The following is a 56,087-nucleotide window of genomic DNA, read 5'->3' as shown; positions in this document are numbered from 1 at the left end:
TGAGCCGCGCCATCAATTCCGAGCAGGTAAAGCGCGAGGTGTGGGCCTGGATCGCTTCGTCGAGCGCGGCCCGATTGCGGGCACGCGAACGCGCGTCGCGATAGTCGGCGTGGTCGACCAGATCGTGCGCCTCCAGCGCCTGGCAGAAGTTGGCCCACATCCGTTGCGTGCTGGCCGCGATATTGACCAGGCCATCGCTGGCGCGATAGGTGCCCATCGGCACCAGCGTCGGATGGGCGTTGCCTTGCTGCGTCGGCACTTCGCCGTCGACCGTGTAGCGCGCCGCCTGGAAATCGAGCTTGTTGAGCATCGACTCGATCAGCGAGGTATGGACCCATTGGCCGCGACCGGTCCGTTCGCGGTGGAACAGCGCCAGCAGAATCCCCTGGCCCAGGAACATGCCCGCCGTGGTGTCCGAGATCGCGATGCCGACGCGGACCGGGCCGCGCCCCGGCTCGCCGGTGACCGAGCTCAGCCCGCACATCCCCTGCACGATCTGGTCGACGCCGGGCCGTTCGCTGTAGGGGCCATCCTGCCCGAAGCCCGAGATGCTGGCGAGGATCACGCGCGGATTGCGGGCGCTCAGCGCCTCGTATGTCAGCCCGAGCCTGGCCTTGACCACCGAGCGGAAGTTCTCGACCACCACGTCGGTGTTCTCCAGCAGCCGCGCCAGGATCTGCGCGCCCTCCGGCGTCTTCAGGTCCACGCACATGCTGCGCTTGTTGCGGTGCAGGTTCTGCTCATCCGAGCCGCGGCGTTGGCCCGTCACTGAGCCGTGGTCCTTTGGCGGCGGCGGCTCGAGCCGGATGACATTGGCGCCCCAGTCGGAGAGCAGCCGTACCGCGGCCGGGCCGGCGCGGGCGACGGTCAGGTCGAGGACGTTGATGCCGTGCAATGGAAGTTGGGATTCGGATTGGGCCATGGCAGGGGAAGGATGATTGGGTCCGGCGAGTATACGCACAACAATCGTATGTATACGAATAGGGGGTTGTATGGATGCGGAGCGTCGCTCGGTGTCCTAGACTTTCCGCTGTGCGGTTCCCCACGGCCGCCTCTGATCGCTCGCACGCCAAGGTGCGGCACCAATAAGTGACTTCGGGGCGACCAGCGTGCGTCCCTCTTCGAGGAATCGTATGCAATCGGCGGCAATACAAATACAGAAAAACGGCGGGCCGGACGAACTGGAGTTCATCGAAGTCGCCGTGCCGCCGCCGGGCGAAGGCGAAGTCCAGATCCGGCAGAGCGCGATCGGCGTCAATTTCGCGGACATCTATCAACGGCGCGGCAGCCATGGGCCGCATCAGCCGACCTCGTTCCCGATCGTGCTCGGCTCGCAGGGGGCGGGCCGCATCGAAGCGGTGGGGCCCGGCGTCAGCGGATTGGAGGTCGGGCAATCGGTCGGCTGCTTCCAGCCGGGGGCCTATCAGGTCGTGCGCAACGTCCCCGCGGCACGCGTGGTGCCATTGCCCGCGCAGATCCCCGAAGACGTGGCAGGCGCCACGCTGCTGCGCGGCCTGACCGCGGAATATCTGCTGCGCCGGATTTCCCCGGTCCAACCCGGCGATGCGGTGCTGGTGCATGCGGCGGCCGGCGGCATGGGCGTGATCCTGTGCCAATGGGCGCGTGCCTTGGGCGCGACGGTGATCGGCACGGTCGGCTCGGAGGCCAAGCGAGAGATCGCGCTGGCCCATGGCTGCCATCACGTCATCGACTATCGGCGCGAGGACTTCGTCGCCCGCACGCTTGAACTGACGGACGGCCGCGGTGTCGCGGTGGTCTACGATGCCGTCGGCAAGGATGTGTTCGTGCCGTCGCTGTCGTGCCTGCGTCCGCTGGGCATGGCGATCAACTATGGCACCGCGTCCGGCGACGTCGAGGCGTTCGACCTGCAGCTGCTGCACGCGAAGTCGCTGATGGTCTGCCGTCCCACGCTGCGCACCTTCATTGCCGATGCCGCCTCGCTGCGCCAAGGCATGGCCGCGCTGTCCGAGGCGGTCGGTGCCGGTCATGTGCGGCTCGAAGTCGGCCAGCGCTTTGCCTTTGCCGACGCGCGCGAGGCCCACCGGCAGCTCGAAGCCCGGCAGACCAGCGGCGCCGTGGTGCTGATTCCGTAGTCCCGCCGGCGATGGAAACCGTATCACCAGGAGAAGCGGCATGAAGCTCTATCACAGCTGGCTGTCCAGCGCGTCGCGCCGCGTGCGCCTGTGCCTGGCCGAGAAGGGCATCTGCTATGACAGCGTGCCGGTCGACATGCGCCGGCAGGAGCATCACTCCGCGGCCTATCTGGCCGTCAATCCCAACGGCGTGGTGCCCGGGCTGGTACTGGACGACGGCCGGGCGCTGCATGAAAGCAGCACCATCTGCGAATACCTCGACGACACGCATCCGGAGCCGCCGCTGCGGCCGGCCGATCCCTATCGGCGCGCCGAGATGCGCAATTTCATTCGCTGGACCGACGAGCGCGCGCTGCCGAATCTGCTGATCCTGAACTGGAGCCTGGTATTCCAGGCGCAGGCGTCGCAATGGACCGACGCGGAGCTGGCCGAACGGCTGGCCCGCGTGCCGACCGCGCAGCGGCGCGAGGCGTGGCTGCGCGTCGCGCGACGGCCCTATACCGACGACGAGAAGCGCGCCGCGCTGGACCAGTTGAAGGCCATCGTGCCGAAGATGGAGGCGATGCTGGAGGACGGCCCCTGGCTGTTCGGCGATCGCTACACGCTGGCCGATATCGCCGCCGTGCCGTTCGTGGCCCGTCTTGCCGAACTCGATGCCGACGCACTGTCGCCGGATTCCGCGCACGCCGTGGCCGACTGGTGGCGGCGGGTGCAGGCACGTCCCGCGTTTGCCGAAGCACGGATCGATCGCTTCGATGCCGCCGTGGCAAGCGCGTAAGCCGCATTGCTTTCCCCTTGATTCGACCACTCCCTCTCATTGCAAGGCCAGCCCATGTCAGACACCGGATCGCTCCCCATTCTGGAAATCGAAGACCGCATCGCCACCATTACGCTGAGCCGGCCGGAGGTCGCCAACCGGCTCGGCCCGGACGACCTGGCCGCGCTGCGCCAGCATGTCGACACGGTCAATGAGGCCGACGTGCTGGTGCTGCGCATCCGCGGCAGCGGCAAGTATTTCTGCAGCGGCTTCGATATCGGCAAGCTGGCCGCGGGTCAGCGCGGCGCCGGGTTCGAGCCGCTGGTCAATGCGCTGGAAGATTGCCGCCCCGTGACGATTGCCGAGATTCACGGCGGGGTCTACGGCGGCGGCACCGATCTCGCGCTGGCATGCGACTTCCGCATCGGGACACTCGCCACCGAGATGTTCATGCCGGCCGCTCGGCTGGGCCTGCATTTCTATCAGCGCGGCATGGAGCGCTATGTCTCGCGGCTGGGTTTGAATGCCGCCAAGCATCTGTTCCTGACGGCCGAGAAGATCGATGCCGAGGCGATGTTCCGTTGTGGCTTCCTGACCGAATTGCTGCCGGCTTCGGCGCTGCGCGAACGCGTCGAGCAACTGTCGTCCACCATCGCGTCGCTGGCGCCGATTTCGGTGTTCGGCATGAAGAAGCATCTGAATGCGATTGCGCGCGGCGTGCTGGACGTCGAAGCATTGGCCGCCGATATGCAGCGCTCGGTGCAATCGGAGGACATCAAGGAGGGGGCCATCGCCTGGAAGGAAAAGCGGGTGCCGAGGTTTGTCGGGCGATAGTACGGTCGGCGGCCAGGCCGGTAGGCCCGTAGGCCGTCAAGTTCGTCGGGGCGCCAGGTCGTCGGATTGTCAGGGCGTTGAACCGGATATCAAGCCGCCAGTTCCTGCTCCAGCGTTTTCGCGTTGAATCCCGTCAGGCAATCGAGATCCAGCGCGCGGATCTGATCGGTCATGAAGTCGATAAAGACGCGAATGCGGGTCGGCAGGTGCTGGCGGCTGAGATAGCAGATAAAGTGGCCGCGATCGTCCGGCGCGTGCCGGGCCAGCGCCACGACAAGTTCACTGGCCGCGATGTGATCGCAGATCTGGTATCCCGCCATTTGCGCGATGCCCCATCCCTGCAGCACCGCTTCGAGCACCAGATCGGCGTCGTTGAAGGTCAGCCGCGCCGTGGGCATGTATTTGCGCACGGCGCCATCGACCTTGAATTCCCATTCGAATATCCGCCCGCTGGCAAAGCGGAAATTGATGCAATCGTGCTCGGCGAGTTGTTCCAGCGTCTGCGGCAATCCGTGCGCGGCCACATAAGCGGGCGAAGCGCACAACGCCATCTGCATCGGAATCAGCCGCTTGGCGATGATGCTCGAATCTTCGATGCGACCGTTGCGGAATGCCACGTCGATTTGCTCGGAGGCGAAGTCGGTGGGCCGATCGTCGAGCAGCAGGTCGATGGCGATATCCGGATAGGCCTTCATGAAGCGTTCCAGCAGCGGCGCGACGATCTTCCTGCCGAAGCCGACCGTCGAGCTGATGCGGATCAGGCCGCGCGGCGGACCTTCCCGGAGCTCCAGCATGTCGTTCATCGCCTCGACGATATGCGTCACGCCCTGGTGGCAGTTTTCGAAGAAGCGCTGACCTTCGCGCGTCAGCTGCGTGGTGCGCGTGGTACGGAGGAACAGCCGCGTACTGAGCTGGGTCTCCAGCTTCTGCACGTTGCGGCTGACCGCGGAGCGGCCGATGCCCAGGCGCTCGCCGGCCTTGGCAAAGCTGCCCTCGCTGGCGACAGCCATGAACGCCATGATGCCGGCATAGCTCGCCGCAAAGCTGGTGGAAAGCGCGTCGGCGCGATTGGGCAGGCTGAGGCGGAAGGCGCGTTCCGCTGTTTCCGGTTCGTTCATTTCAGCACTCCCTGAATGCATCGCCGCAAGAAATGAGGCGTGCCTGGATGCTAATCAGGCGCCGGTGTACGGTAAATGACAGCGTTCCCTGATTTTCTGCCAGGCTGCCATCGGGTTTCCGCGCGCTTTGCCATGTGCGATCGAGATTGGTGCAGAAATGGAAACGGCGTCGCATTGCCGCATTGCCGCATGGGGCGCCGCATGGATACGCTGCTCGCACGCCCTTGCATGTCGTTGCACACGCTTGCGCGCGCTTGCACGCCATCGCCGGCACGACATAACATCCGGTGTCCTCTTCTCGGCTGCCATGGAATTGAATCCCTCGCCCTCCGCCTCCGCGCCCATTGAACCCATGCCGCGCAATGTCGTGTTTGTGCTGTATCCCGAGGTCAGCCTGCTCGATTTCGCCGGCCCGCAGACCGTGTTCTGGGCCGCATCCCATTACGCCCACGAGCGCGGCATGCCGGGCTATCGCTGCCATGTCGCCAGCGAGTCCGGCGGGGCGGTCGCGGCGGTGGAGGGCACGGCGATGCAGACCGTGGCGCTCGATACCCTGGACCTGCGCGAGGTCGACACCGTGATCGTGCCGGGCTCGCCGAAGATTCTCCAGGTCGCCATCGACTCCGGATCGCTGATCGAATGGCTGGGCATGGCCTCCGCCAGGGTCCGTCGCACGGCCTCTGTCTGCAGCGGGGCGTTCCTGCTGGCCCACGCCGGGCTGCTCGATGGCAAGCGGGCCACGACGCATTGGGCGATGCTGCAGCGGTTTCACGAGATGTTCCCGACGGTCGACCTGGATGCCGATGCGATCTTCGTGCAGCAGCAGAATCTGTGGACCTCGGCCGGCGTCACCACCGGCATCGATCTGGCGCTCGCCATGGTGGAGGCCGATTGCGGCCACGAGGTCGCGCTCAACGTCGCCAAGGAGCTGGCGGTCTATATGAAGCGCCCCGGGGCACAGCCACAGCTCAGCGAGATCCTGATCACGCAGAGCCGGCAGGTACCGCTGTTCGAGACGCTGCATTTGTGGATCGTCCAGAATCTGTCCCGCGAAGACCTGTCCGTCGAGCAACTGGCCGATCGCGTCGGCATGAGTCCGCGCAACTTCGCGCGGGTCTACAAGGAAAAGACCGGACGCACGCCCGCCAAGGGGGTCGAGCACTTCCGCATGGAAGCAGCGCGCGGCCTGCTGCAGGACATGGACAAGCCGGTCGACCAGATCGCGCGCGAATGCGGCTTTGGCAGCGAGGAGCGCATGCGGGTCGCCTTCCAGAGGCACTTCGGGCTCTCGCCCAGCGAATACCGGCTGCGGGTCAATCGCTGATCCGCGCATCGCCTTCGAGCCATCCTGCGATTTCCGTCCCGCGTCCCGCCGCCGCGACAAGCAGTGCGGCCGGGATGCCTGCTGCCCGCGCGATTGGTGCCAAACGGGAAACACCGTGGTCCGCGCTTCGGTCTGGTGCCCAACTCCCGCGACCCCTAGCATGAGGTGGAGCTGTTCCATTTCCACTCACTCCACACACAGCAGGGAGACGCATCATGAAGATCGTTGTCATTGGCGGGACCGGCCTGATCGGCAAGAAGGTCGTGGCGAGACTGTCGGCGCAGGGCCATGACGTGATTGCCGCCGCGCCGCAGACCGGCGTCAACGCGCTGACCGGCGAAGGCCTGGCGGAGGCCCTGGCGGGCGCGAAGGAGGTAGTCGATCTCGCCAATTCGCCGTCGTTCGAGGACGCGGCGGTCCTGCATTTCTTCGAGACCTCGGGGCGTAATCTCGCCGTTGCCGAGAAGGAAGCGGGCGTGGCGCACCACGTCGCGCTGTCGGTGGTGGGCACCGACAAGCTGCAGCAGAGCGGCTACTTCCGCGCCAAGATCGCGCAGGAGGCGCTGATCCGCCAGTCCGGCGTGCCTTACACGATCGTCCGCTCGACCCAGTTCATGGAGTTTCTCGGCGGCATCGTGCAATCCGCGGCGCAGGGCGACGCGATCCGGCTGTCGTCGGCGCTGATCCAGCCGATTTCGTCGGACGACGTCGCGCAGGCCGTGGCCGAGCGCGCGCTGGCCGCGCCGGCGAACGGCATCGTCGAGATTGCCGGTCCCGAGCAGTTCAAGATGAGCGACCTCGTGCAGCGCTATCTGAAGGCGATCGGCGATGCACGGACCGTGCAGGTCGATCCCGCCGCGCGCTACTTCGGCGCCGAGCTGCAGACGGGCACGCTGGTGCCGGAGGGCCAGGCGCATCTCGGGCGCGTCCGCTTCGAAGACTGGATGCGCAAGTCGCAAGCCCACTAGGCGCGGCGTGCCGATGGAAAACAAGGGGCTCAAACCGCCACCGCTGACGCTGCTCGACCGCTATCGCGGACGCGACTTTGCCACGCTGTACACGACCACCGTGACGGTATCGGGAGGCGAGTCCGGGCACGGCCGAGCCTCCGGTATCGCGCGGTCCGATGACGGCAACCTGCAACTCGAACTGAGGTTGCCGGCGGCGCTCGGCGGCCCGGGCGGCGGCACCAATCCCGAGCAACTCTTTGCCGCTGGCTTCGCGGCGTGCTTCCACGGGGCCTTGAGCCTGCTGGCGCAGCGCGAGCAGATCGATGTCACCGCGATGACCGTCGCGGCGAAGGTCTCATTCGGCCGCGATCCCAGCGACGGCGGCTACGCCTTGATTGCCGAGATCCATATCCGCATGCCGGGGGTCGACAAGCCGGTCGCCGAAGAACTCGTTCGCCATACCGAGCGCTTCTGTCCCTACGCCAAGATGGCGCGCGAAGGCATTCGCACCGTCATCACCGTGTCGGTTTGAGGACGGGAATCCGTGATTGGTGCCAAAGCGGCAACAGCGTGCGCACCTTGGCGGTACTACCGGGGAAACGGCCCCAACCCTACGATGCCATCCAAGCCGAGCCGCATCGATTCGCGATGCGGCCTCGGTGAAGACAACACTGATTTCCGCTCACCAGGAGCCACCATGACCCAACGCCTCAACTATTTCCAGCAATCGCCGGAACTGTCCAGGAAGCTGATCGAACTCGGCACGATGTTCCAGAAGACGACGATCGAGCCCCATATCCGCGAACTCGTCGAGATCCGCACGTCGCAGCTCAACGGCTGCGGCTTCTGCGTCGACATGCACATCAAGATGGCGAAGATCCACGGCGAGCGCGAACTGCGCCTGCATCATCTGGCCGTCTGGCGCGAATCGACGCTGTTCTCGCCGCGCGAGCGCGCCGCGCTGGCGTGGGCCGAGGTGCTGACCCATATCCCGGCCCACGGCGTGCCCGACGACATCTACGAACGCGTGCGGACCCAGTACAGCGAGAAGGAGCTGTCGGACCTGACCTTCCTGGTCGGCGCGATCAATTCCTGGAACCGCCTGAACGTCGCGTTCCGCACCGTGCCGGGCTCGTCCGACAAGGCGTTCGGCCTCGACAAGGCCAACCTGGAGTAATGCGATGAAGCCAGTCACTGCATTTGCCGCAACGCTGCTGCTGTCCTCCGTGATGATGGGGCAGCCCGCCATCGCGGCCGGAGAAGGCGTCTCGGTCAAGCCGCTGCTGACGCAGCCGTTGCCCGAGTACCCCGGCAAGGAAGTCGAGATGATCGTCGTCGACTACGCGCCGGGCGGCGCCGACCCCGTGCATCGCCATGACGCACACGGCTTCGTCTATGTGCTGGAGGGCAGCATCGTGATGGGCGTCAAGGGCGGCAAGGAGGTCACGCTCAAGGCCGGCGACACCTTCCACGAGGGCCCGAACGACATCCACACCGTCGGGCGCAACGCCAGCAAGACGCAGCCGGCCAAGTTCGTGGTGTTCCTGATCAAGAAGCAGGGCGCGCCGATTCTGACGCCGGTGAAGTAGTCCACGCGCATATCGACATACGTTTTGCTTCGTTCTCCTGGCGGAATGGGACCCATACCATTGTCTGGTCCCATTCATGCCACGGAGAAGCGATGAGCGCCGTCATCCAGGATCGTCCTGCCATCACGTCCAGCGAGCTGGACATCGTTCCGGTTTCGCCCCGCATCGGGGCCGAAGTGCGCGGATTGCGCCTGTCCGGCTCGCTCGACCCCAGCACGCTGGAGGCGCTGAAGGCCGCCTTGCTGCGACATCGCGTGCTGTTCCTGCGCGGGCAGCAGCATCTGGACGACGCCACGCACCAGGCGTTCGGCCGGCTGTGGGGCGAGATCGAATCGCACCCCACCGTGCCCGCGCCCGACGGCACCACCTTCCTCGAACTCGACTCGCGCCATGGCGGCCGCGCCGATTCCTGGCATACCGACGTGACCTTCAAGGTCGCGCCGCCCAAGGTCTGCATCCTGCGGGCCGTGGTTTTGCCGCCGGTAGGCGGCGATACCGTGTGGGCCAACACGGTGGCCGCCTATGACGCGCTGCCGGAAGAACTGAAGGCGATCGCCGATCGTCTGTGGGCCGTCCACGGCAACGACTTCGACTACGCCGAGACCCGCGTCGACGACGGCGCGAGCGAGCAGGAGGCGGAGGGGCGCAAGAAGTATCGTGCCGTCTTCACGCGCACGGTCATCGAGGCCGAGCATCCCGTCGTGCGGGTCCATCCGGAAACCGGCGAGCGCGCGTTGCTGCTCGGCCATTTCATCAAGCGGCTGTCGCGGCTTTCCACTAGCGAATCCCGCCATCTGCTCGAGGTCCTGCAAAACCGCGTGGTACGGCTCGAGAACACCGTGCGCTGGCGCTGGTCGCCCGGCGACGTGGCGATCTGGGACAACCGCGCCACGCAACACTATGCGCTCAACGATTACGGCGACCAGCACCGCGTGGTGCGGCGCGTGACCGTCAGCGGCGACGTGCCGGTCGGGGTCGACGGCCGCCGCAGTGTCGACCTGACTGCCGCCGCGCAGCAGTGATTCATGCCAATGCATCAGGACATGACATGACCACTGCCATCGAGTCTGACGATTCCGCCACTGCGCCTGTCTTGAGCACCGACCACCGGCCGTCGACGGCGCCTGACATCGGCCGCCGCCGCGTGCTGCGCGCCGGCGCGGCACTGGGTGCCGGTGCCGTGCTCGGCGCGCCGGCATTCGCGCAAGGCGCGAAGAAGTACGCCGGCGTCGTGCTCAACGTTTCCGCATTCAGCGCGCCTTACCAGAAGCTGCTGCGGCAATGGCTGCCCGAGTTCGAGGCGCAGACCGGCATCAAGGTCAACTTCGACACGCCGTCCTTTCCGGTCTACAACCAGCGCGTCGATCTGGAACTGTCGACCAAGGGCTCGGGCTTCGACGTGGTGAACGTGACGTTCATCTATTCGAGCCGCTGGATTCAATCCGGTTGGCTGACGCCGCTCGACGATTTCATCAAGGATCCCGGCCGCACGCCAGCCGACTTCGATATCAACGATTTCCTGCCCGGCGCCCGCGCGCCGGAGACGGGCCGCGATGGCAAGCTCTACGGCGTGCCGTGGACCGCCGAGGTGACCATCAGCGCCTCGTCGCGCTTCGATCTGGTGAAGGCGGCGGGACTCGCCTATCCGGATACCACCGACGATCTCGTCAAGACGCTGAAGGCTGTCAATCGCAAGGAGCGCGTGGCCGGCTTCGTCACCGACAACCACTACGGCTGGACCTTTCCGCCGTATCTGCATGCCTTTGGCGGCGACGTCTTCCGCAAGGCGCCGGACGACCTGTATCCCACGCTCGATACACCGGAAGCAATTGCCGCGGCCGATTATTTCGCGCGCTTGCTGCGCGAGTTCGGCCCAGACGGGGCCGTCTCGTATACGCCGGACCAGGCGGTGCAGGCGCTCAAGGCCGGCCGCAGCAATTTCAGCACGCTAGGCCAGATCTATCTGTCGCAGGTCGGCGACCCTGCTTCGAGCAAGGCCGCGCAAACCGCCGCGTGGGGCCTGGTGCCGAAGGGGCAGGCGGGCCGTTTCCCGGGGACGGCGGTGCACGGCTATGGCATACCGGTCGGCAGCAAGAACAAGGATGCGGCCTGGCAGTTCATCGTCTGGGCCACCTCGAAGACGATCACGCGGCGGGCGGTTGCCGCCGGCTATGGCTCGCCGTCGCGCCGCTCGGACATCGACGCCGACGTGTTCCGCAAGCGGCAGGTCGTCAACGGCTATGACATCGCGAAGCTGTGCACCGATTCCATCGAGCTGTCCGGCAAGCAGGGGCATATGAAATACCGCACCGTCTCGGTCTATCCGCAGGTCGATCAGCAGCTGAACAAGGCGATCGAGCTGATCGTTTCCGGTCAGCAGAGTGCGGCCGGCGCGATGAAGCAGGCGCAGGCAGCGGCGCTCGCGGAATTGAAACGGGCCGGCGTGGCAGTCTGATGGCGGCCTACGTTCCCATCCGGCACGCCGCGCCGCCGCGCGGCTGGGAAGCCGAACGGCGGCGCGCCTTCCTGTTTGGCCTGGCGCCATCGCTGCTGATACTGGGCGCCATCACGCTCGTGCCCGCCGCGGCATTGTTGCTGATCAGCCTGACGCCGCTGAACCTGCTGGACCCGGCAGGGACGTTCCGCTTCGACGATCCCCTCGTCAACTACAGGCAACTGCTGGACGATCCACGCTTTATCGGCTCGTTGTGGGTGCAGGTGCGGCTGTCGCTGTCCAGCGTGACGTTGCAGCTCGCCCTGGGCCTGGCCATCGCGCTGCTGCTGAACGCGAACTCCCGCGTGCTGGCGGCGATTCGCTCGGTCTTCCTGATCCCCATGGTGCTGCCGCCGATCGTTGTCGCGCTGATCTGGAAGATCCTGTACACGCCCGACGTCAGCCCGCTGCATCGGGCACTGGAGCAGATCGGCCTGCCGCTGCGATCGCTGATCGCCAATCCGGATACCGCGCTGTGGGCCATCACCATTGCCGAGACCTGGCAGTGGTTTCCGTTCACGATGCTGATGGTGCTGGCGGCATTGCAGATGATCCCCGACGAGCCGCTGGAAGCGGCGCGCATCGATGGCGCGAACCGCTGGCAGTTGTTCCGCTACATCGTGCTGCCGTATATCCGGCCGGTGCTGGTGGTGTGCGCGCTGTTCCGGTTGATCGACAGCTTCAAGGCGTTTCCGCTGATCTATGTGCTGACCAATGGCGGACCGGGCACGGTGACGGAGGTCACCAACTTCTACGGCTTTATCCAGGCGTTCAATTTCTCGTATTGGGGTTATGCGAGCGCGATTGCCGTGGTGATGCTGGTGGCGGTGTTTGCCATCAGCTGGTCGATCAGCCGGTTTCAGGGGAGCGATGGGAATGAACGCCACGACTGACACGCTGCGATTGCCACCCCGCGACAGCGCCGCCGAGCACGATGTGCCGGCGTTGCGGCGACCGGGGGCAAGGCCGCTGGCCTGGCTGCGTCGCCACGGCCGCGCGGCGCTGGCAGTCGTGTTGCTGCTGGTGCTGATGTTCCCGTTCCTGTGGCTGGTGCAGATCGCCTTCAGGCCGGCCGAAGGCGCGTTCGACGACAGCCTGCTGTTTACGCCCACGCTCGAGGCATTCCGCGCGCTGCTGGAAGGCAACTTCGCCCGTTCGTTCGCCAACAGCCTGCTGGTCAGCTCGCTGTCCACGGTGCTGTCGCTGGCGATCGGCGTGCCGGCCGCCTACGCGCTGACGCGGTGGCGTTTCCGCGCGCGCGGCCGGGTGGCGCTGTGGATCCTGATCACGCGGATGGCGCCGCCGATCGCCTTCACGATCCCGTTCTTTCTTGCCTACCGCTGGATCGGCTTGCTCGATACCGTCTGGGGACTGGCCCTGGTCTATCTGACCTTCAACCTGGCCGTGGTGATCTGGCTGATGCAGGGGTTCTTCGAGGCGGTACCGGCCGCACTGGAAGAGGCCGCGTGGATCGATGGCTGCGGTGTCTGGAGTGCGTTCTGGCGCGTTACGCTGCCGCTCGCGGCGCCGGGCGTGGCCGCCACCGCCGTGCTGTGCTTCATCTTCTCGTGGAACGACTTCTTCTATGCGCTGATCCTGACCCGCACCCATGCCGTCACCGCGCCGGTCGCGATCGTCAATTTCCTGCAATACGAAGGATGGGAATGGACCAAGATCGCGGCGGGCGGCACGCTGGTGATGCTGCCGGTGGTGGCATTCACGCTGCTGGTGCGCAAGTACCTGGTGCGGGGGCTGACCGCCGGCGGCGTCAAGGACTGACGGCGGGCCCGCAATTCCCATTCCGAAAGACTCATGGCTTCCATCTCTCTCCGACATCTGCGCAAGGCGTACGGCAGCACCGAGGTCATCCACGACCTGTCGATCGATATCCGCGACGGCGAGTTCGTCGCGCTGGTTGGCCCGTCGGGCTGCGGCAAATCCACGCTGCTGCGCATGGTGGCAGGCCTCGAGCCGATCACGGCGGGCGAGATCCGGCTGGGCGACCGGCTGATCAACGACGTGGCGCCGCGCGACCGCAATATCGCGATGGTGTTCCAGAATTACGCGCTGTATCCGCATATGACGGTGGCGCAGAACCTGGGCTTTTCGCTGAAGCTGCAGGGTCTTCCCAAGGCGGAGATCGAGCGGCGCGTGCAGGCCGTGGCGGAAACGCTTGGCCTTTCCGCCGTACTCGACCGCACGCCGCGTCGCCTGTCGGGTGGGCAGCGCCAGCGCGTGGCCATGGGTCGTGCGATCGTGCGCCAGCCGGAAGCCTTCCTGTTCGACGAGCCGCTGTCGAACCTCGACGCCAAGCTACGCGTGCAGATGCGCACCGAGATCAAGGCGCTGCACCAGCGGCTGGGGACCACCACGCTGTACGTCACGCACGATCAGGTAGAGGCGATGACGATGGCCGACCGCATCGTCGTGCTGAAGGATGGGGTGGTCGAACAATCCGGCGTGCCGCTGGAGCTCTACGATCGCCCGCGCAACGCCTTTGTCGCTGGCTTCATCGGCTCGCCGGCCATGAACTTCTTCCGCGGGCGTGTGCAACGCCATGGCGCGCCGGCGGTGCTGACGGACGATGGCCTGCGGCTGCCGCTCCATCGTCTCCCCGAGGCAGTGGATGGCCATGAGGTCCTGTATGGCGTGCGGCCCGAGCATTTCGCGTTGCAGGAGGGCGGCACGCTGGAAGCCGGGGTCGTGGTGGTCGAACCGACCGGCGCGGAAACGCTGATCGCGGCCAAGCTCGGACGCCATCAGGTGGTGGCGGCATTCCGGGGGGGCGCGTGGACGCTCGCCCCGGCACCGCGCTGAAGCTGACGCCTCGGGCCGAGCATGTCCACCTGTTCGATGCGGCGTCGGGCCAGCGCCTGAACTGACGGCGGCATCGGAGGCCGCCACGGAGGTTGCGTGCTATCGGCCGTCCGGGTCGGCAATGCGGACCCGGGCCTGGACCAATAGCGTGACGTCCCAGGTTACCGAGCCGCCGCCAATTGCAGCGACGGCGCGCGCGATGCCGACATCGGCGCAGGGCCGGCCTCCAGCCGGAATCGCGCCACCACGCTTTGCAGCTCGCGAGCCTCGTCGGCCAGCGCGTTCGATGCAGCGGCCGCCTGTTCGACCAGCGCGGCATTCTGCTGCGTCACGGTATCCATCTGGGTCACCGCCTCGGCGACCTGTGCAATGCCGCTGCTCTGGTGCTCGGACGCAGTACCGATCTCGCCCAGCAGCGTCGTGACGTGACGGACCGCCCCGACGATTTCCTGCATCGTCTGACCGGCCTTGCCGACCAGCGTCGAACCGCTGCCGACCTGCTGCACGGAATCGTCGATCAGGTCCTTGATCTCGCGGGCCGCCGCGGCGCTGCGCTGGGCCAGCGTGCGCACTTCACCGGCCACCACCGCGAAGCCGCGACCCTGCTCGCCGGCGCGCGCCGCTTCGACCGCGGCATTGAGCGCGAGGATATTGGTCTGGAAGGCGATGCCCTGGATCACGTCGACGATGTCGGCGACCTTTTTCGAGCTGGTATCGATCGCCTGCATCGTGTCGACCACGGCGGTCATCACCTCGCCGCCGCGCTCGGCGATGCCCGACGCCGACTGCGCAAAGCGGTTCGCCTCGCGGGCGCGCTCGGTGTTCTGCTGCACCATCGCGGTCAGCTCGCTCATGCTGGACGCCGTTTCCTGCAGCGTCGCGGCCTGCTGCTCGGTGCGCTGCGACAGGTCGGTGTTGCCGGCCGCGATCCGGTGCGACGCCTCGGTGATCGAGTCGGTGGACGTCTTGATCCGCGTAATCAGGTCGGTCAGCATGTCCTCCATCCGGCCGAGCCCGCCGAGCAGGGCGCCAAAGGGGCCGGTACGCTCGGTCTCGAATTCCTGGCTGAGGTCGCCGGCCGCGACCGTTTCGGCGATCAGTTCGGCTTCGGCCAGCGGCTGCTGGATGCCCTTGGACAGCGCGTGGACGCTTGCCACCGCCAGCAGCAGGGCGGCGATGCCCAGGCCGGCCATCCATTCGGTGGTAGTGGTGATTTGTTGATCCAGCTGGGACAGGGAGGCCGCGCCCTTGGCCGCGGTGTCGGCCGCGGTATCGGCCGCATGGGCCGCCTCGCCGATGGCGCGCAGCTGCGTGACGCCCATTCCCAGCGCGATCGCCAATACCAGCAGCACCGCGCCAAAACATGCCCCGAGCCGCGCTCGGATGGTCCAGTTTCCGATATGCATTTCTGCCTCCGCTCCCCTTTGGTGTGGGTTGGCGCCCAAAGGCGGACGCCTTCGCCGGGCCGGACTGCGTGGTCCGGTTTTTTGTGCTCAACGCGGATTGACGGCAGAGGGGTGGAAAACTTTAGGGCCGGTGGGCAAAGAATTGACCAATTTTTTAATGGCCGCTATTCCTGCTGGATGCCGGCCTCCTTGACCACCTTCCCCCATTTCGCCAAGTCGGACTTGATCAGCGCGGCGTAATCCTGCGGCGTGCCGCCCTGGACCTCGATCCCGGCCGCCTCGAGCTTGGCGCGGACCTCCGGCAGCTTCAATGCCGCATTGATCTCGGTATTGAGCCTGGCAACGATTTCTTTTGGCGTGCCGGCGGGCGCCAGGAAGCCGCCATTGGTGTTGGCGTCGTAGCCCTTCAGTCCTTGCTCTTCCGCGGTCGGGACATTGGGCAGGGCCTTGGAACGGTTCCGCGTCGAAACGGCGAGGGCGCGGACGTTACCGGCCTTGACCTGCTCCTGGATCGCGCTGATCGTGTCGATGAAGAGTACGGTGCGCCCGGCCACCAGGTCGGGGTGCGCGGCGGACGAGCCCTTGTACGGAATCAGCAGCATGTTGGCCCCGCTGACCATGCGGAACATTTCCGCGGCCATCTCCTGGGCGCTGCCACGTCCTGAAGTCGCGACCTTGGCCTCGCCCGGATTGGCCTTCATCCAATTGACCAGTTCGGGCACCGATTTGGCGGGGATTTTCGGATTGACCGCGAACACCAGCGGAATCACGTGGGTATAGACGATCGGCTCGAAACTCTTTTCCGGATCCCAGCCGAGATTCTTGAAGAGGTATTTATTGATGTTGTGGCTGCCGCCGACGATGCCGATCGTGTAGCCATCCGGCTTGGCATTGGCCAGTACCGCGGTGCCGAGGTTGTTCGATGCGCCGGGACGGTTCTCGACGATAAAGGGCTGCCCCAGCTTGACCGCCAGCTTTTCTCCGACCACGCGGGCGATCAGATCGATGCCGCCGCCTGCCGGTGCGGGCACGATGATGGTGACGGGGCGGGTCGGGTATTTCGGCGTCTCTGCCGACGACAGGCTGGGGGCCATGATCAGCGCGGCAGGGATCGCTACCGTCGTGATCAGCTTGGTGAAAGGCATGGTTGTCTCCTCTGTTTCTGGTCAACTGTTGTGTCAACTCTGGGGCGGCGTCCGGAATGCCGGTACGCCGGGGGCGCTGTTACGCCGGGGCGCCGTTACGCCGGGGCGCGGGGAAGCCGGGAAGCCGGGAAGCCGGGACGGATTGATCGATATCAGCCGCGCCCGACGAAAGGCATGGCACTGGCCATGACGGTCATGGTCAGCACGTTCGCCTCCAGCGGCAGCGATGCCATATGACGCACGGCATTGGCGACGTGCGTGGCGTCCATCATCGGCTCCGGCGCTGTCGTGCCATTGGCCTGCAGCACGCCGCGCGTCATCCGCTCCGACAGTTCCGTTAGGGCGTTGCCGATGTCGATCTGGCCGGCCACGATGTTGAACGGGCGGCCGTCCAGCGCCAGTGCCTTCGTCAGGCCGGTGACGGCATGCTTGCTGGCGGTGTAGGGGGCCGTGTAGGGGCGCGGTGTGTGCGCCGAGATGGAGCCGTTGTTGATGATGCGTCCGCCCTGCGGCGACTGCCGGCGCATCAAGCCGAAGGCGGCTCGCGCGCAGAGATAGACGCCGGTGACATTGGTGTTGATCACGTTGAACCATGCGTCCACCGGCAGCTCGTCCATCGGCACGGCCGGGGCATTGACGCCGGCGTTGTTGAACAGCAGGTCCAGCCGCCCGAATTCCTGTTCGATGGTATCGAACAGCGCCTGCACGCTGGCGGGGTCGGTGACATCGGCAGGGACGGGCATCGCATGCTGTCCGCGCGCGGAAGCCTCGGCGGCCAGCGCTTGCAGCGGTTCGGCGCGGCGGCCGGCCAGCACCACCGTCCAGCCGTCCTCCAGCAACGCCATCGCGCTGAGGCGGCCAACGCCGCTGCCGGCGCCGGTGACGAGGGCGATTTTTCTTGAGGCGTTCAAGGGCGGGTCTCCTTAATGGGGTGTGAGGCTGGAAGGCTCATGCGTGCTCGTGCGTGCTCGTGCGTTCGTTCGTTCGTGCGCCCATGTGCTCATGCGCCCGTGAGCCCGTGAGCCCGTGAGCCCCTGCGCCCGGGCGGTGGGGCATGGGACCGATTGCCTCGCGCTCAGGTGGTCAGGCTCATCGTCGGCCGGCCGCCGGCCAGCGCTTGCGCCACGCTTTCCAACACCATCTGCGCCATCGCGGTTCGGGTCTCCCAGGTGGCGCTGGCACGATGGGCCTGCAGCGTCGTGCGATCGGATTCCCGCAAGGCCAGCGGTACGCGCGGCTCGTCGACGAACACGTCCAGACCCGCCCCCGCGATGCGGCCGGCCGCCACGGCTTCGGCCAAGTCCGCCTCATTGACCAGCCGACCACGCGCCACGTTGACGAGATACCCGCGCGGCCCCAGCGCGTCGAGCACCGCGGCGTCGACGATCCCCTCCGCCTTGTCGGCCGCTGCGCAAAGCACCAGCGCGTCGCTGCGGCGCGCCAGCTCGCGAAGATCCGCCACGAACTCGTGTGGCACGTCCTCCATGCGGCGCAGGTCGGTGTAGCGGATCGGACAGCCAAAGGCCGCCGCCCGCGTCGCCACCGCCCGGCCGACACGCCCCATGCCGACGATGCCGACATTCATGCCGCTGAAGCGGCGGGCAAGCGGAATCGCGCTGGGCTGCGGATACAGCTCCCACTGGCCATCGCGCACGAAACGGTCCCCCGCGCAGATATTGCGACAGGCCGCGATCAGCAAACCGATCGCGAGATCGGCGACATCCTCGGTCAGCGCACCGAGGGTCGCGGTAACGGGCAGATTGCGGCCACGACAATATTCGAGGTCCACCGCATCGGTGCCCACGCCATTGATGGCCACCACCTTCAGCGCAGGCAACTGCTCCAGCATCGCCCGCGAAATCCCGGTGTGCCCGCCGGTGATGACGGCCTGAATGGAAGGCCCGTACTCCCGCAACCACGCCGCCTGATCGGCGATCTCGAAGTACTTGTGGACGGTGTATAGCGAGGCGAGCTCGTCATTGATCGCGGGGATCAGGATCGGATTCAGTTGCAGGATCTGCGGCTTCATGTGCGTCAGCGTGTTGGTGTTTGAGCGAGGCGTTGAACGTTGACGGCATAGTAGGTAATACTTGATCGTGATGGCAATATTGATCTATAAAATCAACATATAACATTCCCACCACGACCATGAGCTCCTGGATTTCGATGGACGAGGCATGCCGACAGCTCGGCGTGCGACCGCAGACGATCTACGCCTACGTCAGCCGCGGCAAGCTCGAAGTCATGACCGACCCGGCCGACACGCGCCGCAGCCTGTACCGCGCGGAGGACGTCGCCGGGCTTGCCAAACGCAAGCAGGCCGGCCGCAAGCACGAGACCCTCGCAACCAATACGCTGTTCGGCGCGGAACCCAGCATCCCGACCGCGCTTTCCACCTTCGTGCGCGAGCGGCTGTACTACCGAGGGCAGGACGCGGTGACCCTCGCTGGCTCGGCCACGCTTGAGGACGTGGCGCAATTGCTGTGGGACGCGCAGCAGCCGGTGGACTTCTCATGCTCGGCCCGAGTCGCCAATCCCGGACGTGTAGCGGCATTCAAGACCCTCGCCACGCTGGCCGCCACCGGCCACTCCACGCATGGGCGCATGACAAGGGTCCTGCATGTCGAATGCCAAAGCCTGGTCGGCCAACTCGCCAACGCGTTCGGCGCGCAACCGGGGCAGCAACCGTTGCACCTGCGCTTTGCACAAGGGTGGAAACAGCCGGCGCACGTGGCCGAGCTTTTGCGGACGGCCATGGTCCTTCTGATCGACCACGAGCTGACGAGCTCGGCCTTTGCCGCCCGTATCACGGCATCCACCGGCGCATCCCTGCCGGCCTGCCTGCTCGGGGGACTTGCGACGCTCTCCGGCCCCTTGCACGGCGACGCCTCGGGCCGCGTCAAGGCGCTATTCGATGAAGTGGAGCGGCAGGGCGAGGAACAGGTGATTGCACATCATCTGTCTACGGGATTGCCTCTGCCCGGTTTCGGTCATCACTTGTATCCCGATGGCGATCCGCGGGCCGCAGCGTTGTTGGCAATGTTCGAGCCGCCGGAAGCGATAGCGCGCTTTATCGAGAAGGCGACTAGGCTGACGGGGCTGCAGCCCAATATCGACGTCGCGTTGGCGGCGATGGTTATTCATTACGGGTTGCCGGAAGATGCTGCTTTCGCGATGTTTGCTACGGCGCGCAGCATTGGACTGCTGGCGCATAGCCTGGAGCAATTGGGAGTGGGGCAGGTGATACGGCCGCGGGGGCGGTATGTGGGGGTGGTGCCGGGGAGGGTGGGGGAAATATGAGGCATTGCAAGAGGCGAGCATGACCGGCTGCGCGTGTATCAAAAAGGGCAGTCATGCGGCCCATGGAATTCTGCGCAGGCGCATCGCGTCATGGCATCGCTCGCAAACTCCACCACAGCTTCTTAGCGGAGTTGTCGTTACATACATTCGAACTGCGGTGCAAGGCGCAAGGCTAAGGTTTTCGATTGGCGCTGTCATGTTTGCGGGACGGCGAAGTAGCAGATGCGGGGTCCCGCTGTGGTCGGTTCCCGCGAGAAAGGCAGTGAGGCTATTCTCCTACAGAAGTAGGGTACGGCTGCCCATAATTTTATGCGATGCTCGGCATCGCTAATAGTCCATAAAACCTGCGGCGATGTCTGTGCTTGAAGAACGCAATGCAGGAATGAAAACACGCGAATGACGCCAATTTGCTCGGGGAACGGTCAGCTACTGTGCAACCATACGGCCAACAACGTGCCCTATGTCATCCGGACAGGCTTGGATCGCATGCTCACGTTGACGCTGGAAGCGGACTGGTCGGCCGCCAAGGCTGAAGCCTTTAACGTATTGTGTGAGCGCTTTCCGACCGGATTCACCAGTCAAGACGAGTTTGATTCGGCAGTGGCGGAATACAACCTCGTAGACTTGCACTGGAATTGGCTCAACAAGGCCCACCACGCTGCGACGAACGATTACCAGTGGTTCTATCTGATGGCCGAGGACAAGGTCCAAGGTGTCTGCATCATTTTTCACCCGAAGCCTAGTCGCGAAGATGGCGAAAAGATATTCTACATTGACTATATCGCCGCGGCGTACTGGAACCGAAATCGTCCCGGGTACAAACGCCGGTTTTCGAACATCGGCCACATCCTGATCACCTATGCGGTTGACCATGCCGTGCGCGTATTGGGTTACCGCCCCGGTTTTTCGCTGCACGCTCTACCCACCGCCGAGAGTTACTATTCGCGGCTCGGCATGACGCCATACGATTGCGACGCTAATAAGGAGGGACTTCGCTATTTTGAAGCCAGCGAAGTCTGCGCCAGGGCGGTGCTGGAGCGTGCTTATGCTTGACGACGATTTCTCGGTTTACCCGGCAGCCGCATCTTCAACGTATCGAATCTTTGAACTCTACGGTCAACTCAAACGCCATCTCAAGTCGAAGGACATTGCCGCGCGGAAGGGCGCTAGCGAATCGGAGTCGGCCTTTTTGCTAAGAACGGCTATCACGGCGGGCGAAGAAAGCCCCGCGCTGTTTCGCCAGAATCCGCGCGCCAATCCTTTCCTCACTGCCGCCTGGCTGTCTATCGTCAAGAACACGGCCCGCGCGGCGGCGTTGACGCGAACGGTCGAGCCATTTCGTCCACCCAGCGACGACGACTTTCGTCGGCTCGCTACCTATAGCACTGATGTGCGCAATCTGCGCCGCTTGCCTACCATTCTCGCCGAGCAATATGGGGTCATCCTCGTAGTAGAGCGAGCGTTTCCGGCGATGCGTACGGATGGCTGCGTACTGACGCTCAACAGCGGCACTCCCGTGATCGGCCTGAGTCTGCGCTATAACCGCTACGACAACTTTTGGTTCACGTTGATGCATGAGATGGCCCACATCTGCCTGCACTACGATCATCTGTCGACGCCGATCCTGGACGATTTGGAGGAAGAGGATGATGGGGAAGTGGAAGTCGCGGCCAATCGGCTGGCCATGGATACTCTGGTGCCGCGCAACATCTGGCGAAAGATGGTGTTGCAGCGAGATTCGCGTAGCCACTTAGTGGAATACGCAAGGCAAGCCGACGTTCATGTCGCGGTTGCGGCAGGACTACTGCGGTACCGCGAAAAAAATTACACCATGTACAGCGACTTGGTCCAATCGATCGACGTCGCCCATGAACTGGGGCTCCAAGGATGAGTGTCTATTTTCCGTTCCTCAAACTTAAACAGAACGAAATCCTCGGCGTGGGGACGCTCTCTGACGACACGCGAGCGAAGATTTGTCCTTGTTTTGATGTGCCGCGCACTAGCAAGAACCAGAATGCGGACGAGATTCTAGACCGCGTTCGAATTGGGTTGACCAAGATGACGAGTCTATGCGAGCGCATTGGTACATTCCCATTCTACATCGATAATTTTGATCTTGACGATGATCTGGAGTTGGAAGGTACACCGCAGTATCGCTATATCCTCGCGACGTTCAAGCCCTTTCGAGCGATACCAATTATCGCGCTGGATCGCCACGTAGATCATAACCCCGCCGCTTTTGAGTATCTCCTGGAAGTCGGAGGGCCGGTCGGCGTACGCCTCCAACTGGAGGATATCGAAAGCTGGACTCTGCTCAAGCGAAAGCTTGTGGGCTTGTGGGGCGAACTGACGCGCTGTAAAGCACAGCGTATTGACGTTATTGTCGATGCGCGCGTACTGACGGACTATGCAACGGCCGCGACGCGTATAGCAGAGTTCCTCAAGAATTTCCGCGCCGAATTTTACGCGCACACCTTTGTGGTAACAGGCTCTTCAATCCCGTCGAATATTAGTGAGCTAATTGAAACAGGCGGTGCGAAGATGGTTCCTCGGCTTGAATACCATCTGTGGCGCCATCTCGTGGCGGAGGCAGCCATGCATGACGTTCGATTTGGCGACTACGGTGTCGTCAGTCCTGAGTATTCGGACGTCGAACTGCAGCCGGAACTGCTGCGGACTATCTCTACACCTCGCGCCTTCTATCCGCATGGCGACAGTATGCTTGCAGTACGAGGCATCTCATTCAAGGCTCATCCGTTGGGGAATGGACAGTATTTCGAGATCGCCGACCTGATCCAGCGGCAACCCTTCTTTCGGGGTGCGTCTTATTCCTTTGGCGACCAGTACATTTACGATCGAAGCGCCAGCAGTGCGAAGCGACCAGCCAAGGCCGGCAATGCCGGCTCGTGGGTGAAGTCAACGCTCGCCAGTCATATCACCTACCTCGGTGATGTACTCCTCCCCTGAGCGGCTCCGGATCGCGTCTTGGATTGATGCGAGAGTGAGGCGTTTGTCTAGCGCCCGGCTTAAATGGATGGCTAGATCCTCGCGCGTGTAGGCGCGCTTCACCGGGATCTTCGCGGTGTCCGTAGCAATGCTGGTCAATTCTGCCTTCCACAGCATCATCAGCGCCTTCTGCTTCGCGAAACGGGGGCTGCTCAGTGCGGCTCGGACATATCGTAGTGCGATGCCCTGCTGCTTGCGCGTGGCTACCATGATGCCCCAGTAGACCGGCAGGTAACGTAGACACCAAGTCAGGTGGTTCTCAGTCGTGACGAGGGTCACCTTGGGAAAGGTCTGATCGAAATAGCTGGCCTGCCGAATCAGGCGCCGTATGCTGTCGGTCGCACCTTTGATTTCAAAGCAATGCATTTCTCGATAGATGGCCACCAGATCGGCCTTGGCGTTGCCATTATGCACGCCAAGTTCTTCGATCACCCGAGCCGGGGCGGGTATGCGACGCGCCAAGTGCAGACGCAACGCTTCCCGAATCTCGCGGTCGCGAAGCACCAGGGGGGGCGGAGTCACCGATGCTGGCCTCGGCGCAATCAGGGCGGTGGCGCGAACGGTTTCGCGCGGATGCGGCGACACGGAATTGGCAGTCATGGTGATCATTGGGGGGCGGCCATGCGGGGTCAAGCTTCGCGCGGCGGTGATGTTAGCACGTTGGAGCTCCGACTCCTGGGACGAGGGCAGGTTCTTGGGCGGCCTGGAAAAATGCCATCGCACGAGTAGCCCCCCAAGCAATGCCGCGGCCGGCTGTGCGCGGCGGCGGGATTCTCCGATGCGTTGGTGAGTTGCCGAATTTACGGCCGCGAAGTATACGGAGCCCTCAATCGCGCTAAAAAGTCGCAAAACCGTCATGACTTCTAGGTTGGAGGGTCGATGGTTGAATTTCCGCTTCTGGCGTATGCAAACTACTGCTATTGGCCGGCAAACGCCGGGCGAGGCGTTGGTGCTTGTTGGGGAACGCAGAGGTCGATTCAATGGTAATGAGCCCATAGTCGGTCTACCCTCCGGCCGACGTATTTGAGCACATCAGTCTCGTTTGCTAGCCCCGGCCGGCCGCGAACTTTGTGCATCTGCCTGCGCATCTCAAGGCGCACTACTCGATGTGATTACACGCTGCGGATCCTAGTGAATGAACAGATCAATCAATCGCTTTTTCGAAGAGATCGGCATGCCTCTCTACAACGGACGCTGGTCATGGGGCGCTGAAAAGGACCACAAGATCGTCCTTCGAACTTGGGCAGACCAGTGTAACGTTCGTGAGCGGCGCGTCGCCGTGCTCCATCAAAGGACATTAGTGGAGAGCGTATCGGCAGGCCTTGATGAACGCGTACAGCATCTAAAGGCGATATGGCGTGGCGATGTTGCGGCCTACACGGTGATAGCGACAGCCGTTGATCCAAGTTCGCCAGATCGGTCCATCAAGTCGTACAGGGATGCTCTATTTGCCATCGCCTCCCTCGAGGTGGATGACGAGGGTACATTCTATGCCCGCTACTCGAGGGTTCTGGACGCTCGCGATTTCCAGATCGATGCAGCAACCCACCGGACCACTCCGTGCAGCGGCCCGTTCCCCATAGACAAGCAACTGGAGTCGGGGCTGTCATCCGCCACAGTCAGCGAAAAACTTCCGTGCATGAGGGAGTGGCTGATCAACGTTGCCAGGAGTCGCAAGCCGGTGAAATATGCCGAGTTGATGCAGCGATTCGATTTGTGGTACGGAACACTGTTCACGAGCCTGAAGAAGCTCGGTCAAGCGTGCGTTGCCACAAACGAGCCGGTGATCACTGCACTGGTCGTAGACAAGGATACCGGACGATGCTCCAAGGAATTCAAGGAGGTCTTCGGTATCACGGACGATGAGGCCGAGCGCGAGCGCTGCTACGCATACTGGTCGTCCACCGAGCCCAAAGCCGTGCCCGCCGTACCGCAGGGCGAAGCGGACAATGGCATCATGCTGCGAGCTGGTGAAGTCAACGACGATGGGCTTGAAGAAGGTGTCGCTCGGTTCATGAGCGTCGAGGTTCGGCAACAGCAAGCGGCATTCCGGAAGGCGGTATTTTTGGCCTTTCGGGGGCGGTGTGCGGTTTCACGTTGCGACGTTCCCGAGGCCCTTGAAGCTGCCCACCTGGTCGGCCGTGATTGGCGGGCGGGGCATAATAGGGCCGCGGACGGCATCTTGCTTCGACGAGACTTGCACACACTCTATGACCAGGGACTGCTGGACTTATCGGACGGGATTGCCTGTTTCAGCCCACGCGTGTTACACCACTACCAAGATCTTGAGGGCTGCGAGGTCGCTCTCAGACTCTAGGTAATGCAAACGCTGGTGGCGGACCCCAACACTATCCGCTGATCCTACCAGAGTCAGCGGCGACTCCTGACCCGAAGCACTTCCTTCATTTTGTTGCATCGTCTGATGGAGACTTTTCAGTGCGTCCTGCATTATTTGCAGGAATATTTTCCTTTGTTCTTCCCATCCGACTCTACGATAATGAGCGTCACCTGTCTGTCGATCAAAATCGACAGCACATCTTATACTTTGGATCATGGGAAAAACTCGTTGTCTAGTAAATTATTACGCCAATTAGAGCAGGGGAAAGTGCGATCTTTCTGGAAACCCCATCGTACTGAGCGTTTGTGCAATCGACCGTCAATGGCTTTCGCAGCCAAGGGCGGAACTGTATTCGTCCCATCTTTTGCCATGCGCATCCAGAGTTCGACCGAGCCTGCGAGCAACTGGCAGGGCGCTTGATGTTCCAAAAAAGCAAACCGCGTTCAGCAAATATCATAGACGTGCGACGGTACTTCGCCATTTGCGTCTTGATACAAAGGAATGCTTCCGGCACGCCGGCGCGAATTGTGTTTCAAGCTCCGGTGACGTGCATTTGATCTGGTCGTTCAATGCGCTGAAGCCAATCCCTTCCCGCTACTGTTATTCGCGCCGCGGAAGCCTTCGTCGAGCGCTTCCGCAAAGCGTTCATTCCCAACCATACATCGCACGATCGTAGAGACAAGCCAGCTTGCGAAACGCCGTAGAGTAGGCGCCCGTGGCGAATCGGTCCGAATGTTCCGCCAGGAACTTCTGAATTTCCGGATAGTCGTCGCGTGTCCATTGTACGAAAGGCAAATATTGCGCGACGATTTCCGGCGTAAGCCTTCCGATCATCTCGGGAACAGATAGGCCGCGATAGTTCCGGCGAAATCCCTTGCTCAGTGCTTTGGTTTGAAAGTCGATCGGCGACAGGTTGACATACTTGTCGGCATCAAAGCCCGATGCCCGATACTGTTCAGAATTGTTGACGCCGGCTGCTCGCAGTAAGAAGAATATCGGCAGGAATTTTAGGCTTCTGGAAAGTCGCGGCAGTGTTTCGCGCAATACGCGTTCTGCCTCGTACCCCTTATCCCGGTGTATCAAGTCGCTGTAGATGTCGACGGTGGAAATTGCTGTATAACCGACGTCGCCCAGTTGAACACGTTCCTGTTCTTGCCTTTCGGCGGCCACTCCGATGCCGACCACGAATTCGATGTCTTCCTTGCCTTCGACGCTATCCACGTCCACCACGACGAGTTTTCCATGAGGGTCGGTGGTCTTCACCAGTTCGTAGAGCTGCTCCTTGCAATATCTCAGGACGCGCGCCGGGATCTTCCGTTTGGTTGACTCGATTGCTTCGTACACCCCTACGAACGATGTCGCCCGGATCAGCGTGATGGGTATCTGTACCTTGTCCAGGGCGATCATCGTCGGAGACATCGTGTCCTTGCCATCTTTCGAGCGCTGTACGAAGATTAGGTTGTTGTTAAGTTGCTGGAGCTTGTCCTGGCCGATGCAGGCGCAGATCGCGCGAAGCAAAGCGATGATGTTGTCGTCGTTCAGAGAGTAGCCCATGAAGATCACGGGATGCTCGACAAAAATGGTGATCAGTTTCGCCGCGAGATACGCATTTCGCTCGTTGAAATCATGATAGTCGTGCTGCGTGAGAACTAGACTGCGAGGCGTATTGACGCAACCATGAATCTTGTAAATTTCGCCGATCGACTGCGGGTTGGAAAAGAGTAATTCGTCCTGGCCGACATACACCCTATAGTCCGGAAATAGTGACTGCAGAAACGTATCCCAATTCGTGGTGATGATCCCATCTACGTTCAGGCGACTTAGAGCTGCTACTTCATCTCCATACTGACCTTTGGCGTGATCAGCAAGCTTGACGCTCTTTAGATAGTCGCAAATCTCTACGCGTAGCGGTCCAGTACGATCGGCAATTTTAGTTTGGTGCCTTTCCCGGCTCTGTTGATAGTCTGGATGACTCCACCAGACCTCATGGAAGTCGTCGGCCATCAAGCCCGCCACTGTTGCGAGATTGCCGTCGGCGGAAGACAGGTAATACTCGTAGGGTTTGATATGTTGACAGAACCTGCGCAGCAGTCCATCCCAGTCTTCCAAACCAAGATAGCGCCGCGATAGGCCGGAGCCCGCGAAGAGAAAGGGGCCTGAACTGTGTGATTTGAGCAACTGCGAAAGGGAGTCTGCGATCGTCATGGTGCCTTGTAAGTCCGTTACTGCTGGTAGAGGCTTGAATCCGTGCGGTCTGCGCACAACCGCACCTTAGGTGTAGGTGGAACAGATTTGGTGTGCACACCAAATCGGTATCAGAGATGTACCGCGATCGGCACCGCCCCTTGCCGTCGAGCGATCGCACGACAATATCCCGTTCGGCCACAAGGATCGTTAGTGCGTCTTTGTACATGAATGCCGTGTCAGGCGTGCTGTCGCAGTTTACAAACGAGAAAAGGGTCTCAGGTCCTGCTGATCGTGCGTATCTCGTGCGAGCGCGATGACGAGCTCCTCCATTCTATGCACAATTTTTTGCCATTACCGCCAGCATGATTGGTTCGGGGCTATTGTACTCTCGCGAAATCCCAGGCCTAAAGCCTCGGACCTATGCCGAGAGGGTCGAGCTGCATGTTGTGTCTCAGCAGCATTCCCCACTTTCGGAGGGCTGGATTCCGCATGCGGCGATCATGAGAGTGCGTTTGTCATAAATTCAATAGTGTCGTAATGTCTCATGATTGCGAGGCAAAGGGCGGCAATGTGACAGAGAGGGATGCCATGTCTGCTGATGGCCGATAGCGGGCAATGTCCCGTGCAAACCAAGTACTGCTCGCGACCTGAAAAGTTGTTCCGAGAAGCCGCAAACCGCTTGCACCGATCGCCTCCGTTGCCCCTATCCCCTCAATCAATCAACCTCCCCCCCTCATCAAAAAACGGATACACCGGCCCATGATCCCCAATCGGCGCCGCATGGGTAACCAGCCCATGCACCGGATGCCACCAGTGCAGCAGAAACCCCGGCGGTTCCATCCGAAAGCGCGAAGCCGCCTGCGGATCGAGGTCCAGTGCCACCTGATGCGCCGGGCCGGGCGCGGTCATGGCGATGGTGCCGCCAAAGCGCCGGGTGATATGCCGATGCAGATGGCCGCATAGCACGCGCTCGATCTGCGGATGGCGCCGGACCACGGCTTCGAGCAGCGCGGCGTTCTCCAGGCCCTGCTGGTCCATATGGCCGATGCCGGTGTGGAAGGGGGGGTGATGCAGCATCAGCAGCGTAGGGCGTTCCGGGGCGACAGCCAGCGCGGCTTCCAGCCATGGCAGCGCATCCGGGTCCACGCGCCCGCCGCTGTGGCGCGGCACGGTGCAGTCGAAGGCGATCAGCGTCAACGGCCCGGCGTCGATGCGATAGTGCACGGGCGCCTCACCATCGCCCGCAGCGAATAGATAGGCGTGATCGGCGAATACGCGACGCAGCGCTTCCCGGCTGTCGTGGTTACCGGGCATCAGCCGCACCGGGATTGGCAGGGCTTCCAGAATCCCCCGCAGGAAGCGATATTCGTCCTCGCTGCCGAAGTCGACCAGGTCGCCGGTCACCACGACAATGTCGGGACGTTGGGGCAGCGCCAACAGCGTATCGATGCATTGGCGCAGCGCGTCCGCGGTATCCACGCGGCGGTAGGACAGCTTGCCGCCGGCCTTGATATGCAGGTCCGTGATGTGGGCGACGAGGTAGGGCGTAGCCTGGGAAACGGTCTGCATCATGCCGCGCTCCGTGCCGGCTCGGCGGGCACCGTCACCAGATGGCTGGTATCGATGCGCAGGCCGACGCGGTCGCCGGCCGTCCAGCGGTCGCGTCGCGCGGTATCGAGCACGATCGGGGCCGAGGCGCCCACGTCGACCAGCAGCCTGGTCGCATGGCCCAGGAACAGGGCGGTGACGACGCTGCCGGTCACATGGACATCGGGCGCGCCGGGCGCGTCGGTCAGTGACACGTCCTCCGGCCGGAACATCAGCTCGGCCAACGCCACCTCGATGTGTTGCGCCTCACGCGGCAACGCGCCTCCCGGCACGCGCCACACATGGTCGGCCGCGGCCGCCGGCAAGCGGTTCATGGTGCCGATGAAGTCCGCGACGAAGGCGTTGGCCGGATTCCGGTAGACCTCCTGCGGCGTGCCGCTTTGCGCGATGCGCCCCTTGTCCATCACGATGATGCGATCGCCCAGCGCCATCGCCTCCGCCTGGTCGTGCGTGACATAGACGGTCGTGATGCGCAGGCTGCGCAGCAAGCGGTTGATGTCGGCGCGCAGGGCGTCGCGCAGCTTGGCATCGAGCGCGGTCAGCGGTTCGTCCAGCAGCAATACGCGCGGCTGCACGGCAATGGCGCGCGCCAGGGCCACGCGCTGGCGCTGGCCGCCGGACAGCTGGTCGACCCGCCGATTGGCGAAGATGCCCAACTGCATCATGGCCAGCATGTCGTCGACGCGCCGGCGGCGAGTCTGCGCATCGACCTTGCGCACGCGCAGGCCGTAGCCGATGTTCTCCGCCACCGTCATATTGGGGAACAGGGCGTAGTTCTGGAACACCATGCCGACGCCGCGCTGCTCGATTGGCAGATGCGTGACCGGGGCGCCGCCGAACAGCACCTCGCCACCCACATCGGGAAATTCGAGGCCCGCGATCATGCGAAGCGTGGTGGTCTTGCCGCAGCCCGAGGGGCCGAGCAGCACGACGGTTTCGCCGGCGCCGATGTCCAGATCCAGCGGTTCGAGGGCGCGCGTGCCGTCGGGAAACGTCTTGCCGCAGCGGCGCAGCGCGATGGTGGTGGGCTCATGCATGGCGGGGGGCCTCCGTTTGTGGCTGGGGCTGGGACTGCGGCGCGCTGTCCAGACCGACTGGTGGGTTCAGCGAAGTGGTGACGGTGCCGGCGAACGGCACGGGCGTGTCCTGCACAGGATGTCGCTGGGCGCGCGCCCCCATGGCGGACACGATCTGCATCACCACCAACAGCGGGATGATCATCAGGAAGAACACGATGGTGTAGGCGGAGCCGATTTCCAGCCGCATCGATGCATAGCTGTCGGCGAGTCCGACCGGCAGCGTCTGCGTGGTGGGGGTATGGAGCATCCAGGTCAGGTTGAACTCCCCGACCGACAGCGTCACGACCATCAGTGCGCCGGCGAGAATGCCTTGCCGGCAATTGGGCAGCACCACCGTGAAGAATCGCTGCATGCGCGTGGCGCCGAGGCTCGCGGCCGCGTCTTCCAGCGTGCGGATGTCGATGGCGGACATGATGGCCAGTACCGAGCGGACCATGAAGGGCAAGGTGAACAAGACATGCCCGATCAGGATGAAGACCCAGCTGGTGCGCAACCATGGCAGGCCGCCATACAGCAGGATCAGGCCGAGTGCCGTCGCCAGGCCGGGGATCGCCACCGGCAACATCAGCAGCTCTTCGATCAGCCGGGTCACGCGGCTGCGGCGCAGCGCCATGTAGTAGGCGGCCGGAACGCCGAGCACCAGCGTGCAGGCCAGGCACGCCAGCGCAATGCCAAGCGACAGGAAAATGGTGTTGCGGTACAGGCCCCACACCTCCTGGACCCACCGCGTGGTCAGGCCGCTCTCCAGCCCGACGAAGATATTGTTGGTCAGGCCCGCCAGCACGGAGAGGGCCACGGGTACGGTCATGAAGGCGCAGACGGCGAGCGTCAGTGCCAATTGCGCCCAATAGGCATAGCCACGACGGACGGAATTCATGGGCGCGCTCCTATGCGGTGGCGGCAACCGCGTTGCCGGACAGATGCCGAGCCGCCGCCAGCAGGGCCCAGGTCACGGCACCGAGCAGGATCGACAGCGCGGCGGCCATGCCGAAGTTGGCGTAGTTGGTGAACTCGTTGTAGATGGTCAGCGGCAGCACGTCGAGCTGCGTGGCCAGCGTGAAGGCGGTGCCGAACGCGCCCATGCTGGTGGCAAAACAGATCGCGCCGCTGGAAATCAAGGCTGGCATCAGCGCGGGCAGCATCACGTCGCGCACCACGCGCCAGCGGTTGGCGCCCAGCGAGCGGGCCGCTTCCTCCAGCGAGGCGTCGAGCTTCTCCACGGCTGCCATCACGGTCAGGATCACGCGTGGAATGGAGAAATACAGGTAGCCGACGAACAGTCCCGCCATGCCATAGGCGAACGTCCAGCGCTCGCCGGCAAGCAGATCGCCGATCGAAGCGAGCAGGCCGTTGCGGCCGCCCAGCATGATGACCACGAAGCCGATCACCACGCCGGGAAATGCCAGTGGAAAGGTCAGCATGGCAACCAGTACCGACTTGCCGGGCACCGGATGCCGCTGCAGGAAAGTTCCCGCCACGCCGGCAATCGCCAGCGTGACCAGCGTCACCGATGCCGACAGCAGCACCGTGGACAGCAGGCTGTGCAGATAGCGCGGGCTGGACAGCACGGTCCAATAGACGCCGGCACCGTCGTCGCCCGCCACGCTGACCGCCAGCAGCTTGGCCATTGGCAGGCAGAAGAACGCCAGGAAAACGATCAGCGCCGGCAATGCAAAGACGATCAGCGTGCGGGCGTTTGGTGAAGAGGGGCGACGGCGCATGGTGAGGGTGTCTCCAACCGAAAGGAGCCGGAAATAGGGGCTGGCCGGAGCGACGTGCGCCCCGGCGTTGCGTCAGCGCACTTCCTTCAGGTATTGGTCGCTGAAGGCCTTCTGGACTTCGGCCATCTTGCCGTAGTCGATGGTCTTGGCGCGGGCGTAGTCCGAAGCGGGCAGGAAGCGCGCCTCCACCTCCTTGGACACCGCCTTGGCCCGTACCGGCCGCAGATAGGCATTCGCCCACAGCGCCTGCCCGGCGTCGGACAGCACGAAGTCGAGCACCTTGCGCGCTTCGGCCGGATGCGGCGCCTTGTTGACCATGCTCATGACGTAGGGCACCACCAGCGTGCCTTCCTTGGGAATCACGAAGGCGACATTGGCGCGGTCCTTGTAGCGGGCGCGATAGGCGTTGAAGTCGTAGTCCAGCAGGATGGGAATTTCACCGGACAGCACGCGCGCATAGGCGGTCTGCTTCGGCACGATGGGCTGGTTCTTCTGCAGGTCCTTGAAGAATTTCAGCGCCGGGCCGAAATTGTCGAGCGAACCGCCCAAGGCCTGGTTGATCGCCACCGCGCCCACATAGCCGACGAAGGCGCTGGCCGGATCGAGATAGCCAACCATGCCCTTGTACTCGGGCTTCTGCAGGTCGGCCCACGATTGCGGCACCGGCTTGCCGCGCAGCGCATCGACGTTGACCATCAGGCCCAGCGTGCCCGAATGGATCGCGAACCAGTGGCCCTGCGGGTCCTTGAGGCCGTCCGGGATGTCATTCCAGTTGGCCGGCTTGTAGGGCGCCGTCACGCCTTCCTTCTGCGCCTGGATGCCGAACGTCACGCCGTAATACACCACGTCGGCCACCGGGTTGGCCTTTTCCGCGACGATCTGGGCCAGCGACTGACCCGAGTTCTTGTTGTCGTGCGGCACCGTGACGCCGGTCTTTTCCTTGATCGCGCGGATTTGCGCGGCCCAGTCCGCCCATTCCGGCGGGCAGTTGTAGCAGATGGCGGTTTGCGCGGCCGCGGCGTGGCTGAATACGACCGCGCCGAGCGTGGGCAGCACCCAGCGCAAGCGGCGCAGCCAGGACGAAGTCGATTGCATGATGCACTCCTTTTCTAGGTACGACGGTGGTGGAAAACGGCACAAGTCGATGCGAGTGAAGCGCGCCGGTTCGGCTGCGGCGGGCGCTAGGCGGGTGGTCCGACGGTGGCGCCCGCACGTATCGCGTGCGGCAGCAGCGTTGCGCGTGGGGGGCCACGGTCCGGCGCGGCGTTTGCGCCGGCGGCGTTCAGCCGTGCCAGCAGGCATGCCAGCGCGCGGGCACCGATCTCGTTGTTGGGCTGCACGACCGTGGACAGCGGCGGCTCCAGCAGCTTGCCGAGTTCGATGCCGTCGTAGCCGAGCACGGAAATATCGCGGGGCACGGACAGTCCCAGGCGCTTCAGAATGGACATCACGCCGATCGCCAGCATGTCGTTGGTGCAAAACAGCGCCGTGGGCCCGCGCGGCGCGGTCACGAGCCGCCGAATGTGTTCGGCCTCCTCCGGCGTATGCGTGGGCGTGTGGGCCGGCAGCGACAGCGGTGGCAGCGGTTCCAGGCCATGCGCGCGCATCGCGTCCTGATAACCCGCATAGCGTTGCTTGGCGCGGTCCGATGCGGCGAAGGCGCCCGATACCACCGCGATGCGCCGATGCCCGGCGGCGATCAGCGTCTCCACGCCGGCGCGTGCGCTGACGCGGTTGTCCACCGATACCCAGTAGTGTTTGCCGCGGCGCGTCCCCTGGTTGTACGCGAGCACATACGGCACGCGCTCCGCATCGAGCTGGTCCAGCACCGCGCTGCGGGCTGCATCGGCCACCGTCAGCACCATGCCGTCGACCCGATGGCGCAGCAGATATTCGATCCGCTCGCGTTCGCGCGCGGGGTCGTAGCGGCTGGTCACCAGCATCAGCGAATAGCCTTGCGCGAGCGCTGCCTCCTCGATGCCGCGCCAGCATTCGGCAAATACCGCATTTTCCAGCGTCGGCAGCATGACGCCGACGATGCGCGTGCGCTGCGCCCGCAGCTTGGCACCCAACAGGTTGGGGCGGAAGCCGAGTTCGCCCGCCGCCCGCAACACGCGCTCGGCGGTGTCCTGGCGGACCAGTTCCGGATTGCTGAACACGCGCGATGCCGTGGCCAGCGACACGCTCGCCGCCTGCGCAACGTTCATCAGGGTCGCGCCATTGGACGGCGTGGGCGACGCGGACGACGTGGCGAGGGGTGCGGGTTTACGAGGCATTCGGCTGGAACCGGGGTGGGGGGGTAAATGAAAACGTTTTCATTCAAGCCGCAAAAAAACCGGTGTCAAGGACAACCGGTGGTGCGGTGCGCCGCAAAAAAGCCGGCGCGGTCATGCGATCGGCATCGGTGGCCGAACAGGGGCGATTGTGCGCGGCGCAAATGACAGCAGGATGAAACTGGGGGAGGGCCCAGCAGGAAGGCGTTCGGGAAGGCGGCCGGCCCCGGATCTCTTCAGCTCAATTGGCACCGCCCCGCAGCAGACAGCCGTCGAGCACCGGCGTGGTACCCACGATGCCCGCCCCGGTGCACTCGACCGCGACCTTCTGTCCGCGCCGGACCATCGTGGCGCGCGCTTCCACTTCGCAGACCGGCCGAGCGGCGCCGCAGTTCTGCTGTTCCAGCAGGTTCGCGCGTACCGGCTGATCCGGGACGGTCGTGCGGATATCGAGATAGACCCGCGTATCGCCCTCGCGTCGAATCCCGCTGGCCACGCCCTCGACGATGAAGTACGCCCCGCGATAACGTTGGTCGGCGCTGTCGCGATCTTCGCGATAGTCTTGCAGGATCGCGGCCGCCTGGTACACCTGCAGGCGATCGGCGGATCGCGTTGGGTCGATGCTGAACGGTTCGAGTGTGCCGCCGCGGTAAATGCCGCCCGCCGCGCTGGCGGATGGAACCTGCGACGCGTCCGCAACGGCAGAGGAGGCGGTGTCGCTGGCATTGTTCTGGTCGTTGCCCACCAGCCACAGCATGGCGATGACCGCCAATAGGATCAGGGCAATGGCGATTTGTCGGGTCTTGTCAGTCATTGAGGGATAGGTGAAAGGGCCGGCCCCCTCGGGGGGGCACGGCATGCGGGATGCAGCCGAGGGCGACAGTCTAGTCGTCTTTCCTTTCAACATCCGTTTCGCGGTCGCCGTGGCAACCGGACGTCAATAAAAAAGCCCGGGCGTTTTCTCTCGCCCGGGCTTCTTTTGACGCGTCAGAGGCTTATCCCTTCGCCAACTTCACCGAAGTCGCATCGCCCGTGATGTATCCCACTGCCGCCCCAAACCGATCCTTGTAATTGGCCCGAACCAGCGGATCCAGCGTCGGCTTGACGATGTCATGCAACGGCGATTCCCAATCCCCCGGATGCTGGAACGAACTCATGACGTAAGTCCATCCATTGATCTCGTCGACCGCATGCAAGCCGGTCGATTCCGCGCCGGCCGGCGTCGACAACACGCGCGACAGCTTCTTCGTATCGACGTTGTAAGCCCACAGGAAGTTGTTGACGTGGGTATTGCTGTCCTCGCCGATAAACAGCGTGCGCAGCTTTTCCGAGAACTTCAGGTTGTCGGGCGTCGCGATCTTGTCAGGGTTGGCGAAATTGCCCAGCGCGTCCTGCTGCTTGAGCTTGCCGCCACCGAAGTCTTCCGCGATCAGTTCCGGGACGGCGGCCATATCGACCGGCACCCATTCCGAGTTGATCGGCGCGCCGGTGGTATCGGCCTGGCCGCCGCGCAGGTTCTGCGCGTAGACCGCGCCCGAATAGGGACCCTCCACCTTGACGCCGCCTGAGCCGTTCAGCATCGACGATTCGATGCGGGACATCGCGATATAGGCGACCTTGTCGCGCGCATTGATCGTCGTGCCTTCCCACTTGGTGAAGCCCAGGCTGCCGCCCTTGAGCGCCGCGTAGCGGTGCGTCTCGAGGAAGGCCGCGGCCTTTTCCATGCCGGGCATCAGCTTGACCCACTGGAAGCCGCCGTTGAACGGGATGCGGGTATAGCCGGCATCGGCCGGATCGGTGGTCTTGACGTCGAAGATGTCGGTGGCCTGGATGCCGCCGCGCACCAGCGCGCGGATTTCGTCGCTGGTGGCGTGGCCCAGCGGAATCCAGCTCAGCGTGGCCGAGCCCGGGCCGGTGCCCGACGTTTGATTCCACTTGCCGACGTATAGCGTGCCGGACGACAGGTCGCGCGCGCGGTCGGCGATGAACATGAAGGCGCCGCCATTGGTGGCGTCGTCGCCCATCAGCACGGTGCGCTCGTCGGGCGCGACGCAGACCAGCTCATGCGAGATCCGGCCCAGGCAGTAGTGCTTGACGATGGAGCCGGTGCCGTCGGGGTTGACCGTGACCTCGGGCAGATGGCCGTAGTCGTACGGCGAGGCCGCGGTTGGATCGCCGAAGGTGTAGCTGCTGAAGCGCTGGAACTGCGTGTTCGACGCGATCGTGAAGGCGTCCGGTTCGTATTCCTCGCTCGACAGGTGCGTGTTCCACGGCGACAGGCTGGCGCCGCAGGTGATCCACAGCCCGCGCGCCGACGACGTATCGACGTTGTGGTATTTGACCAGCGTCAACTTGCCGGTGGCCGGGTCCTGGTCGAGCGTCAGGATCGCGATCGGCGAGGGCAGCATGCCGTAGGTGGAGGCGCCGGCCTGGTCGCGCGTGGTGTATTCGAACTGCACGACCGCGAACACCGGTTTGCCCTTGACGCCCGGCACGTTGGCGTCCGCCAGCGTCAGCAGCGAGCTGCCGTCGACGCAATCGGAGAAGAACTGGCGCTCGCTGCCGGGCACCGAGCGGTCGACGATCGGCTGGTTGTGGATGTCGAAGTAGCCGCCGGCCACGACGGTGCCGCCCTTGCCGTCGGGCACCTTATCGCCGGTGATGAAGAAGGGCTGATAGGCGAGCTTGTAGGTCTGGCTGCTGCCGTCGCTGAACGAGACCTTCAGCTCGGAGCCGACCGTGGTGGTGGCCATGGCCGCCGGCGCCGCCAGCGTCGGGGCGCTCATGCCGATGAATTCGGCGGTGGTGAAGGTGGCGGTCGGCGTGCCGGGGTTCGGTGCGGTGTCCGCGTCGTCGTCGCCGCCGCAGCCGGCCAGCAGTGCGGCCGAGGCCGAGCCCAGCGGCAGCATCGGGGAGGTGGCGAGGAATTTGAGAATGGTGCGGCGAGATGGATTCGGTGTTGGCTTCATGTTGTTGAAAGCAATCTGAAAGTTCGACGCTGCAAACGACGATGCCCGGCGGGTGGCCGGGCATCGAGTGGGACCGCTCTTCGGAGCGCAGTCGGGATGGTAGGCAGCGTTGATGACAGTTTTTTGACAGCGGGGTGGATGGCCTTCGGCCCGCGCGGTGCCCTCAGTGGCCTCCGTGCCCTCAGCGTCCTTAACGTCCTCAGCGCCCTCAGCGGCGGCAGCGGCCGCAACGCCCTCAGCGCCGGCAGTGCCCCTCAACGCCCTCAGCGCGCATTGACGTCCCGCTCGATCGCGCGTGCCGTGACCAGCAACTGCGGCAGCATTTGCCGCAGCGTTTCCTCGACCGTCCAGCGCGACGTCGACACCGCGATGTTCACCGCGCCGATCGGCTCGCGCTGCCGGTTCAGGATCGCCTTGGCGATCGAGATATCGCCGATGAAGGACTCCTGATCGTTCAACGCATAGCCGCGCTTGCGCGCGGTCTGCAGGGCCGTGCGCAAGTCGGACAGCTCGGTGCGCGTATGCGGCGTCATCGCGCGGCGCGGCACGCGTGCGAGCAGCCGCATCGCGTCGTCGATGTCCATTTCGGCAAGGATCGCGCGCCCCGCGGCGGAGCAGTGGATCGGCAGGCGCGAGCCGACATGCAGATCGACGCTGACGGCACGAAAGCCCGGAAAGCGCACCACATAGACGATCTCGTCGCCTTCCATTTCCATCAGGTTGACGGTCTCTGCAGTGCGGCGATTCAGGTCTTCCAGATGGGGCAGGGCGCGGTCGCGCAGCGAATCGCTGGACAGCATCGCGTGGCTCAAATGAAGCACCTTGCCCGACAGCGTGAATGCGCGGGTCTTCGGGTCCTGGCGCAGATAGCCGAGCGCGGTCAGCGTATGGGTGATGCGCTGCAACGCGCTGCGGCTCAGCGACGCGTGTTGGCAGAGCTCGGTCAGGCCGACCGGGCGACCGATGTCGGCCAGGCGCTCGAGCACTTCGAAGGCCTTGCCGATCGAGGCGATAAAGAGCGGATTGGCGGAGCGGCTGTCGTTGCCGCGCTCATCGCCTAGCTCATTGCTGCGCTGATCGCGATGCCTGCCACCGCCGTTCGCCCCGGCGATCCGGGCCTTCGATCCCCGCACTGCCTTCGCCGTCCCCATTTCCCGATTCTCCCGCCCTGATTTGCCACAGATATCGCATACCGATATCCGCTATTGCGCCCGCGATAGTGAGCCACTTACATTCGAAGCCGTCAAGACATCCACCCATACACCGATTTCCATGGAACATCAGAACGCGCCGATCCCACCGTCCCGCCCGCCACGCGTTGCCGTGGTGGGAGCCGGCATCGTCGGGTCGGCGATCGTGTACGAACTGCAGAAGCGCGGGGCCGAGGTCACGCTGATCGATCGTGACGAGCCGGGGCAAGCCTGCAGCTACGGCAATTCCGGGGCGATCAGCCCGGGTTCGGTCGCGCCGCTGGCGATGCCGGGCGTGCTCGCCTCGTTGCCGAAGATGCTGCTGGACGAACGCAGTCCGCTGTATCTGCCGTTGTCGTATTTGCCGCGGGCCTTGCCCTGGCTGCTGCGTTTTATCGCGTCGGCGTCGCCGCGTCGCGTCGAGCAGGCCGCCGAGCGGCTGCATGCCATCCACGTCAACGCGGTGCAGCGGCATCGGCAGCTGACGCAGGAGATCGGCGCGCCCGAGCTGCTGATGCAGCGCGGCCATCTGCATCTGTATCCCGATGCGGGGGCGCTGGAGAAGGACGCCACCTCCTGGCGCATGCGCAAGGAATTCGGCTACGAGTTCGAGACGCTGGATCGCGCCGGCATCGAGGCGCTGGAGCCCAATGTCGGCAAGCGCTATCAGGTCGGCGTCTTTCTGCAGGATCACGCGACCATCGTCAATCCGGGGCGCTATGTGAAGGCCATCGTGCGGGCGTTCGAGCAACGCGGCGGACAGCGGCGCAGGACCGAGGTGCGCGCGCTGCGGCGCGCGGACTTCGCGGGCCGGCCGCGCTGGTGCGTGGTGGAGGCGGATGACCGCGAGGACGAATGCTTCGACGAGGTCGTGGTGGCCGCGGGCGCGTGGTCGCGCAAGCTGACGGCGCCGCTGGGGCTCGAAATTCCGCTGGAAAGCCAGCGCGGCTATCACGTGCAGTTTCGCGACGCCGCGCGCACCGTAACGCGCACGGTGGTGCTTGCGGACCGCAAGGTCTTCGTCACGCCGATGGAGGAGGGACTGCGCGTCGGCGGCACGGTGGAGATCGGCGGGCTGTCGCGGCCGCCCGACATGCGCCGCGCGGCGATGCTGGAGCGCATCGCGCGCGAGACCTTCGACGGGCTGGACGATCCGGCGCCGGCCCGCTGGATGGGCCATCGGCCCTGCATGCCGGACTCGGTGCCGATCGTCGGGCCGGCGGATGGCCACCCCGGACTGTGGCTGGCAGTCGGGCACGGCCACCTGGGCGTGACGGACTCGGTCAATACGGCGTATCGGATTGCCGATCGGATGTTGGGAGTCGGGATCGAGGCGGAAGGTCGCTCGGTCCCGCCGTTCCCGGAGACGGCGGATTCTACCGCCGCGCCAAGATCCGTTGCGCCCGCCAAGGCGGGGGCGCAGCGTCTTGATCGCTGAAGCGCACCTTCAGGGCCGGGACCGCCGCGCTGAAGGCCGCGTAACGTTCAACCCCAGCGGCGCACGCGGCCGGTGTCGATGTGGATGAAGTTCTCGCTGCGGTAGAAGCCGACGCCGCCGGCCTGCAGCGACACGGCCGCGTCGCGCAGATCGTCGAGCGCCACGCCGGGCAGGCGGATGTCGATCGCCTTGCCGTCCATATGCAGGCTGTGCTTCGCCACGCCGCCGCCGCGCGTCTTGCGCAGGCGCGAATTGGTATTGGGGCTGCGATAGCCGGAGATGACCTGGAACGGGTTGTCGCTGCCCAGCACCGTGCGCAGCTGGTACAGCACGCCGAACAGCTCCGGATCAATGGTGCCGACGTCGCCAGAATAGTGGTCACGCAGGAAGCGATTGAGCCTCAGGTGGGCCTGCGGCAGGACCTGTTCGCCCATCGCGTAGACCAGCGACAGATGCTCGCCGGTGTGGGTGTGGTCGAAGGCCAGCGCGCGGGCGCCCGGCACATTGGCGAGCGCCAATTTGGGCGCCAGGGCCGTCAGGCCGGCGCTCAGCGCCAGGCCGCCAGTGCGTTGCAGGAAGCGGCGCCGTGCCGGATCACGTGAATACGTCATGATGTGATGTTCTAGCTCGTTTGGCTCGATGTTGCTTGTCTCAGGAGGTCAGGGGGGTGGGGCGCTGGCCGCGCGGTTGGCCGGCGGCGTTGCCCTGACGGCCGGCGTATGCGAGGCTCGGCGCGCGGCGCGCTGCTGCAGCGCCTGGCCGAGCACTTTATCCTGGCCGTAAATGTCAGCGAGGAAGTATACCCGTCCATCGGCTCTTGCGATGGCCGTGCCATAAGCCAACGTTACCGGCAAGGGATTGACCAGCGAGACGGTGCTGGCCTTGCCGGCGCCCATCGCCTGCCGGATCCGCTCCTCGGTCCATTCCGGCATGTCCTTGAGCACAAACTTCGCAAGCGCGACCGGATCCTCGACCCGGATGCAGCCATGGCTCAGATCACGCCGGCCACGCTTGAACAGCTGCGGCGCCGGCGTGTGGTGCAGGTAGATGGCCTGGTTGTTCGGGAACACGAACTTGATGTCGCCGAGCGCGTTCAGCGGCCCCGGCCGCTGGCGGATGCGCATCTGCCCGTCCAGCACGGCCTGCATATTGGCCGCGTTCAGCTGCTTGATGACCTCGTTGCCGGCCACGAACTCGAAGCCCTGGCGCTTGAAATAGGCCGGATCGCGCTGCAGCCGCGGAATGATTTCCTTCTGCGCGATCGAGCGCGGCACGTTCCAGTACGGGCTGAACTCGATATAGCGCATGTCCTCCTTGAACAGCGGCGTGCGCGTGTCGAGCGCCTTGCCGACGATCACCTTCATTTCCAGCCGGATATCGAGCTTGCCCTCGTGGAACTCGTAGGCGCGCAGCATGAACTCGGGGATATTGACGACGATCATGCGCGAGCCCTCCGCCAGCGGGGTCCAGCGCAGCCGCTCCATCGTCAGCACGATCTGCCGCACGCGCGCCGACGGCGGCGTATTGAGCTGGGCCAGCGTGGCCGGGCCGATCACGCCGTCCGCTTCGAGGCCGTGACGGCCCTGGAACGCCTTGACCGCGGCCACCAGCGGTCCGGTATAGGTCGCCGGAACCGGTGTGCCCGTGGGCAGATCGCCGAGCGCGGTCAGGCGCTGGGCCATTGCGGCCAGTCCCTCGTAGCTCTTGCCCTCGGTCAGCTTGCCTTCGGGCAGCGCGGGCAGCGGGGTTTTCCAGTGGGGCAGCGTGGCGAGCTGGCGGTAGCGGGCCAGCGCATCGCGCAAGGTGCCATACAGGGGGAACGTCGGCGCGGCTTCGCGGATCGCGGCCGGCAGGCGGTTCGCCGCCAGCGCCGCGCGCAGATAGCTGTCCGGGTCGAACGGCTTTTCCTCGGCGATATTGAAGTTCGCATGGACCTTGCGCGGGTCGACGCGGCCGCGGTGCAGATCGGACAGGTAGCGCTGCATCGCCGCGGTCAGGGCGCCATCGAGGCGATCGGCCGCCTCGGGTGCCAGCGCGGGCCCATTGGCGGCCTTGGCGACGGCGTCGCGCAGCATGTTGGCATCGTAGTCCTCGGCATCGAGGCCGTCGGCGGGTGCATTGACCAACGCGGCCACCGCCTGCTGCGCGGCGGGAGTCGGCTTGCCATTGGCTAACCACAGGGGCTGGGCCAGTGCGCCGGTGGCGAAGCTTGCCAGCAGGGCGGCCAGCAGGACCATCGGCAAGGCGGTCAGCGCGCCGGCATACCAGCGCCGGCAGCGGGCGAGCAGAACGGGGAAGGGCGATTGCAGGGCGTGCAGGTGGGACGTTTCGGCAACAGTCATCAGGGATCCGGAATGGCGTACCAGTCCATATGCTAGCCCAGGATGCCGGCAGGCAAGGAATCGTGCACAATGCGCGTTCCCGCTGACGAGGCCGTGCCCGATGAAACGATTGCTGATGATGTTGCCGCTGGTCCTTGCAACCGTCTTTGCGCTGGGTGGCTGCGGCGTGCTTGCCGCCCCCTGTCGGGTCGCCTCCGCGGGCCTGAAGATCGTGCCCGTGATCGGCGATGTCGCCGCGCTGCCGACCGATGCCTGCGCCGAGGTGATCGACTGAGGCTGAGGGGATTGACTGAGGCCGAGGTGGTGATGGGGCCGAGGTGATTGACTGAGGCGGCGGTGACCGACCGAGGCCGAGAGCGAGGTCGCCGCCGATGCCGCAGCCGCAGCGCCCTAGCGGTACGACAGCACCAGCCCCTGGATCAGCTGCGTCCACCCCTCCAGCATCACGAACAGCAGCAGCTTGAATGGCACCGAGATCGTCGTTGGCGCGATCATCGACATCCCCAGCGCCAGCAGGATCGCCGCCACGATCAGGTCGACCACGACGAAGACCAGATAGATGATGAAGCCGATCTGGAACGCGCGCGTCAGCTCCGACAGCGTGAAGCTCGGGATCAGCACCATCATGTCGTCCGGCTGCAGATCGTCGGCGCGGCCCTCGGGCCAGATCCGCTTGGCCGATTGCACGAAGAAGGTGCGGTTGCGCTCCTCGGTATGCTTGATCAGGAATTCCTTCAGCGGCCCGCTGACCGAGTCGTAGACGGTGACCACATCCCCCACGTTGAACGGCGCATTGCTCTGCGCGCGCCGCTCGATCGCGTCGAAGGCATCGGCGCCGATCGGCGCCATGATGTACGCGGTCAGGATGATCGCGATGCCGTTGAGCACCATATTGGGCGGCACCTGCTGCAGCCCCAGCGCGGCGCGCAGCAGCCCGAACACGATCACCAGCTTGGTATAGCTCGTCACCATCAGCGCGACGAACGGCGCAATGCCGAACGCCAGGATGACGGTGAGGATCAGTACCGGGTTGTACAGATTGCCGCTCATGCGTCGCCCGCGGCGAAGCTCGATACGCGCACGCCGAGCCGGTTGCCCACCGCGATCAGCGTGCCGGTGCCGAGGATGCGGCCGCCGGCGACGATGCGTACCTCGCTCTGCTTCAGCGGCTGGGGCAGTTCGAACACATAGCCGGGCCGCACCTCGCGAAGGTCGGCCAGCGCCAGCGAGACATCGCCGACCTCAAAGCGCAGCGACACCTCCAGCTCTTCCAGCCGGTCCAGCGCGGCCGGCGCGGCGTCGGGATGGGGCAGCTCGCGCTGCCCGTTGTTGCGGTCTTCCATGCTGTCTCCGTGAGCCGACGGCGCGGCGGGGGCGCCGGTCGGGCGTTGAATCGTGATGCGGCGACCCTCGGCCAGCGCGGGCCAGCCCAGGCCCGCGGCACCGGTCGTGCAATGGACCGCGAGCGCGCCGCCATGCGTCTGCCAGTGTTCGATGCCGACGATGTCGCCCGGACGGATGTCGCGCATCTCGCCGACCGCGATGGCGGTGGTGCCGATGCGCACGGCGAGCGGCACCTGCAATTGCGCCAGCCACGGCGGCAGCGAGGCGTCGGGCTCGCGTTGCAGCAGCGGTAGCGCGCCGAGGCGCTCGGGCTCGTCCAGTTGCAGGGTGGCGTGCAGCGTCTCGCTGGCGGCCGCGACATGGCGGTCGTTGCCGCCATTGCCTGCATTGCCCGCATCGGCGCCACCGGCTCCATCCCCGATGCGCCGCAGCGTCAGCCCAAAGCACGGCGCGCCAGAGCGGAGGCCGCCGCCGTCCCCGTGCCACGCGAACGGCTGCCGGGCCGTGGCCGCCACCACGTCGGCGACGGGGGCCAGGGCATCGGCCATCAAGGCTTGACGCAGCAGGGCCGGCAGCGTCTCCGCCGCACCCTCCACGCCGAGCAGGCGGCGTTCGCTCGGCACATCGAACAGCAACTGTCCGCGCGTCTCGCCGAGCGTGAAGGCGTAGGCGTTGGCGCTTGCGTTGAGCCCGCCGTTGGCACTGACCTTGGGGTTGGGGTTTGCACGGGCGTTACCCCCGCCGCTGGACGAGGGCAAGCCGCCCGCCGCGGGGCTCTCATGCGGCTCGAAATGCAGCAACCAGTCGGCGCCGGCCACCCGCAGCCGCAGCGGCGCGGTCCGGCACAGCAGGCGGTTGGCCAGGGCCGCCACATCCGCCTCGACGTGCGGCAGCTCCGGCGCGGCGTCCAGCTCGCGGATCGCCGCCTCGCCGCTGCCTGGGCGATGCAGCCGCACGCGCGCACGCGCAGGCCCGCGGCGGCCCGCCGACATGGGACCTGCCGACGCAGGAGGTTCGCTGAGCGCAATGGACGTCATGGATGGCAGAGGCATGGCAAGGCCCGCCGGCGGCGGCGAGGACCGCGGCGGTCGCAGCCAGTTGGTGAGGCCGAAACAAGCGAGACCGAAATAAACAAGACGGAAATACGGGAAGAACGATACGGAAGCAGGTGCAGCCCCGTCCACTACGAGCCTTGGTAGTGGGACTGCGGCGGCCGCGTCCGCAGCCCCGCCGCTACGAATCCTCGGTATTGGTCGCGTGGCGCAGCCGCCATACACTGCGCTCACCGTTCGCCAGGGGTGCGCCGCGGCGGCACGGCCTGCGTGGCGCGTGTGGCGCGCGTGGCCCGCGTGGCCCGCGTGGCCTCCACCCAGGTAGCGCCATCGAGCGCGGACAGTCCGGGCCCGTCCCGGCGAACGGCCGATCGAACCATCGCAGCAGCCCACATACCGCGTCATGGCAAAACTGTCGGGATTCACCAAGGGGATCGGCCCCGCGCCGGGCCTGCAGCAGATGGCTGCGGCGGCCTCGCGCCAGTCCGACATCGCGCTGACGCTGCTGCTGTTCGCGGTGATCGCGCTGTTCGTGCTGCCGCTGCCGACCTTCCTGCTGGACCTGATGCTGACGATCAACCTGGGCATCAGCCTGACCCTGCTGATCGTCGCCACCTATATTCCGTCAGCGCTGTCGCTGTCGACCTTCCCCTCGCTGCTGCTGTTCACCACGCTGCTGCGGCTCTCGCTCAATATCGCGTCGACCAAGCTGATCCTGTTGCACGCCAATGCGGGCCACATCATCGAGACCTTCGGCAAGCTGATCGTCGGCAACAACGTCGTGGTCGGCGGCGTGGTGTTCCTGATCATCGCGATCGTGCAGTTCATCGTGATCGCCAAGGGCTCGGAGCGCGTGGCCGAGGTCGGCGCCCGTTTCGCGCTGGATGCGATGCCCGGCAAGCAGATGAGCATCGACGCCGATGTCCGCGCCGGCACCATCAGCGCCGCGCAGGCGCAGGAGCGGCGCCGCGAACTGGAGCAGGAATGCCAGCTGCACGGGGCCATGGACGGCGCGATGAAGTTCGTCAAGGGCGATGCGATCGCCGGCGTCGTCATCGCGCTGGTCAATATCCTGGCCGGCATCACGATCGGCACGCTGATGAAGGACATGAGCATCGGCGACGCGCTGCAGCGCTACGCGATCCTGACCATCGGCGACGGCATGGTGTCGCAGATCCCGTCGCTGTTGGTGTCGATCGCCGCCGGCGTCGTCATCACGCGCGTGTCGTCGGACGACAGCGACAGCCGCGCCGCCAACCTCGGCACCGTGATCGGCCGCCAGCTGCTGGCGCAGCCGAAGGCGCTGCTGGTGTCGGGCGTCGCCATCGCGGTGTTCCTGGTGGTACCGGGCTTCCCCAAATGGACCTTCGCCACGATGGCGCTCGTGGTGGCGGGGTGCGGCTACTGGCTGATGCGCCGGGGCCAGCGTACTGCCGGCACGGTCACGTGGATCGAGATGCCGGACGACCGCAAGGAAGAAGACGCGCGCTCGGCCGTGGCGCCCGCGCTGGCGCTGGACCTGGACCCGACGCTGCGCGATCGCCTCGACATGCGCCAGTTCGAGCAGCGCATGACGATCGCCAAGAGCCAGGTCGAGTCGGACCTGGGCATGGTCTTTCCGCGCCTGCGGATCGAATACCGCCCGCTGGGCGAGCCCGACGCCTACGCGATCCGCGTGCAGGACGTGGTGGCCTCGCGCGGCGCGCTGCGGCCCGGCATGGAGCTGGTCGAGCCGGGGTCGCGGGCGCTGGTGGACCAGGGCCGCGCGGTGGTCGGCGCGCCGTTCGGGCCGTTCGCCGAGGCGGTCTGGATTCCGCAGGAAAAGCCCGCCGGCCGCGGCGGCCGCGAAGGCGCCAGCGATGTGCCCGCGCCCGGCGCACCCCGGACGCTGTCGTGCGAGGAAGTGCTGGCCGTCCACGTCGGCGCGGTGATCAAGCAGCATGCCGCGCCGCTGCTCGGCATCCAGGACGTGCAGGAGATGATGCACGTGGTGCAGGCCGAGGCCCCGGACCTGGTGATGGAACTGGCCCGTGTGGTGCCGCTGCAGCGCGTCACCGAGGTGCTGCGGCGCCTGCTGCAGGAAGACGTGCCGATCCGCAACCTGCGCACGATCTTCGAGAGCCTGGTGACGTGGGCGCCCAAGGAAACCGATGCGATCGCGCTGACCGAGCTGGTCCGCGTCGATCTCGGCCGCCTGATCACCAGCCGCCATGTCGGCGGCGAACGCGCGATCGACGCGGTGCTGTTCGAGCCCGCGCTGGAGCAGCGCGTGCAGGGCGCGATCGAGAAGGCCGCGCGCGGCAACCTGCTGCTGCTGAGCCACGACGTCACGCGCGAGATCCGCGAGCAGCTGCGCCAGCTGCTGGAGAAGGCCAATGCCGCCCGCGTGGTGGTGGTCGTCAGCGTCGACGTGCGGCGCTACATCAAGCGGTTGATCGAGCCGGTCGCGCCGCGCCTGCCGGTGCTGTCCTATCAGGAAGTCGACGAGGACGTGCGCCTGGTGCCGGTCGGCTGGATCCGCAATCCCGAGGTCGAGTAAGCGATGGGCGCCGACACCATTCTCGATATCACGCGCGAGGCGCTGCTGGTGGTGCTGTGGGTGACGCTGCCCGTGGTGCTGATCGGCACGCTCGTAGCGCTGGTGGTGGCGGTGCTGCAGGCGGTCACCCAGATCCAGGACCAGAGCATCGGCACCTCGGCGCGGCTGATCGCGGTGCTGGTGTCGCTGGTGCTGCTGGGCGGCTGGCTCGGCGGCGAGGTGATGCGGTTCTCGCAGCGGGCGATCCAGACCATGCTGACCTTTCTATAACGAAGTTTCGACGACAGATTCGCAGGGCAGTTACGCACACTGATGCAGTGGAAAACCGGGGAGGATATGTTGACAAGCGAACGGTTCGGACCTCGATGTCTGGCCATGGCGGGCGCAATGCAAGGCGGTCCGTCGACAGATAAGAAGCCACTAACGCCGCGATATGCGGTCGGTCTGCGCATGGTGGTGGCGGTGGCGCTGCTGCTGGCCCTGTGGTTCGGCGCGATCGCGCCGCTGCACGCCGCCGACCTGAACTGGCCCGGCAAGCCGTTCCAGATCTCGGCCAGCGAGAAGCGCGTGGCCGATTTCCTGCGCGAACTGGCGTCGACGCAGGGCACCACCGCGGTGGTCGATTCGCGCGTGGACGGCACCATCAGCGGCCGCTTCTCCGATTCGCCGCTGTCGATCCTGCGCAGCGTCTGCGCCAGCTATGGCCTGACCTACTACTACGACGGCTCGCTGCTCTATATCGAGCCGGCCGGCGAAGCGCGCAGCGAGGTCATTCCATTCGCGCGCGGGGCGGGGGACCGGTTGCAGGATGCGCTGGAACACATGCAGGTCATCGACTCGCGTTATCCGATCACGATCAACGACGACGACGGCACCGTGATGGTGTCGGGGCCGAAGCGTTATGTCGAGACCGTGCGTTCCGCGGTGCGCGCCTTCGACGACCGCGCCGTCAACGACGACCGCGCCGAGGTGCAGATCTTCCCGCTGAAGTATTCGTGGGCGTCCGATTTCCGCATCAACCGCTCGGGCAAGGACATCACGGTGCCGGGCGTGGTCACGGTGCTGCGCAGCCTGTACGGACGCCAGCGCGCCGGTACCGCCACCACGCCGGTCAGCATGGGCCCGAGCCGCGGCGCCAGCCGCATGGCCGAGCTGCGCAGCGGCGGCGCCAACAACATGACGCTGCCGCAGGCCAATCCGCGCCAGGTGCTGGAGTCGATGGCCGACAGCTCCACCGGCATCGGCCAGCCCGGCTTCGGCAACTGGGGCTTCGGCGGCCTGCCGCAGTTCCAGGCCGACACGCGCCTGAATGCGGTGATCGTGCGCGATGTGCCGGAACGGATGGCGCAGTACCAGCGCCTGATCTCGTCGCTCGACATCAAGCCGCGCCTGATCGAGATCGAGGTCACGATCATGGACATCAGCCAGGAGAACCTGGACAGCCTGGGCGTGGACTGGCGCCTGCATACGCGCCACGTCGACCTGCAGCTCGGCGGTGGCGGCGGTTCGCCGCTGACCTTCGGCAATGCCCGCTCGGAGGGCGGCACCACCGGCAATACCGCCGGCTCGGGCCTGCAGTTCACCGGCGCGATCGGCAACGACGTCACGCGGTACCTGCTGACGCGCGTCAAGGCGCTGGCCGAACGCGGGCAGGCCAACTTCGTCGCGCGCCCCAAGGTGCTGACGCTCGACAACACCGAGGCCGCGCTGGAGAACATGCGCGAGTTCTATGTGCGCGTCGACGGCTTCCAGGACGCGGGCCTGTTCAACGTCGTGGCCGGTACCGCGGTGCGCGTGACGCCGTTGGTGATCGACGAGCGCGAAGGGCGCGCCGTGATGCTCAGCATCGATATCGCCGATGGCGACCTGTCCGGCGAGACCGTCGACAACATTCCGATCGTGCGGCGCCGCTCGATCACCACGCAGGCGATGGTCGATGAGGGCAAGAGCCTGCTGATCGCGGGCTATACCGTCGAGGAGAAGCTGCGCGCGTCGTCGGGCGTGCCGTTCCTGCAGGACGTGCCGATCATCGGCAACCTGTTCAAGTACCAGGAGAAGCGCCAGGCCAATATGGAGCGCTTCTACCTGCTGACACCGCGTCTGGTGATGCCGGGGATGAGCTGATGGCCGCCGCCTTGCACGTCGAATCGCAAGTCGATCCGCTCGCCGGTTCGCACGGCGAGCCGCGCGCCGATTTGCGGGCCGATCCGCCGCGCCATGACGCCGGCGTTGGCGGTTGGACGCTGCGGCTGCTGGGCGGCGCCGTCTACGGCCGCGTGATCTCGCTGCGGCGCGGCGCCAATGTGCTGGGCGCCGCCAGCGACGTCGACATCAGCGTGCCAGGCGACGACGTGCAGCCGCGCCATCTGGTGCTGAACGTCGGCGAGCTGGCGGTCTCGGCCGAGCGCATCGGCGAGGCGCAGGTCAAGGTCAACGGCCGCGACACCACGCAGCGCGTGATCGCGCTGGCCGGCGGCGACATCCTGACGGTCGGCTCGCTCGACATGGAGCTGCTGCGCGCCGCGCCGGCGGCGTCAGAGACCACCGACACGCTGTTCGCCTGGGCCGAATCGGGCCGCCGCGCCGCGCGCGCCGACAGCGACGAGCCGGTGCGCCGGTCCAGCCGCTGGGTGCTGGGCGGCATCGGCGTGCTGGTGGTGGCGCTGCTGATCGGTGCCGGCTGGCTGGCCGCCACGCTGTCGCAAGACGGCGGCTTTGCCCGTACCGCGCAGGTGGACCCCGCCGCGGTGCGCGAGACCGTCGCGGGCTATCCGGAACTGGAGGTGGTGTCGCTGCCCAACGGCGCGGTCACCGTGCGCGGCTTCGTCAATTCGCGGGTGGACCGGCAGCGCATCGCGCAGGCGCTGGCGCCGTTCGGCCGAGGCGTGCAGCAGCAGGTCAGATCGGCCGACGACATCATCGAGCATATCCAGCGCTACGTGGACGAGCCCGGTGTGGGCATCGCCTACCAGGGCAACGGCCGCGTGGTGCTGACCGGCACGGCGGACCCGGTGGCCGGCCGCGACAAGGTCAAGCGCGTGATCGAGGATCTGCATCCCGGCGTGCTGGTGTCCGATCGCATCGACTACCGCGAGACCGCCGACAGCCGGCGCCGCCATCTGCGCGAAGGCCGCTGGGACAACTGGCAGGGCGTGTTTCCCGCGCGCGTGGTCAGCATCACCGATAACGGCGACGGCACGCGCTACGTGCAGCTCGCGAACGGCAGCCGGTATTTCGAAGGAGCGGTGCTGAAGAACGGCGCCGAGATCGAGAAGATCGAAGCGGACGGGCTGGTGCTTAAGGAAGGCAAGGGCGGCGAGCCGCCGCCGCAGCGCTGAGCGCCGCTGGCATTCGCCGTGGTCCCTTGTTTCTTGAAGGGGGCCGCGGCAGATCGGTTCCGCATCGCCGATGCGGAGTGTTTGGCAGTACCACTTGACGAAGGAGATGGAAATGGCTGGTGAAGTCGATCTGAACGCCAAGATGCAGGAAATCCAGCAGAAGGCCCAGGAGTTCTCGGTGAACATCATGGCCCTGCAGGACACGCTGACCCGTCAGAACGCCGTGGTCAGCAGCGAAATGGCGCACAACACCCAGAAGGCCAACCTGGTCCAGGGCGCGATGCAGGACGTCAAGCAGACGTCGAGGACCAACTGACGGCGGCGGGGTCGCGCGCGTCGCCGGACGGCCACGAGGCCGGTCCGGCGCGCCGCGCACCCTGACCGGCTTGTCTCTCATTTCAGTCCAGGAGAACAGCGATGGATCCCACCGCGATCGCCGCGCAAGGCGCTGCCGCCGAGGCGGCTACCGTGTCCGCGCACCAGCAGGCGCCGCAGGCCAACCAGGCCGCCGATCCGGCCGATGCGCGCACCTTCGCCGAGATGGTGCAGCATGGCGCCGCCGGCGGCACCACGGCCAGCGAGCCGAGCGCGTCCTCGCTCGGCGCCGCGATCCGCACCACCTATGTGTCGGCGGGCGAAGAGGCGGCACGCCAGGCCGCGCGGCTCGACGAGATGCGCGAGAGCATGTTCACCGCGATCCAGCAGGGCAGCACCAGCGACGTGGTGTATCAGGCCATGATGCTTCAGACCGAATCGCTCGAGCTGTTCTCGTCGATCCATGTCACGTCGAGCATCGGCAGCGCGGGCACCAATCTGTTCAACAGCCTGCTCAAGAACCAGCAATGACGCCGATCTCTCCGGCTTCGGGCATGCCGGCTGCCCGCCGGCTGCCGCTTGGCCGTCTTGCCCGTCTCGCTCCGCTCACGCTGGCCCTGCTGCTGGCCGCCTGCCGCGTCGACCTGTACGCCTCGCTCAACGAGGCCGAAGCGAACCAGATGCTGGCGGTGCTGACCGCCGAGGGCATCGACGCCGACAAGGTGCGCGCCGGCGAGACCGGCTGGAGCGTGCGCGTCGACGAGGCGCAACTGCCGGCTGCGCTCGAAATCCTGCGCAGCGAAGGGCTGCCGGGCGAACGTTTTTCGTCGCTGGGCCAGGTGTTCCAGAAGCAGGGCCTGGTGGCGACGCCGACCGAAGAGCGCATGCGCTATATCTTCGCGCTGTCGCAGGAGCTGTCGGAGACGCTGCGCAATATCGACGGCGTGGTCACGGCGCGGGTGCACGTGGTGATCCCCGCCACCGATCCGCTGTCGGACAAGATCCGGCCGTCTTCCGCGGCGGTCTTCATCAAGCATCGTCCCGATACCGATCTGCGGCTGCTGGTGCCGACGGTCAAGGACATGGTCGCCCACAGCATCGAGGGCGTGACGCACGACAAGGTTTCGCTGTCGCTGGTCGAGGCGCGGCCGTTTACGCCGATCGGGCCGGTCGCCCGCGCGCCCGCCAGCCAGGGCTTTCCGGTGGGCCGCTTCGCCGCGATCGCCGGGGCGGTGATCGCCGCGCTGGCGCTGGCCGGCCTCGGCGTGCTGGCGTGGAAACGCGGCGGCCTGCGCCAGGCGCTGGGCCGCCTGGGGGCACGGTCATCGATGAGGAGCCGTGCCTGATGGCCGCGCTGGCCGCGCCGGGTCTGCCGCATGCCGCGCATGCATCCTCGCATGTGCCCTCGCTTGCGCTGGCCCGGGCGGTCGCGGATTTTGCGCAGCGTCCGCTCGCGCACCAGCATCCGAGCTGGCTACCGCGCGAATGGCCGCTGCCGCTGCGCAGCGCTGACCGCTTCGGCGCGGCCGCTGCGCAGGTATTGGCCGGGCCGCTGGCGCTTGGCGGCGGCGACGAAAGAGCGCGCGCGCTGTTGCTGCAAACCTTGCTCGATGAGCGCGGCGATCCGCTGACGCGTCTGGTGCTGCTCGATCGCAGCGCACTGCGGCTGCTCGCCATCTGGTGCGGCATGGCCGTGCACAAGCCGGGCTTTGCCAGCGAACGCAGCCGTCTCGCGCAGCAGCTCGACGGCAGGCTGGGGGCGCTGGCCCAGCCGCTGATCGGCACCGTGCCCTACCGGCTGCGGCGCGCCGCGCGGCGCTTCGATCCGCAGGCGGTGGCCTTCATCCTGAAGCGCGTGCCCGACCTGCCGGACCTGCCGATGAATCTCGATCCCATCCGCGCCCGGCCATCGTCCGCCGCCCGCGTGATGGCCGAACGTGGCTACCGGCTGCTGTGCGGCCTGGTGCAGACGCTGCCGCCGACGCCGGGCGCGACACAAGGGGGCCCGGCACAAGGGGGCGCGGTACAAGGCGGTGCGGCCCAGGGCGATGTCGCCTCCGCGCTGTTGAATGCGGTACGCCGCAAGTTCCCGCGCCGGCTCGCCGCGCTGCCGGTGCCCGCGCTGAGCCGTCCGCAGGCCGCGCAGCTGCGCGAGCTGCTGCTGCTCAATCTGATTCCCGAACGGTTTCCGACATGGCACTGGCTTTTCTGATTACCAGCGAGAACCTGCAGCTGCTGTCCGAGCGCAAGGTCCTCAAGGAGGCGGAGTACGCGGCCCTGATGGACGCGGCCGAGGTCATCGAGGCCGCCCGCCGCGAGGCGCACCGCATCACCACCGACGCGCAGCGTGACGCCGAGCAGCGGCGCCAGCACGGCTACCGCGAGGGGTGGGCCAAGGCGCAGGCCGAACACGCCGCCGCCCAGGTCAGCGCCGCGGCCGAGGCCGAGCGCCAGCTCGGCGCGATGCGCAGAACCATGGCCAATATCGTGATGAAGGCGGTCCAGCAGATTGCCGGCGAACTCGATCCGGACATCATCCTCGAGGTCGCGCTGCAGCGGATCGACGTGCTGGTGCGCAGCGAGCCCTTCATCACCATCCAGATTCCGCTGGGCCGCGAGCAGGCGGTGCGCAACCTGCTCGACGCGATGGCAGAGACGCTGGACTGGCCGCGCCGCGCCAACGTCGTGGTCGAGCCGAGCCTGGAGCCCGACGCCTGCCGCATCCTGACCCCGTCCGGCACGATGGAGGTGGGGCTGCAGGCCCAGCTCGAAGCCTTTGCGCGCCGTGTGCAGGCGGGTTGATTCCCTGCCCATGCCCGACCGATCGCATCACGCCGCGTCTTTTATTCCCCGACCCATGGCCGACCCGCTCCCCACCTCCGACCTGAAGGCCGCGCTGCAGCACGCCGCGCTCGATCTCGAACGCGCCTTCGACCACTTCACGCCGGTGGCGATGCGCGGGCGCGTCTCGAAGGCGGTCGGCATGCTGATCAATGCGACCGGCATCCAGGCGCATGTCGGCGAGATCTGCCAGCTGGTCACGCCGGGCGAGCCGCCGCTGCTGGCCGAGGTGGTTGGCTTCGAGCAGCAGACCGCGCTGCTGACGCCGCTGGGGCGCACCACCGGTGTGTCGGCGGTGACCGAGGTCGTGCCACAGATGCATGGCTACCGTTGCCCGGCGGGCGCCGCGCTGCTCGGGCGCGTGCTCGACGCGCTGGGCAGCCCGATCGACGGCCGCGGTCCGCTGGTGGGCGTCAGCCAGGTGCCGGTCGAGAACGAGCCGCCCGATCCGCTGACCCGCGCGCTGATCCGCACGCCGCTGCCGACCGGCGTGCGCGCGATCGACGGCCTGCTGACGCTGGGCGAAGGCCAGCGCGTCGGCATCTTCGCGCCGCCGGGCGTGGGCAAGAGCACGCTGCTCGGCATGCTGGCGCGCGGCGCGCAGAGCGATGTCAACGTGGTGGCGCTGGTCGGCGAGCGCGGCCGCGAGGTGCGCGAATTCATCGAATACAGCCTCGGTGATGCGGGGCTGGCGCGCACGGTGCTGGTGGTCGCGACCTCGGACCGGGCGCCGATGGAGCGGGTCAAGTGCGCGTATACCGCGACCGCGATCGCCGAACACTTCCGCGACCAGGGCAAGCGCGTGCTGCTGCTGGTCGACTCGCTGACCCGGCTGGCGCGGGCGCAGCGCGAGATTGGCCTCGCCAGCGGCGAGCCGCCGACGCGCCGCAGCTATCCGCCATCGGTCTTCTCGATGCTGCCGCAATTGCTCGAACGCGCCGGCACCGCCGCACGCGGTTCGATCACGGCGGCCTACACGGTGCTGACCGAGGGCGAGGACGACAGCGATCCGATCGCCGAGGAGGTCCGCTCGATCCTCGACGGCCATATCGTGCTGTCGCGCAAGCTGGCCAGCGCCGGCCAGTATCCGGCGATCGACGTGCTGGCCAGCGTCAGCCGCGTGATGCCGCATGTGGTCGAGGACCAGCAGGCCCGCCACGCGGCCCGGCTGCGCGAGCTGCTGGCCAAGTACCGCGAGCTCGAACTGCTGCTGCAGATCGGCGAGTACCGTCCCGGGGCCGATGCGGTGGCGGACGCGGCGGTGGCATCGATCGGCCAGATCCGCGCCTTCCTGGCGCAACCGGCGGGCCGGCTCGACACCTACGAGACCACGCTGCGCACGCTCGAACGCGCGATCACGCCGCCGGCTGCGGCGGCTACGCCAGCGACGGCCGCGGCAGGGCGCGCCGCCGCTCAGCAGGAGGCCAAACGATGAACGGCCAATCGACCACGGTACCGCTGCGCCAGCTCGAACGCGTGCGCGAACGCCGCCACGACGACGCGCATCGCGAGATGCGGCAGAAGCGCGATGCCTTCCTCGAAGGCATGCGGGCCGCCGAGGCGGCACAGGGCGCGGTACGCGCGGCGCTGTCGGAGCGCGCGGCCTTCCTGCAGCGCCTGCGCGAGAGCGCCGCGCATGAGGGGGTCGCGATCTCGGGGCTGCTCGATGCGCAGGCGTGGCAGGCGTCGTTCGACGCCCGCATCGCGCGCGCCAACGCCGCGCTGGCGCAGGCGCTGGATATCGCCGGCCAGCGTCGCGCCGAGTTCGAGCAGAGCCGTCGGCTGTGGGCCCAGGCGCAGGCTCGCCTGACCGGCACGCGCGAACTGATCGACCGCGAACAGGCCGCGGCACGCGCCGACATCGAGCGCCGCGAGGAAGAGGCCGCCGAGGAGGCCGCGCTGCGGGTCTGGCAGCGGGGCATGGGGGCAGGCATCAAGGCATGATCGACCCGGCGATGTTCTTCCAGTGGGGCCGCGAGACCGTGATGCCCATCCTGATGGTGATGCCGCGGCTGCTGACGGCCTTTACCGTGGTGCCGTTCCTGTCGCACCAGTCGATCCCGGGTGTCGCCCGCAACGGCATCGTGCTCGCGATTGCGCTGTTCGTCTCGCCGGGCGCCCGCGTGGACATCGACGCGGTGGCGGGTGGCCTCTGGCTGCTGCTGATCTTCAAGGAGGCTTTCATCGGCCTGCTGCTGGGCATGGCGTTCGGCCTGTTCTTCGTCGCGCTGCAGATGATCGGCGAGCTGATCGACTTCCAGACCGGCTCGGGCAACGCCACCTTCTTCGATCCGGTGACGCAGCAGGAGGACGGGCCGATGGAGAACCTGCTGTCCCATCTGGGCATCGCGCTGTTTGCCTCCTTCGGCGGCCTGTTCGCGATGACCGGCGTGATCGTCGAATCGTTTGCCTTCTGGCCGGTGATGTCCTTCGGCCCGGATGTGTCGCTGTCGTCGTTCCAGTTCGCCAATATCTATGCGGGCACGATGTTCTCGTGGGTCGTCAAGCTGGCGGCGCCGATCCTGCTGCTGCTGGTGATCGTCGAGTTGGGCTTCGCGCTGATCGCGCGCTTCGTGCCGCAGTTCGACGTGTTCCAGTTCGCGCAGCCGGTCAAGATCACGGTCGCGTTCCTGATGCTGGTGCTGATGCTGTCGGTGAT

The 56,087-nt window shown here is 65.7% G+C and carries 53 protein-coding genes and 1 pseudogene (2 of these 54 cut by a window edge); 33 read left to right on the top strand and 21 right to left on the bottom strand.

The annotated features are described in order from the left end of the window. On the bottom strand, positions 1 to 922 hold the 5' portion of the coding sequence (locus KZ686_RS16100) for a CaiB/BaiF CoA transferase family protein (protein ID WP_265634180.1). The gene continues 278 nt to the left of window position 1, outside the view; the window shows 922 of its 1,200 coding nt (coding positions 1-922); it begins with the start codon at positions 920 to 922; its stop codon lies off the left edge, out of view. A gap of 211 nt (positions 923 to 1,133) precedes the next feature. On the opposite strand from KZ686_RS16100, the gene KZ686_RS16095 reads away from it, so the two are divergent. From KZ686_RS16095 to KZ686_RS16085, 3 genes are read left to right on the top strand one after another with little or no spacing between them, the layout of a single operon-like run. After that, a complete protein-coding gene (locus tag KZ686_RS16095) occupies positions 1,134 to 2,114 on the top strand; it encodes a quinone oxidoreductase family protein (protein WP_150083517.1) in 981 nt (326 codons plus the stop codon). A gap of 40 nt (positions 2,115 to 2,154) precedes the next feature. Continuing rightward, positions 2,155 to 2,892, top strand: a complete 738-nt coding sequence (locus KZ686_RS16090; protein WP_265634178.1) for a glutathione S-transferase family protein — start codon at positions 2,155 to 2,157, stop codon at positions 2,890 to 2,892. 54 nt (positions 2,893 to 2,946) lie between these two features. Beyond that, on the top strand, positions 2,947 to 3,705 hold the full coding sequence (locus KZ686_RS16085; RefSeq protein WP_226105463.1) for an enoyl-CoA hydratase/isomerase family protein: 759 nt from the start codon (positions 2,947 to 2,949) through the stop codon (positions 3,703 to 3,705). A gap of 89 nt (positions 3,706 to 3,794) precedes the next feature. Here the strand turns inward: KZ686_RS16085 and KZ686_RS16080 are convergent, their stop codons facing one another. Continuing rightward, positions 3,795 to 4,823: a LysR family transcriptional regulator gene (locus tag KZ686_RS16080; protein WP_265634176.1), complete on the bottom strand. Its 1,029-nt coding sequence runs from the start codon at positions 4,821 to 4,823 to the stop codon at positions 3,795 to 3,797. 352 nt (positions 4,824 to 5,175) lie between these two features. Here KZ686_RS16080 and KZ686_RS16075 point away from each other — a divergent pair, with 352 nt between their 5' ends. The 10 genes and pseudogenes from KZ686_RS16075 (at position 5,176) to KZ686_RS16030 (ending at position 14,062) form a co-directional block, all read left to right on the top strand. After that, positions 5,176 to 6,147 (top strand): GlxA family transcriptional regulator, encoded by a 972-nt coding sequence (locus KZ686_RS16075; RefSeq protein WP_265634174.1) that lies wholly within the window; start codon positions 5,176 to 5,178, stop codon positions 6,145 to 6,147. Positions 6,148 to 6,362: 215 nt separating this feature from the next. Then, entirely contained in the window at positions 6,363 to 7,115 is a 753-nt protein-coding gene (locus tag KZ686_RS16070) for an SDR family oxidoreductase (RefSeq protein ID WP_265634172.1), read from the top strand. 13 nt (positions 7,116 to 7,128) lie between these two features. Then, positions 7,129 to 7,629 (top strand): Ohr family peroxiredoxin, encoded by a 501-nt coding sequence (locus tag KZ686_RS16065; RefSeq protein ID WP_265634170.1) that lies wholly within the window; start codon positions 7,129 to 7,131, stop codon positions 7,627 to 7,629. A 165-nt stretch (positions 7,630 to 7,794) separates the two neighbouring features. Continuing rightward, on the top strand, positions 7,795 to 8,274 hold the full coding sequence (locus KZ686_RS16060; protein ID WP_226105473.1) for a carboxymuconolactone decarboxylase family protein: 480 nt from the start codon (positions 7,795 to 7,797) through the stop codon (positions 8,272 to 8,274). 4 nt (positions 8,275 to 8,278) lie between these two features. Beyond that, a complete protein-coding gene (locus tag KZ686_RS16055) occupies positions 8,279 to 8,686 on the top strand; it encodes a cupin domain-containing protein (RefSeq protein ID WP_265634167.1) in 408 nt (135 codons plus the stop codon). A gap of 92 nt (positions 8,687 to 8,778) precedes the next feature. Then, the gene (locus KZ686_RS16050; protein WP_149318256.1) at positions 8,779 to 9,708 is read left to right on the top strand and encodes a TauD/TfdA dioxygenase family protein; all 930 of its coding nucleotides are present in this window, start codon (positions 8,779 to 8,781) and stop codon (positions 9,706 to 9,708) included. Between the two features lie 26 nt (positions 9,709 to 9,734). After that, positions 9,735 to 11,141, top strand: a complete 1,407-nt coding sequence (locus KZ686_RS16045; RefSeq protein ID WP_265634164.1) for an ABC transporter substrate-binding protein — start codon at positions 9,735 to 9,737, stop codon at positions 11,139 to 11,141. After that, complete coding sequence (locus KZ686_RS16040) at positions 11,141 to 12,073, top strand: carbohydrate ABC transporter permease (RefSeq protein WP_265634162.1); 933 nt, start codon at positions 11,141 to 11,143, stop codon at positions 12,071 to 12,073. The genes KZ686_RS16045 and KZ686_RS16040 overlap by 1 nt, the downstream gene beginning before the upstream one ends. Then, positions 12,057 to 12,959: a carbohydrate ABC transporter permease gene (locus KZ686_RS16035; protein WP_265634160.1), complete on the top strand. Its 903-nt coding sequence runs from the start codon at positions 12,057 to 12,059 to the stop codon at positions 12,957 to 12,959. Before KZ686_RS16040 ends, KZ686_RS16035 begins: the two co-directional genes overlap by 17 nt. 33 nt (positions 12,960 to 12,992) lie before the next feature. After that, positions 12,993 to 14,062, top strand: a pseudogene (locus KZ686_RS16030) (ABC transporter ATP-binding protein). Between the two features lie 96 nt (positions 14,063 to 14,158). Here the strand turns inward: KZ686_RS16030 and KZ686_RS16025 are convergent. The 4 genes from KZ686_RS16025 to KZ686_RS16010 all read right to left on the bottom strand — a co-directional run bounded on the left by KZ686_RS16025 (position 14,159) and on the right by KZ686_RS16010 (position 18,577). Beyond that, positions 14,159 to 15,403, bottom strand: a complete 1,245-nt coding sequence (locus tag KZ686_RS16025) for a methyl-accepting chemotaxis protein (protein WP_265634158.1) — start codon at positions 15,401 to 15,403, stop codon at positions 14,159 to 14,161. 164 nt (positions 15,404 to 15,567) lie between these two features. Then, positions 15,568 to 16,548, bottom strand: coding sequence for a Bug family tripartite tricarboxylate transporter substrate binding protein (locus tag KZ686_RS16020; RefSeq protein ID WP_265634156.1), 981 nt, complete (start codon positions 16,546 to 16,548; stop codon positions 15,568 to 15,570). A 152-nt stretch (positions 16,549 to 16,700) separates the two neighbouring features. Beyond that, complete coding sequence (locus KZ686_RS16015; RefSeq protein ID WP_226105490.1) at positions 16,701 to 17,459, bottom strand: SDR family oxidoreductase; 759 nt, start codon at positions 17,457 to 17,459, stop codon at positions 16,701 to 16,703. A gap of 164 nt (positions 17,460 to 17,623) precedes the next feature. Continuing rightward, positions 17,624 to 18,577 carry a 2-hydroxyacid dehydrogenase gene (locus KZ686_RS16010; protein WP_265634154.1) on the bottom strand — a complete coding sequence of 318 codons (954 nt, stop codon included), beginning with the start codon at positions 18,575 to 18,577 and terminating at the stop codon, positions 17,624 to 17,626. Positions 18,578 to 18,696: 119 nt separating this feature from the next. Between KZ686_RS16010 and KZ686_RS16005 the strand changes: the two genes are divergently transcribed. The 4 genes from KZ686_RS16005 to KZ686_RS15990 all read left to right on the top strand — a co-directional run bounded on the left by KZ686_RS16005 (position 18,697) and on the right by KZ686_RS15990 (position 22,815). Next, positions 18,697 to 19,848, top strand: coding sequence for a citrate/2-methylcitrate synthase (locus KZ686_RS16005; protein ID WP_150083532.1), 1,152 nt, complete (start codon positions 18,697 to 18,699; stop codon positions 19,846 to 19,848). Between the two features lie 486 nt (positions 19,849 to 20,334). After that, positions 20,335 to 20,901 (top strand): GNAT family protein, encoded by a 567-nt coding sequence (locus tag KZ686_RS16000; protein WP_150083533.1) that lies wholly within the window; start codon positions 20,335 to 20,337, stop codon positions 20,899 to 20,901. Then, positions 20,894 to 21,739, top strand: a complete 846-nt coding sequence (locus KZ686_RS15995; protein ID WP_265634149.1) for an ImmA/IrrE family metallo-endopeptidase — start codon at positions 20,894 to 20,896, stop codon at positions 21,737 to 21,739. The genes KZ686_RS16000 and KZ686_RS15995 overlap by 8 nt, the downstream gene beginning before the upstream one ends. After that, the gene (locus tag KZ686_RS15990) at positions 21,736 to 22,815 is read left to right on the top strand and encodes a beta family protein (protein WP_150083535.1); all 1,080 of its coding nucleotides are present in this window, start codon (positions 21,736 to 21,738) and stop codon (positions 22,813 to 22,815) included. Before KZ686_RS15995 ends, KZ686_RS15990 begins: the two co-directional genes overlap by 4 nt. Here the strand turns inward: KZ686_RS15990 and KZ686_RS15985 are convergent. Continuing rightward, on the bottom strand, positions 22,765 to 23,454 hold the full coding sequence (locus KZ686_RS15985; RefSeq protein ID WP_223819647.1) for a sce7726 family protein: 690 nt from the start codon (positions 23,452 to 23,454) through the stop codon (positions 22,765 to 22,767). The two genes, KZ686_RS15990 and KZ686_RS15985, sit on opposite strands and share 51 nt — an antisense overlap. A gap of 535 nt (positions 23,455 to 23,989) precedes the next feature. On the opposite strand from KZ686_RS15985, the gene KZ686_RS15980 reads away from it, so the two are divergent. Then, positions 23,990 to 25,171: an HNH endonuclease signature motif containing protein gene (locus KZ686_RS15980; RefSeq protein WP_223819648.1), complete on the top strand. Its 1,182-nt coding sequence runs from the start codon at positions 23,990 to 23,992 to the stop codon at positions 25,169 to 25,171. A gap of 105 nt (positions 25,172 to 25,276) precedes the next feature. Beyond that, the gene (locus KZ686_RS15975; RefSeq protein ID WP_265634143.1) at positions 25,277 to 25,612 is read left to right on the top strand and encodes a hypothetical protein; all 336 of its coding nucleotides are present in this window, start codon (positions 25,277 to 25,279) and stop codon (positions 25,610 to 25,612) included. 225 nt (positions 25,613 to 25,837) lie between these two features. Here the strand turns inward: KZ686_RS15975 and KZ686_RS15970 are convergent, their stop codons facing one another. From KZ686_RS15970 to KZ686_RS15925, 10 genes are all read right to left on the bottom strand, one after another. Continuing rightward, positions 25,838 to 27,397, bottom strand: a complete 1,560-nt coding sequence (locus tag KZ686_RS15970; RefSeq protein WP_150083537.1) for an SIR2 family protein — start codon at positions 27,395 to 27,397, stop codon at positions 25,838 to 25,840. 693 nt (positions 27,398 to 28,090) lie between these two features. After that, complete coding sequence (locus tag KZ686_RS15965; protein ID WP_265634140.1) at positions 28,091 to 28,951, bottom strand: phosphodiesterase; 861 nt, start codon at positions 28,949 to 28,951, stop codon at positions 28,091 to 28,093. Further along, on the bottom strand, positions 28,948 to 30,024 hold the full coding sequence (locus tag KZ686_RS15960; RefSeq protein WP_265634138.1) for an ABC transporter ATP-binding protein: 1,077 nt from the start codon (positions 30,022 to 30,024) through the stop codon (positions 28,948 to 28,950). Before KZ686_RS15960 ends, KZ686_RS15965 begins: the two co-directional genes overlap by 4 nt. Beyond that, on the bottom strand, positions 30,017 to 30,943 hold the full coding sequence (locus tag KZ686_RS15955) for an ABC transporter permease (protein ID WP_265634136.1): 927 nt from the start codon (positions 30,941 to 30,943) through the stop codon (positions 30,017 to 30,019). Before KZ686_RS15955 ends, KZ686_RS15960 begins: the two co-directional genes overlap by 8 nt. 10 nt (positions 30,944 to 30,953) lie before the next feature. Beyond that, the gene (locus KZ686_RS15950; RefSeq protein WP_265634134.1) at positions 30,954 to 31,787 is read right to left on the bottom strand and encodes an ABC transporter permease; all 834 of its coding nucleotides are present in this window, start codon (positions 31,785 to 31,787) and stop codon (positions 30,954 to 30,956) included. A 72-nt stretch (positions 31,788 to 31,859) separates the two neighbouring features. Continuing rightward, positions 31,860 to 32,882, bottom strand: a complete 1,023-nt coding sequence (locus KZ686_RS15945; protein ID WP_150083542.1) for an ABC transporter substrate-binding protein — start codon at positions 32,880 to 32,882, stop codon at positions 31,860 to 31,862. Positions 32,883 to 32,968: 86 nt separating this feature from the next. Next, positions 32,969 to 33,994, bottom strand: a complete 1,026-nt coding sequence (locus tag KZ686_RS15940) for a LacI family DNA-binding transcriptional regulator (protein ID WP_265634132.1) — start codon at positions 33,992 to 33,994, stop codon at positions 32,969 to 32,971. Positions 33,995 to 34,301: 307 nt separating this feature from the next. Further along, positions 34,302 to 34,874, bottom strand: a complete 573-nt coding sequence (locus KZ686_RS15935; protein ID WP_265634130.1) for an OB-fold protein — start codon at positions 34,872 to 34,874, stop codon at positions 34,302 to 34,304. 181 nt (positions 34,875 to 35,055) lie between these two features. After that, on the bottom strand, positions 35,056 to 37,029 hold the full coding sequence (locus tag KZ686_RS15930) for a PhoX family protein (protein WP_265634128.1): 1,974 nt from the start codon (positions 37,027 to 37,029) through the stop codon (positions 35,056 to 35,058). A 263-nt stretch (positions 37,030 to 37,292) separates the two neighbouring features. After that, a complete protein-coding gene (locus KZ686_RS15925) occupies positions 37,293 to 38,162 on the bottom strand; it encodes an IclR family transcriptional regulator (RefSeq protein ID WP_265634126.1) in 870 nt (289 codons plus the stop codon). A 139-nt stretch (positions 38,163 to 38,301) separates the two neighbouring features. Here KZ686_RS15925 and KZ686_RS15920 point away from each other — a divergent pair, with 139 nt between their 5' ends. After that, positions 38,302 to 39,657: an NAD(P)/FAD-dependent oxidoreductase gene (locus tag KZ686_RS15920; protein ID WP_265634124.1), complete on the top strand. Its 1,356-nt coding sequence runs from the start codon at positions 38,302 to 38,304 to the stop codon at positions 39,655 to 39,657. A gap of 47 nt (positions 39,658 to 39,704) precedes the next feature. Here the strand turns inward: KZ686_RS15920 and KZ686_RS15915 are convergent, their stop codons facing one another. Next, a complete protein-coding gene (locus KZ686_RS15915) occupies positions 39,705 to 40,268 on the bottom strand; it encodes a YcbK family protein (RefSeq protein ID WP_149318282.1) in 564 nt (187 codons plus the stop codon). Positions 40,269 to 40,316: 48 nt separating this feature from the next. Next, positions 40,317 to 41,894: a L,D-transpeptidase family protein gene (locus tag KZ686_RS15910; RefSeq protein ID WP_265635444.1), complete on the bottom strand. Its 1,578-nt coding sequence runs from the start codon at positions 41,892 to 41,894 to the stop codon at positions 40,317 to 40,319. A 220-nt stretch (positions 41,895 to 42,114) separates the two neighbouring features. Between KZ686_RS15910 and KZ686_RS15905 the strand changes: the two genes are divergently transcribed. Then, the gene (locus KZ686_RS15905) at positions 42,115 to 42,273 is read left to right on the top strand and encodes a DUF6726 family protein (RefSeq protein ID WP_265635469.1); all 159 of its coding nucleotides are present in this window, start codon (positions 42,115 to 42,117) and stop codon (positions 42,271 to 42,273) included. Positions 42,274 to 42,389: 116 nt separating this feature from the next. Here KZ686_RS15905 and sctR read toward each other — a convergent pair whose 3' ends face one another. After that, entirely contained in the window at positions 42,390 to 43,049 is a 660-nt protein-coding gene (gene sctR / locus KZ686_RS15900) for a type III secretion system export apparatus subunit SctR (RefSeq protein WP_006576043.1), read from the bottom strand. After that, on the bottom strand, positions 43,046 to 44,299 hold the full coding sequence (gene sctQ, locus KZ686_RS15895) for a type III secretion system cytoplasmic ring protein SctQ (protein WP_265634123.1): 1,254 nt from the start codon (positions 44,297 to 44,299) through the stop codon (positions 43,046 to 43,048). The genes sctR and sctQ overlap by 4 nt, the downstream gene beginning before the upstream one ends. A 499-nt stretch (positions 44,300 to 44,798) precedes the next feature. On the opposite strand from sctQ, the gene sctV reads away from it, so the two are divergent. The 12 genes from sctV to sctT form a co-directional block, all read left to right on the top strand. After that, positions 44,799 to 46,934: a type III secretion system export apparatus subunit SctV gene (gene sctV / locus KZ686_RS15890; RefSeq protein WP_265634121.1), complete on the top strand. Its 2,136-nt coding sequence runs from the start codon at positions 44,799 to 44,801 to the stop codon at positions 46,932 to 46,934. 3 nt (positions 46,935 to 46,937) lie between these two features. Then, on the top strand, positions 46,938 to 47,204 hold the full coding sequence (locus KZ686_RS15885; protein ID WP_149318284.1) for an EscS/YscS/HrcS family type III secretion system export apparatus protein: 267 nt from the start codon (positions 46,938 to 46,940) through the stop codon (positions 47,202 to 47,204). A 180-nt stretch (positions 47,205 to 47,384) separates the two neighbouring features. Then, complete coding sequence (sctC, locus tag KZ686_RS15880) at positions 47,385 to 49,058, top strand: type III secretion system outer membrane ring subunit SctC (protein ID WP_149318285.1); 1,674 nt, start codon at positions 47,385 to 47,387, stop codon at positions 49,056 to 49,058. Further along, positions 49,058 to 50,272 (top strand): FHA domain-containing protein, encoded by a 1,215-nt coding sequence (locus KZ686_RS15875; protein ID WP_262484950.1) that lies wholly within the window; start codon positions 49,058 to 49,060, stop codon positions 50,270 to 50,272. The genes sctC and KZ686_RS15875 overlap by 1 nt, the downstream gene beginning before the upstream one ends. Before the next feature lie 112 nt (positions 50,273 to 50,384). Next, positions 50,385 to 50,588 (top strand): hypothetical protein, encoded by a 204-nt coding sequence (locus KZ686_RS15870; RefSeq protein WP_006580119.1) that lies wholly within the window; start codon positions 50,385 to 50,387, stop codon positions 50,586 to 50,588. A gap of 101 nt (positions 50,589 to 50,689) precedes the next feature. Continuing rightward, on the top strand, positions 50,690 to 51,118 hold the full coding sequence (locus tag KZ686_RS15865) for a hypothetical protein (RefSeq protein ID WP_226105528.1): 429 nt from the start codon (positions 50,690 to 50,692) through the stop codon (positions 51,116 to 51,118). Next, entirely contained in the window at positions 51,115 to 51,933 is an 819-nt protein-coding gene (sctJ, locus tag KZ686_RS15860) for a type III secretion system inner membrane ring lipoprotein SctJ (RefSeq protein WP_226105530.1), read from the top strand. Before KZ686_RS15865 ends, sctJ begins: the two co-directional genes overlap by 4 nt. Beyond that, positions 51,933 to 52,799, top strand: coding sequence for a type III secretion system protein SctK (locus KZ686_RS15855; RefSeq protein WP_265634114.1), 867 nt, complete (start codon positions 51,933 to 51,935; stop codon positions 52,797 to 52,799). Before sctJ ends, KZ686_RS15855 begins: the two co-directional genes overlap by 1 nt. Continuing rightward, on the top strand, positions 52,781 to 53,389 hold the full coding sequence (gene sctL / locus KZ686_RS15850) for a type III secretion system stator protein SctL (protein ID WP_023264256.1): 609 nt from the start codon (positions 52,781 to 52,783) through the stop codon (positions 53,387 to 53,389). The genes KZ686_RS15855 and sctL overlap by 19 nt, the downstream gene beginning before the upstream one ends. Before the next feature lie 55 nt (positions 53,390 to 53,444). Then, complete coding sequence (locus KZ686_RS15845; protein ID WP_226105535.1) at positions 53,445 to 54,863, top strand: FliI/YscN family ATPase; 1,419 nt, start codon at positions 53,445 to 53,447, stop codon at positions 54,861 to 54,863. Continuing rightward, positions 54,860 to 55,372 carry a type III secretion protein HrpD gene (locus tag KZ686_RS15840; protein WP_226105536.1) on the top strand — a complete coding sequence of 171 codons (513 nt, stop codon included), beginning with the start codon at positions 54,860 to 54,862 and terminating at the stop codon, positions 55,370 to 55,372. The genes KZ686_RS15845 and KZ686_RS15840 overlap by 4 nt, the downstream gene beginning before the upstream one ends. Continuing rightward, a protein-coding gene (gene sctT, locus KZ686_RS15835) for a type III secretion system export apparatus subunit SctT (protein ID WP_226105538.1) crosses the window boundary here: on the top strand, positions 55,369 to 56,087 show its 5' portion. The gene runs 79 nt beyond the window's last position; 719 of the gene's 798 nt are visible here — the first part of the coding sequence; its start codon is at positions 55,369 to 55,371; its stop codon lies beyond the right edge, outside the window. Before KZ686_RS15840 ends, sctT begins: the two co-directional genes overlap by 4 nt.

Origin of the sequence: Cupriavidus cauae (genome assembly GCF_026210475.1) — a bacterium.
Taxonomy (GTDB): domain Bacteria; phylum Pseudomonadota; class Gammaproteobacteria; order Burkholderiales; family Burkholderiaceae; genus Cupriavidus; species Cupriavidus cauae.
Note: the sequence above shows the minus strand (reverse complement) of the source record. Positions and strands in the feature narration are given on the sequence as shown.

Excerpts from the sequence above, each read along its gene's own strand:
- KZ686_RS16095 (WP_150083517.1), top strand. The coding sequence starts at position 1,134 with ATGCAATCGGCGGCAATACAAATACAGAAAAACGGCGGGCCGGACGAA.
- KZ686_RS16090 (WP_265634178.1), top strand. The coding sequence starts at position 2,155 with ATGAAGCTCTATCACAGCTGGCTGTCCAGCGCGTCGCGCCGCGTGCGC.
- KZ686_RS16085 (WP_226105463.1), top strand. The coding sequence starts at position 2,947 with ATGTCAGACACCGGATCGCTCCCCATTCTGGAAATCGAAGACCGCATC.
- KZ686_RS16080 (WP_265634176.1), bottom strand. The coding sequence starts at position 4,823 with ATGAACGAACCGGAAACAGCGGAACGCGCCTTCCGCCTCAGCCTGCCC.
- KZ686_RS16075 (WP_265634174.1), top strand. The coding sequence starts at position 5,176 with ATGCCGCGCAATGTCGTGTTTGTGCTGTATCCCGAGGTCAGCCTGCTC.
- KZ686_RS16070 (WP_265634172.1), top strand. The coding sequence starts at position 6,363 with ATGAAGATCGTTGTCATTGGCGGGACCGGCCTGATCGGCAAGAAGGTC.
- KZ686_RS16065 (WP_265634170.1), top strand. The coding sequence starts at position 7,129 with ATGGAAAACAAGGGGCTCAAACCGCCACCGCTGACGCTGCTCGACCGC.
- KZ686_RS16060 (WP_226105473.1), top strand. The coding sequence starts at position 7,795 with ATGACCCAACGCCTCAACTATTTCCAGCAATCGCCGGAACTGTCCAGG.
- KZ686_RS16055 (WP_265634167.1), top strand. The coding sequence starts at position 8,279 with ATGAAGCCAGTCACTGCATTTGCCGCAACGCTGCTGCTGTCCTCCGTG.
- KZ686_RS16050 (WP_149318256.1), top strand. The coding sequence starts at position 8,779 with ATGAGCGCCGTCATCCAGGATCGTCCTGCCATCACGTCCAGCGAGCTG.
- KZ686_RS16045 (WP_265634164.1), top strand. The coding sequence starts at position 9,735 with ATGACCACTGCCATCGAGTCTGACGATTCCGCCACTGCGCCTGTCTTG.
- KZ686_RS16040 (WP_265634162.1), top strand. The coding sequence starts at position 11,141 with ATGGCGGCCTACGTTCCCATCCGGCACGCCGCGCCGCCGCGCGGCTGG.
- KZ686_RS16035 (WP_265634160.1), top strand. The coding sequence starts at position 12,057 with ATGAACGCCACGACTGACACGCTGCGATTGCCACCCCGCGACAGCGCC.
- KZ686_RS16025 (WP_265634158.1), bottom strand. The coding sequence starts at position 15,403 with ATGCATATCGGAAACTGGACCATCCGAGCGCGGCTCGGGGCATGTTTT.
- KZ686_RS16020 (WP_265634156.1), bottom strand. The coding sequence starts at position 16,548 with ATGCCTTTCACCAAGCTGATCACGACGGTAGCGATCCCTGCCGCGCTG.
- KZ686_RS16010 (WP_265634154.1), bottom strand. The coding sequence starts at position 18,577 with ATGAAGCCGCAGATCCTGCAACTGAATCCGATCCTGATCCCCGCGATC.
- KZ686_RS16005 (WP_150083532.1), top strand. The coding sequence starts at position 18,697 with ATGAGCTCCTGGATTTCGATGGACGAGGCATGCCGACAGCTCGGCGTG.
- KZ686_RS16000 (WP_150083533.1), top strand. The coding sequence starts at position 20,335 with ATGCTCACGTTGACGCTGGAAGCGGACTGGTCGGCCGCCAAGGCTGAA.
- KZ686_RS15995 (WP_265634149.1), top strand. The coding sequence starts at position 20,894 with ATGCTTGACGACGATTTCTCGGTTTACCCGGCAGCCGCATCTTCAACG.
- KZ686_RS15990 (WP_150083535.1), top strand. The coding sequence starts at position 21,736 with ATGAGTGTCTATTTTCCGTTCCTCAAACTTAAACAGAACGAAATCCTC.
- KZ686_RS15985 (WP_223819647.1), bottom strand. The coding sequence starts at position 23,454 with ATGACTGCCAATTCCGTGTCGCCGCATCCGCGCGAAACCGTTCGCGCC.
- KZ686_RS15980 (WP_223819648.1), top strand. The coding sequence starts at position 23,990 with ATGAACAGATCAATCAATCGCTTTTTCGAAGAGATCGGCATGCCTCTC.
- KZ686_RS15975 (WP_265634143.1), top strand. The coding sequence starts at position 25,277 with ATGGAGACTTTTCAGTGCGTCCTGCATTATTTGCAGGAATATTTTCCT.
- KZ686_RS15970 (WP_150083537.1), bottom strand. The coding sequence starts at position 27,397 with ATGACGATCGCAGACTCCCTTTCGCAGTTGCTCAAATCACACAGTTCA.
- KZ686_RS15965 (WP_265634140.1), bottom strand. The coding sequence starts at position 28,951 with ATGATGCAGACCGTTTCCCAGGCTACGCCCTACCTCGTCGCCCACATC.
- KZ686_RS15960 (WP_265634138.1), bottom strand. The coding sequence starts at position 30,024 with ATGCATGAGCCCACCACCATCGCGCTGCGCCGCTGCGGCAAGACGTTT.
- KZ686_RS15955 (WP_265634136.1), bottom strand. The coding sequence starts at position 30,943 with ATGAATTCCGTCCGTCGTGGCTATGCCTATTGGGCGCAATTGGCACTG.
- KZ686_RS15950 (WP_265634134.1), bottom strand. The coding sequence starts at position 31,787 with ATGCGCCGTCGCCCCTCTTCACCAAACGCCCGCACGCTGATCGTCTTT.
- KZ686_RS15945 (WP_150083542.1), bottom strand. The coding sequence starts at position 32,882 with ATGCAATCGACTTCGTCCTGGCTGCGCCGCTTGCGCTGGGTGCTGCCC.
- KZ686_RS15940 (WP_265634132.1), bottom strand. The coding sequence starts at position 33,994 with ATGAACGTTGCGCAGGCGGCGAGCGTGTCGCTGGCCACGGCATCGCGC.
- KZ686_RS15935 (WP_265634130.1), bottom strand. The coding sequence starts at position 34,874 with ATGACTGACAAGACCCGACAAATCGCCATTGCCCTGATCCTATTGGCG.
- KZ686_RS15930 (WP_265634128.1), bottom strand. The coding sequence starts at position 37,029 with ATGAAGCCAACACCGAATCCATCTCGCCGCACCATTCTCAAATTCCTC.
- KZ686_RS15920 (WP_265634124.1), top strand. The coding sequence starts at position 38,302 with ATGGAACATCAGAACGCGCCGATCCCACCGTCCCGCCCGCCACGCGTT.
- KZ686_RS15915 (WP_149318282.1), bottom strand. The coding sequence starts at position 40,268 with ATGACGTATTCACGTGATCCGGCACGGCGCCGCTTCCTGCAACGCACT.
- KZ686_RS15910 (WP_265635444.1), bottom strand. The coding sequence starts at position 41,894 with ATGGTCCTGCTGGCCGCCCTGCTGGCAAGCTTCGCCACCGGCGCACTG.
- KZ686_RS15905 (WP_265635469.1), top strand. The coding sequence starts at position 42,115 with ATGATGTTGCCGCTGGTCCTTGCAACCGTCTTTGCGCTGGGTGGCTGC.
- sctR (WP_006576043.1), bottom strand. The coding sequence starts at position 43,049 with ATGAGCGGCAATCTGTACAACCCGGTACTGATCCTCACCGTCATCCTG.
- sctV (WP_265634121.1), top strand. The coding sequence starts at position 44,799 with ATGGCAAAACTGTCGGGATTCACCAAGGGGATCGGCCCCGCGCCGGGC.
- KZ686_RS15885 (WP_149318284.1), top strand. The coding sequence starts at position 46,938 with ATGGGCGCCGACACCATTCTCGATATCACGCGCGAGGCGCTGCTGGTG.
- sctC (WP_149318285.1), top strand. The coding sequence starts at position 47,385 with ATGGTGGTGGCGGTGGCGCTGCTGCTGGCCCTGTGGTTCGGCGCGATC.
- KZ686_RS15875 (WP_262484950.1), top strand. The coding sequence starts at position 49,058 with ATGGCCGCCGCCTTGCACGTCGAATCGCAAGTCGATCCGCTCGCCGGT.
- KZ686_RS15870 (WP_006580119.1), top strand. The coding sequence starts at position 50,385 with ATGGCTGGTGAAGTCGATCTGAACGCCAAGATGCAGGAAATCCAGCAG.
- KZ686_RS15865 (WP_226105528.1), top strand. The coding sequence starts at position 50,690 with ATGGATCCCACCGCGATCGCCGCGCAAGGCGCTGCCGCCGAGGCGGCT.
- sctJ (WP_226105530.1), top strand. The coding sequence starts at position 51,115 with ATGACGCCGATCTCTCCGGCTTCGGGCATGCCGGCTGCCCGCCGGCTG.
- KZ686_RS15855 (WP_265634114.1), top strand. The coding sequence starts at position 51,933 with ATGGCCGCGCTGGCCGCGCCGGGTCTGCCGCATGCCGCGCATGCATCC.
- sctL (WP_023264256.1), top strand. The coding sequence starts at position 52,781 with ATGGCACTGGCTTTTCTGATTACCAGCGAGAACCTGCAGCTGCTGTCC.
- KZ686_RS15845 (WP_226105535.1), top strand. The coding sequence starts at position 53,445 with ATGGCCGACCCGCTCCCCACCTCCGACCTGAAGGCCGCGCTGCAGCAC.
- KZ686_RS15840 (WP_226105536.1), top strand. The coding sequence starts at position 54,860 with ATGAACGGCCAATCGACCACGGTACCGCTGCGCCAGCTCGAACGCGTG.